The sequence below is a fragment of the Escherichia sp. 93.0816 genome (genome assembly GCF_013368855.2).
GTDB classification, from domain to species: Bacteria; Pseudomonadota; Gammaproteobacteria; order Enterobacterales; family Enterobacteriaceae; genus Escherichia; species Escherichia ruysiae.
Window position 1 is genome coordinate 1 of sequence record NZ_JABWNC020000026.1, and the last position, 54,267, is coordinate 54,267.

The following is a 54,267-nucleotide window of genomic DNA, read 5'->3' on the forward strand; positions in this document are numbered from 1 at the left end:
AGACGGTCATGCAGTCGGGTATTAAACAGGGTATTTGCCGCCTGAATATTGGCCAGATAGCTGCCAATCTCCGGGCGATACTGATGCTTTCTTTCCGGCTGCGGTTCAGGTGAAGCGGGTGTGTAAGGCGAAGGCGTGTAAGGTGAAGGTGTATCGGGAATTACAGGGTCAACTGGTGGTATAAGTGGGGTTTCACTGGTTAAGTACCAGTTCTGATCGTCACTTTTCGTCACGTTATAATCATAGGCTCCGGCAACAATACGGCCTTCTTTACTAAACGTACCCTCTGATGCCCCCGTTATTTCAACAATGCGGATACCTTCAAGCGTATCGGCGCCCTGACCACCGGCATTGTGAACACTCACACGTGTATGACCAGACGTGTTGCCTTTTACAATTAATTTATCGGTCGCGGAATTATCATCGCCGAGTTCGGTACGCATAACTAATAAACCGTTATTAGCGGTGTAATTGCCATTGATGGTGAGTGTGGCAGGCGTCAAATTGTTGCCATTTTTTGAGGACGATAGCGTTGCCGTACCTGCCAAATCCAGCGCATTTAAGGTTTGTGAAAAACCGTCTAAATCGATATTTCCTCCACTGGAGACGGCATAACTGGAGTTCGGGCTAAAGGTATCGTTGATACCGGCGCGCAGGGTGCCTTTACTAATATTTGTTTGACCAGAATAAGTATTTGCGCCAGTTAAAGTAGTGACTCCGGAACCCACCTGGTTAACCTCGCCTTTGCCAACGATATCTGCCGCCAGGATAAAATCTTCGCTGGAATGGTTGAAATTAATCTGGGCGGTACTATCCCCGACATCGCTTCCCATATGGATAATCGGCGTCTTGATTGTTCCCGCTTTCTGTTCGGCTTCTCCCTGCGCTCCACCAATGTTTAGAATACCGGTGCTGGTTTCGTCCATTCCAAGCCAGATAAATTGATTCGCGCTGACCGTGGCATTATTACTAACGGTAAGAATACCTTTTGCATCGTTCAGCAATGAGCCCAATCCCCCAAGGGAGATAAACTCATTCACGGCTAATGAAGAATTGTCACCATCAACCAGGGTTTCGCCGTATCCCGTTCCCTGAAAATTCTCCATATTTCCATTAAAGCCAATGATCATATCAACCGATGAGGTAAGATGACCGCCATGAGTGATTTCGAGTTTACCCGTCCCCTGATCGCCTACCATCACATACCGTGCGGCAACGGATGAACCCTCACCGTCAATAACGACCTGTCCCTGCGCCTGGTAGTTAAATTCACCAATTCTGAATTCATTTAAATCGGTGATAGTACTGCCGCTAAGTACCATTAAGGTTCCTGAGCCGCCATTGGTTCCCAAATAAATATCACGTTGGTTAGGTGACGCATGGCTAAGTGTCAGATGAGAGTTATTTTCTAATTTTATTGTCCCTGACGTCGCATTACCGATGACGATTTTAGAAGTAGTCAGATCCCGCCCGTCTATATTCAACGTTCCTTCACTTGTTGTTCCAACATTAAGATAACGAAATTGATCCCATACTGGTGAGTTATTTTCTGATGAAGATAAGGTTACGACATCATTATTATTGATTGTCACATCGCTGTTGATAGTGGTTGGTGGTGTCCATGCCTGGGAAACTGGTATTGATAACACGGTCGAAATAGCTATTGCCAGCGTGGACAAGGGATGCTGTCTGATATTCATAAAGTTAATTTTCATCCTTATGATTTATTTTAAGATAAATAACCAACTCACAGTAACTACGTAAAAAAAATAGATTTTAACGTCTTTGGAACAGGTTACTGTTCTATCAAATGAAGAGTAGTGCGTGAAACCAATGTTTATAAATCAGTTTAATTTATGATTAATTTGATATTAATTTATTTTGATGGTTTAGGCGTTGCGCTGAAAAATAAGTTACATAGTCTTCTGTAGCAAAAATCTTTAAATATCTTAATTGGTAAAAAATGATAAAAAGAAAAATGAGAAAAATCATCGAGATGCTTGTTGTCGATTTGTTTTGAATTTAATAATAGTAATGAATTAGTTTCATGTTTATTGTTTACACATCTTTTTAGAGATGAAAAACACCAGGATTTTTACCAAAAAATATAGTTGTCGTACATCGATGAAATGTATTCAAAATATGAGATAAAATACATTCTTATTAGGAAAGATATAAATGTGTTTTATTTTTCTGTCTATTTTTCCTGATTACTCAACTGTTTATTAAGCAATCCTGAATAATGGCATCATTTGGCGCTGATAAAAAACATTTACAGAATAAGCAAAGAAAAAGGGAGCCGCAGCTCCCTTTGACAACTTTAGTGCGCACCGCCTCCGCCGCCACCTGCGCCAAATGGCGGCCTGGCAAACCACACCAGCCCCAGCAGGACGAGGAATATCCCGGCTGACATCCAGAAGATCTCATTGGCGGAAATAATCAGCCCCTGATTGGTGATCTGCTGGGCAATCCAGCCGGAAGCCTGCTGTTGCGTCATTCCCAGCCCTTCCAGTTGATGGTACATCGCCTGGGCGTTCGGGTTATATGGGTTCACTGATTCGGTCAGCTGCGCATGGTGCAGCGACTCGCGGTTAGTCCACATAGTCGTCGTAATGGACGTGCCGATAGAACCCGCCAGCGTTCGCGTAAAGTTGGAGAGACTCGACGCCGCCGCCAGTCGTTCCGGTGGCAAACCAGAGAGCGTAATGGTGGTCAGCGGCATAAAGAAGCAGGCCACCGCGAAGCCCTGGATAAACTGCGGCCAGGCCGATGCACCAAAATCCATACCCGGTTCAAAAGTATAAGCACGCCAGTAAAAGCAAACGGCATACATAATAAAGCTGAAGGTTACCAGCCGACGCATATCCAGTTTATGCGCAAAACGACCAATAATCGGCGACAGGATCACCGGAATAATCCCTACCGGCGCAGACGCCAGCCCTGCCCAGGTTGCTGTGTAGCCGTAGACTTCCTGCAATAACTGCGGCAGCAAAACAATGGCACCGAAGTAGAGCATATAAGCGAGGCTGATACACAAGCAGCCGATGGTGAAGTTGCGCGACTTAAACAATGAAAGATCAACTATCGGGTTATCGTCGGTCAGCTCCCAGACAATCAGGAAGCTGATAGCCACCACCGCCACCACGGTGAGGACGATAATTTCCTGTGATGAGAACCAGTCCAGCTCTTTACCCCGGTCGAGCATAATCTGCAGACTGCCGATACCAATCACCAGCAGTGCCAGCCCCACGGCATCAATTCGCCGCCGTTCGGTGCGAGTTTCGCGTCCGCGCAGGGTTTGCAGTGTCATCAACACCACCGCCACGCCAATTGGCACGTTGATGAAGAATATCCAGCCCCAGTGGTAATTATCACTGATATAACCGCCGAGGATTGGGCCGCAAATTGGCGCAACAATTACCGTCATCGACCACAACGCCAGCGCGATCGAGCGTTTGGCTGGCGGGTAGTTATTCAGTAACAGACTTTGTGAAAGCGGGATCAATGGGCCGGCGACAATCCCCTGAATCACGCGGAAGAAGATCAGCATATTCAGGCTGCTGGAGACACCACACGCCCACGAAGCAATAGCAAAGGCGATGGTTGACCAGAGGAACAGCTTCACTTCCCCGACGCGTTTTGCCAGCCAGCCGGTAAGGGGGATCGAGATGGCGTTTGCCACCCCGAAGGAGGTGATCACCCACGTTCCCTGGCTGAGCGATGAGCCCAGGTTTCCGGCGATAGTAGGGATCGCCACGTTAGCAATGGTGGAGTCCAGCACCTGCATGAATGTCGCCAGTGACAGCGCAATGGTCATAATGACCAGTTGCGCGCCTTCCAGCGGTTTTTGCTGTTGCATCACACGCACCTCTGGATTAGCCAGCGTTAGCTTTTACGATGTCGTCGATCAGTTTATTGACAGGTGCCAGGCTGATTTCACGCGCGGTGCTTACCGCTACCGGCGTAGAACGTACTTTGTTTGCCAGTACCTGACCGTCACGGTTAGTGGTATTGACGCTCACCAGCGTGGACAAACCGATGCGCAGTGGGTATTGCTCCAGCTGTTTCTGATCCAGTTCAATACGAACAGGCAGACGCTGAACGACTTTGATCCAGTTACCGGTGGCGTTTTGCGCCGGAAGCAGCGAGAACGCGCTACCCGTACCCATATCCAGACCGACCACTTTACCGGTGTATTTCACATCATCGCCGTAAATATCAGTGGTAATAGTGACCGGCTGACCGATGCGCATATTGGCAATCTGCGTCTCTTTAAAGTTGGCATCCACCCACATATTGGTCGCCGGAACGACCGCCATCAGCGGCGTTGTTGGGCTAATTTGCGCACCAGGCTGTACGGCTCGGCGGGAGACATAACCGGTCATTGGGCTGACAATACGGGTACGTTCCAGCGCCAGCCAGGCATTACGTACTTCCGTTGCGGCCTGTTGCACGGCAGGCTGATCTTCCAGTTTAGTTCCCAGAATCATCGCCTGATTGGCATTGTATTGTTGAATGGCGACGTCCAGTTGCGCCTGGGCACTGGTGACGGCGTCGCGGGCGTGTTGCAGCTCTTCGCGACCAATCAGGTTGGCATTGCCCAGCGGCACACGGCGGTTGTAGTCGCTTTGTGCTTTCGCGAGGGCGATTTTTTGCACCTCAATATTCGCCTGCAACTGCTTGCTGTTAATCATCAGCTGGTGGGTTTGGCGAACGCTGGAAGCTAGTGCAGTTTTGGCTTTTTCAAACGCCTGGCGAGCATCTGTCGGGTCGAGAGTGACCAGCACATCGCCTTCTTTTACAAAATCGGTGTTATCAGCCCAGACTTTCGTCACGCTGCCTGACACCTGAGACATAATTTGAATCTGATTCCCTGCCACGTATGCGTCATCGGTCTCTTCAAAATGACGCAGTACCAAAAACCAATAAATTCCTATCGCTACGGCAATAATGATAAAGAGCAAGGTGAGAAGGAGGAGCAGACGTTTACGTTTGCCACTCTTCTTTACCGGTTGCTGCGGGTTTTGAGTCTCCGCATTTGCGCTCATATTGTTCTCCACGATCTTCTTAACTCATCGGCTGAGCCGACCTGCTTGCCAAAAAGGCCAGCACGTTGCGATGCTGGCCGGTCAGTTTTTCTTTTATAAATCTGGATTTTTGAGCGAGATGACGCGTTAGCTCATCGCTTCGAGGACCATGCCGTCTTGTTCCATCTGGTCGAGACGGGAGAGCAACTTGCGGGTGATTTGCTCAAGCTGATCTTTTTCGCTAGTGCTGAGCGCGGACCAGAGTTGATGCAGGCAGTTATGCTGCGGCGGTAAAACCTCGCGCAAAAACTCGTGACCTTTTTCCGTTAATTGCAGATGCAGACAGCGGCGATCGTTATCGCTTTCACGACGCTCGATCCAACCGCGTTTTTCCAGTTCATCGGCAATACGCGTCGCATTGGTACGGGATGATCCAAGAGCACAACTTAATTCAGAAGGCTGAATACTGTGGTTTTCCTGAGACTCCAGCGTAATCAACGCCATAAACAACGTCTCGTTAATCCCCTGAGCCTTCAGCATTTTATTGCGGTTCTCCAGCAGCTTGCTCTGCATATGCATACAAAGACGGGTCAGAAGGATTTCCTGATAAGGAAAATCTTCGTGGCGGCTGGCGCGAAATTTTAGCATTTGTTCAATGGGCGTAAACGAACTATCCATTTGGGTATGACCTCATTAATTTCAGCCGATATAGTAACGACAGTGACAAATAAAGTAAATGTATTGTTTTAGAAAAATGATTCTTGTGGGTTATATAATCGCCATCACTTTCCAGGCGAGCCCGTAGGCCAGCGCACTTAGCAGTGTCGGGACGATAATGCTGCGTGTTTTATAGAAACTGGCACCCAGTACCGCAAAGCCGACCAGCGTGGGCACGAAACGGCGTGTATCGTGCATCACTTCTGGTGCGGTAGAGACAACCAGCAGAGCACAAATCGAGGCTATGCCAATGGTGTCGAGCAAAATACCCACCGCACCACGTTTGGTTGGGCGGGCATTACCCACACGCAGGCGCAGCGGCAAATAGCGAAAGCAATAATTAACCGCGCCAACCAGTAACCCAAGCAGCAGAACCTCATAGCTCATCGGGCGCTCCTTGCCAGAATGCCTGAATTAGCGCAGTGAGGCAGCCACAGACAATGCCTGCCAGAATGGCGACGGGGATAGAAAATAGCGTTACGCCCGCAAGGGCGCCGATTAACGCTGCGGTAACGCAAAGGGATTGTTTGCGCTGGAAAGAGGCGAGCAGAAAACTCATAAAGAGCGCCGGTAGCATAAAGCCTAATGCTGCTTCAACGGCTGGATAACCTTGCAGCAAACCGCTGCCGGAGAATGCCCCTATAACCGTACCAAATACCCACGATGACCATGAACTGAAGGCAATGCCGATCATCCAGTTCTCGCTCCAGCGGCGATTATTGCGCACCAGCTTTGCCGTTGCTGCGGCAAAAACTTCATCCGTCAGGCCAAACGCCCACAATGCAGTTTTCGATTTTTGCAGACGCTGAACAATGCGGCTACGCAACGATGGGCCATACAGAACATGGCGAACATCCATTGCCATGACGGTCAGCGCAGCGACCCATAAACTACTCCCGGCTGCCAGCATCGTGGTAATGACGAACTGACTCGCGCCTGCATAAATGATGCAGGAGAAAAAAACGCTTTCGAGAGGAGAGAATCCCAGACGGGTCGCATTCAGACCGAAAGCAAAGGCCACCGGAATATAACTAATAACAATCGGTAAACTGTCTTTGCATCCTTCCATGAAGGTCGCCGAACCAGAAGCAGGCAGAGGAGTAGGGCTTACCATAGAGTGTACGCTTAACGACTGTTAAAATTATAAATAGACTGAATGAATATCTTAACCTTATCAGACTGATGGGCTTCTTAACACCCTTATAAGTGTAAAGCCACGAAAACGGTTGCTGATTGTCTAAATAGCGGCTTCCTGACGATGAAAACCTCGCCACCAGACTAACAGATTAACCAGGGCAATCGTCGCACCAGCCAGGCAAACGCCAGCCCAACCGGCATGTTGCCAGGCAGAGGCCGAAATCAGTGAACCGGCGGCACCGCCAATAAAGTAACTGGTCATATAGCCTGCGGTCAGACGATTACGTGCATCAGGATAAATACGATAAATCACGGTTTGATTGGTGATATGCACGCCCTGTACGGTGAGATCCAGCACCAGGATGCCGATAATCAGCGCCAGCACGGAAGTGTGACCAAACCAGATCGCCAGCCATGAGAGCAACAGCAGCAGTAGGCCGAAAGTTGTTGTCAGGTGCGATTGACCCTTATCGGCAAAACCACCTGCCGGACGTGCGCCCAGCGCCCCAGCGGCTCCTGCAAGGCCAAACAGACCAATCGTTCCATCGCTGTAGTTAAAAGGCGGTGCGGCAAGCAAAAAGGCCATTGATGTCCACAGAATGCTGAAGTTAGCAAAGGTCAGGCAGCCCAGCACCGCGCGGGTGCGCAGGATCTTATCGCTGATAAACATGCTGAAAACGGAACCTAACAACTGTGGGTAGTTGAGGTGCGTCTCAGATTTCATCTGCGGCAGGCCGCGCCACAACGCCAGCGCCATTAGCGCCATTAATACCGCTGCGACCCAGAAAACGGTGCGCCAGCCGCCGAGATTTGCCAGCAACCCGGCAACGGTACGCGCCAGCAAAATGCCCAGTAGCAGGCCGCTCATAATAGTGCCAACCACCTTGCCGCGTTTTTCTGGTGAGGCCAGTGTTGCCGCCAGCGGAACCAGAATTTGTGCCACGACCGAGAATAAACCGGTTAATGCCGTACCGAGGATCATCATCGCCAGTGACTGACTGCTGGCAGTGATTAACATGCCACCGGCTGCCAGTAAGGTCATTGAGACGATCAGCCTGCGGCGTTCAAACATATCACCCAGTGGAACTAGAAATAGCAGACCGGCGGCATAACCTAGCTGCGCGGCGGTGACTATAAAGCCCGCCGAACTGGCAGAAAGGGAAAAATTACGCGCGATGGTGTCGAGCAATGGTTGAGCGTAATAGTTGCTGGCGACCGCCAGACCGGTGGCGATCGACATCAGCACGATCAGCGCCGGGCTAAGCTCGTGATTGGGTTTAGTCATTATTGTTGTTTATCAGGTGATGATTAGTCTGAAAAGCAATAATAGCGGATGTTTATGGATGTGGGGTGAAAGATTGATTGTTGAAATGTGCGGTGTGATTTGTAGGCATGATAAGACGACGCCAGCGTCGCATCAGGCATTGTGCACAGAAGGCGGATGCGGCGAAAACGCCTTATCCGCCCGAATAAAAATTACTTCTGCGCTGCCAGCGCCTCATTTACCCAGCCATCGAACTGCTGCTGGTGGGCTTTGATCCAGCCATCAACGTGACCCTGAATATCGCCTTCTGAGGCCTTGCCGTCATGCATAATGGCGTTCTGGGCGTTAATGTCCGCAACCGGTAACTGCATAATGGCAAACAGTTTCGCTGCCGCCGGGTTTTTCTCAGCCCAGGCTTTGTTGGCAACGATATGCATGGTGCTGACCGGGAAGCCGTAATTCGCGCCATTCGGCAGTTTGGTATCGGCGTTTTTATCGCCCGGCAGTGCGGAGAACGGCACCTGCAACCAGACGACATCTTTGCCCGGCTTCAGTTCGTTACTCACCCAGTACGGCGTCCAGGTGTAGTAAAACACCGGCTTGCCCTCTTTGTAACGACTGATGGTGTCGGCCATCATCGCCGCATAGTTACCCTGATTATGCGTCACGGTGTTGGTCAGTTCATACGCAGCAAGCTGGTGATTAATGGCACCTTCGCAGCCCCAGCCGGGGTTACAACCGGTTAAATCCGCTTTGCCATCGCCGTTGGTATCAAACAGTTTGGCGATCTTCGGATCTTTCAGTTGCGCGATGTTGGTGATTTTGTACTGGTCGGCGGTTTTCTTATCGATCAGGTAACCTTGTGCCGCGCCGTTAACAAATACCCCTTCACGATAAAATTTCTTATCGCCACCGGCAGCTTCGTACATGTTGTCATGCAGCGGCGTCCAGTTCACTGCGGTAAAGGTCGCATCGCCGGAAGCAAGCGAGGTGTAGCCAACGTTGTAATCCACTTCGCTGGGTTTATTGACGGTATAACCTAATTTCTCCAGCGCACGGCTGACCAGCAGCGTCTGGAAAGTTTCTTCAGTGATGGTGCTTTGAACCGGATTAACGGTAATGCCTTTGCCCGGCAGATCGGCAGCAAAAGTTTGTGTAGAGATAAGCGTGGCAAACGCTGTCGCAAAAAGTACGCTATGTCGCATTGTTATTCCTTTTTTTGGCAGGGTGGTAATGCCCGGCGTCACCGGGCAAGTGCAGAGTTATTTAATGAATGGGCGGGTCAGCAGACCGACTGGGCCAGTGGTATACCAGCGACGGTTGCCGCGACTGCGTGAGTCGCGCCCAACGGCCTGGGTCAGGCGATCGAGGATAATAGCAAGGATCACAATCCCGACGCCGCCAACGGTGGCAAGCCCCATATCCAGACGACCGATACCGCGCAGAACCATCTGACCCAGCCCACCGACGGCAATCATCGAGGCAATGACCACCATAGAAAGCGCCAGCATCAGCGTCTGGTTGACGCCCGCCATAATGGTCGGCATCGCCAGCGGTAACTGAACTTTGAACAGCATCTGACGCGGGCTGGCACCGAATGAGCGCGAGGCTTCAATCAGATCCGCCGGAACCTGATTAATCCCCAGAATGGTCAGACGGATAATCGGCGGCAGAGCAAAGATGATGGTCACCACTACGCCCGGCACGTTGCCGATACCAAACAGCATGACGATTGGCACCAGATAAACAAACGCGGGCGTAGTCTGCATGGCATCAAGCAGTGGACGAATTATTTTCGCTGCTCGCGGACTTCTCGCCAGCCAGATCCCCAGCGGCAGACCAATGACGATACAGAACAGCAGGGCGGTTAATACCAGCGCCAGGGTGACCATTGCTTGCGACCATGCGCCAATCGCGCCGATAGCAATCAGTGAAACTAATGCCGCAACGCCCATACCGACGCCGGAAATCTGCCAGGCGATTAGAGCGAAAACGATAATCGCCACAGGTGCGGGCATACCCAGCAGCAGTTGCTGGAAACCGTTGAGGATGTAATCCACCGGAACACGCACACCCTGGAAGAGGGGACGGAAATGGGTGACTACCCAGTCGATCCCTTCGGTTACCCAACTGTCGAGCGGGATCAGCGTCTTATGGAACGGATCGAGAATATTAAAATGCTCGACGTTTGGCGCAGGCGTACTGGTCAGCCAGTCAGCGCCACCGCCATCAGTTGGTGCAGGAGCCGGTGTACCCCAGGCGTCTGCGGATTGTGCGGCGCTGTCCGCCGCTGGCGTGGTATCCCACGGGTTGTTTTGATCAGCCATTGTTTACCCCCTCACGATCTAAAGCGCGCAGCAACATTCCTTTCGAAATGATGCCGACATACTGTTGGTCCTCGTCGACCACGGGCACCGCACAGGGCGCCTGTCCGACATGAGAGAGCAACTCGCTAAGAGGCGTTTGTGCATCGACCGCTAACGGCGCATCAATCAGCGCCGCATCAAGACCTTGCTGCTGCGTTAATGCTGCTTTTAACGAATCGATAGAGACTGCGCCGACAAACTTATTACCGCGTTCGATGACGTAACCATATTCGCGGTCTTCATCCTGCAATAATTTCAGTGCCGAACGCGGGCCGAAGCCGGGTGTTTTACGAATTAAGCCATTAGGGCTGCGGCGGGCAATATCTTTTGCGCTGAACACCTGGCTAATATCAACACCACGGAAGAAGGTACGGACATAATCATTCGCCGGATTATTGAGAATTTCATCCGGTGTACCGACCTGAACGACTTCACCATTTTGCATAATGGCAATTCTGTCGCCAATACGCATAGCTTCGTCGAGATCGTGAGAAATAAATACAATGGTGCGCTGATGTTTTGCCTGTAATTTTACCAGCTCATCCTGCATCTCGGTGCGAATTAGTGGATCGAGCGCCGAGAAGGCTTCGTCCATTAATAAAATATCCGGATTGATGGCTAATGCGCGAGCTAATCCGACACGTTGACGCATCCCGCCCGAGAGTTCGTCCGGGTAGCTGTGGGCATAATTTTCCAGCCCAACCTGACGCAGTGCATCAATCGCTTTTTCCCGGCGTTCTTCGGCGTTAATTCCGGCCAATTCCATACCGAATGCAGTATTGTCCAGCACGGTCATATGTGGCATTAAGGCAAAGGACTGGAAGACCATCGCAATCTTTTTTCTGCGCACCTCACGGAGTTCGGCGTCGGATATTTTGGCAATATCCACACCGTCAATCAGAACTTGTCCACGGGTGGGTTCAATCAGGCGATTGAGAAGGCGTACCATTGTGGATTTACCCGAACCGGATAATCCCATGATGACAAATATCTCGCCTTCTTCAATGGCCAGACTGGCGTCTTTTACGCCAAGCGATAGCCCTGTTTTTTCCAGAATTTGTTCTTTTGAAAGTCCTTGTTCGATATATTTGAAAGCTCTCTGTGGATGCTCTCCAAATATTTTATAAAGATTTTTAATTTCTAATTTAATTGCCATGCAATAGAAAGGTTCCTGTTATTTGTTTATGTCGATATATTACCCGATGGAAATAGTCACTTTTTTCTACCCTAACATACTGAGAATCTGAGGCAACCCCTGATGGCAAATGTGGCATGAATATTGATGCGAGCAAATCGCCGGAATTTCCCGTGATATAAGGGCTGAGAGCAAATCGAGAAAAGTTGATATTTTTTGTTATAGATAGCGGAAAAACGCCTGAATATTGTAGTTTCAGGCGAATAATGCAACAGAGTATCAGTGTAGATCACCACAAAATATTTGTGTGATAAAAAGCCATTTAATGAAAATTATTTCCCTGCTGCGGTTGGTGTTATTTTTTAAAATAACAGTGTCAGAAATTCCAGTCTTCGTCTTCTGTTTCGACCGCTTTTCCCATCACATAAGAGGAGCCAGAACCGGAAAAGAAATCGTGATTTTCATCGGCATTCGGCGAAAGCGCGGCGAGGATTGCCGGATTCACTTCCGCCATTTCTGCCGGGAAAAGCGGTTCGTACCCCAGATTCATCAATGCCTTATTGGCGTTGTAGCAGAGAAACGCTTTTACATCGTCAGCCCACAAGGTTTCGGCGTACAGCTCATCGGTGTATTGCAGTTCGTTGTCGTAGAGTTCCAGCAACAAATCGAAGGCAAAACTCTTTAACTCTTCGCGTTGTGCGTGGGAGATCTTTTCCAGGCTTTTCTGATATTTATAACCGATGTAATAACCGTGCACTGCTTCATCGCGGATAATCAGACGGATCAGGTCGGCGGTATTGGTCAGCTTACCGCGACTGGAAAAATACATCGGCAGCCAGAAGCCGGAGTAGAACAAAAATGATTCCAGAAAGACACTGGCGATTTTCTTTTTCAGCGGATTATCGCCGCGATAATGTTGCTGAATAATCTGTGCTTTTCGCTGCAACGGCGCGTTTTCTTCACTCCAGGCGTAGGCGGCATCGACATCTTTTGTCTGGCACAGCGTCGAGAAAATCGAGCTGTAAGAGCGGGCATGAACCGCTTCCATAAAGCTGATATTCGATAATACCGCCTCTTCATGGGGCGTGAGCGCATCGGGCATCAGCGAGGGGGCGCCGATAACATTTTGCAGCGTGTCGAGCAGCGTCAGGCCAGTAAAAACACGCATCGTCAGTTGTTGCTCTACGGCGCTTAATGTCTGCCAGGCGGGGATATCGTTCGACAGCGGCACTTTTTCCGGTAGCCAGAAATTACTGGTCAGGCGATTCCACACCTCCAGATCTTTATCGTCAGTAATCTTGTTCCAGTTGATGGCGCTGATACGTGAGAGTTTCATAAGCAATCCTTAGAGCGCGCAGGAGACGCAGCCTTCAATTTCAGTACCTTCCAGCGCCATCTGACGCAGGCGAATGTAATAGAGCGTTTTGATTCCCTTACGCCAGGCGTAAATCTGCGCTTTGTTGATATCGCGGGTGGTGGCGGTATCGGGGAAAAACAGCGTCAGCGACAGCCCCTGATCGACATGGCGTGTCGCTTCGGCGTAGGTGTCGATAATCTTTTCCGCGCCGATTTCGTAAGCGTCCTGATACAGCGCCAGATTCTCATTCGTCATAAACGGGGCAGGGTAGTAAACGCGCCCGGTTTTGCCCTCTTTGCGGATCTCCACTTTCGCCACAATCGGATGAATACTCGATGTGGCATGGTTGATATAAGAGATGGAACCGGTTGGTGGCACCGCCTGGAGATTCTGGTTGTAGATGCCGTAGCGCATCACGTCGTCGCGTAACTCTGCCCACATTTCACGAGTAGGTAATGTGATACCGCTACGAGCAAACAGTTCGCCAACTTTCGCCGTTTTTGGCTGCCAGTTACCTTGCAGATATTGGCTAAAATATTCACCGCTGGCATAGCGCGACTGTTTGAACCCGGCAAAGGTTTCACCGCGTTCGCGCGCCAGCAACATTGAAGTACGCAGGGCGTGCCAGGTGATGGTGTAGAAATAGAGATTGGTGAAATCCAGAGCTTCCGGTGAACCATAGGCGATGCCTTCCCGCGCCAGATAACCGTGTAAATTCATCTGCCCCAGCCCGATGGCGTGCGAGGCGGCATTTCCGGCCTCAATAGACGGCACGCTGCGGATATGACTCATATCTGACACCGCCGTCAGACCGCGCACGGCTGTTTCTATTGTGCGGGCAAAGTCGGGGGAATCCATGGTGTGGGCAATATTCAACGAACCTAAATTGCAGGAAATATCATGGCCTGTGCGCGCATAGTCGAGATTCTCGTCATACTCTGAGGCGCTGTTAACCTGCAAAATCTCTGAGCAAAGATTGCTCATATTTATGCGCCCGGCGATAGGGTTAGCACGGTTTACCGTGTCTTCATACATGATGTACGGATAGCCGGATTCAAACTGGATCTCCGCCAGCCGCTGGAAGAAATCACGCGCATTGATATATTTTTTGCGGATGCGTTCGTCGGCAACCAGTTCGTCATAGTGTTCGCTGATGGCAATATCGGCAAACGGCTTGCCGTAAACCCGCTCAACGTCATAAGGCGAAAACAGTGCCATCTGCGCATTCTCTTTCGCCAGATGGAAGGTGATATCCGGGATCACCACGCCCAGCGACAGCGTTTTAATGCGAATTTTTTCGTCGGCATTTTCCCGTTTTGTATCGAGAAAACGCAGAATATCGGGATGATGCGCGTGCAGATATACAGCCCCAGCCCCCTGACGAGCGCCGAGCTGATTAGCATAGGAAAATGCGTCTTCCAGCATTTTCATCACCGGAACCACGCCAGAAGATTGATTTTCAATACGTTTAATCGGTGCGCCCACTTCCCGCAGATTCGACAGCAAAAAAGCCACGCCGCCGCCGCGTTTCGACAGTTGCAGTGCGGAATTTACCGCCCTACCAATCGACTCCATATTGTCTTCAATACGCAGCAGAAAACAGGAAACCAGTTCGCCGCGCTGCTGTTTACCGCAGTTGAGGAATGTTGGCGTGGCAGGCTGAAAGCGTCCAGACAGCATCTCGTCAGTTAGTTGTGTCGCCAGTGTTTCATCGCCTTGTGCCAGCGTCAGCGCCACCATCGTGACTCGATCGGCAAAATCTTCCAGATAACGCTTGCCATCGAATGTCTTCAACGTATAGCTGGTGTAAAACTTCCATGCACCGAGGAATGTCTGGAAACGAAAACCGCTGGCGTGTGAGTGGGCAAATAGCGTAATAACAAAGTCGCGAGAGTAGCGATTAAGGATGTTTTCATCATAGTAACCTTCGTTGACCAGCCAGTTCAGGCGCTGCTGCTGGCTACTGAAGGTCACACTGTTCGGACGCACATGCGTCGTCATAAAGGCGTCAACGGCCTGGCTGTCTTTATCGAACTGAATGCGGCCTGCGCTATCGTAAAGGTTAAGCATCGCATTCAGAGCGTGGTAATCCATCGTTTCCTGCGTCAGGCGTTCTGCGGTTGTCGTTGCCAAAATTCGGTTACTCCTTTACGAACGTTTTCGATATCGCTTTGCGTACCCATGAGTTCAAAGCGGTACAGCCACGGCACACCGCATTTCCGGGCAATCACATCTCCGGCGCGACCATACGCCTCACCAAAGTTGCGATTACCCGAAGCAATAACGCCGCGAAGCAACGCCCGGTTATGCTCGTCGTTTAAAAAGCGAATCACCTGTCGTGGCACAGCGCCAGCCGTACCGCCACCGCCGTAAGAGGGCACGATCAGGATGTAAGGCTCGTCTACCTGGATCCGTTCCCGCTCATTGAGTGGAATGCGCACGGCGGGTAGCCCTAAACGTTCGATAAAACGCTGCGTATTTTCGGAGCTACTGGAGAAGTAGACGAGCTGGCTCATGCACTGGCCGCGTGTGGCGCTGAATGCAGACGGTTGATCATGTCCGGGCGGAAACCAGACCAGCTAAGATCGCCTGCAATCACTACCGGCAACTGACGAAAGCCCTGAGCACGCAACGCTTCCGCCGCTTCAGGAACGCGATCGACATTAATCATTTCGAAATCAAAGCCCCGGTTTTCCATCGCCCGTTTGGTGGCGTGGCACTGAACGCAATCGTTACGAGTGTAAATAGTAATGCGCATGATTCGTATTTCCGTTTAAAATGAAGATACGGCGCGATGATACGCGTCGGGTTGTCTCTCTGTTGATACAGGGATACTAGATGTAGTTGAAAAAAGATTCAACCATACAAGATATGGGAAATTTCGATAAATCTCACCGCCGTTGAGTGGCTCAACGGGGTAGGGGGTTTTGTGTTCTATAGCCGGGTGATTACCCGGCATCAGGAAATTACATCCGCATGGAAACGGCCAGGCGGTTAAAGCAATTCATCAGTCCGACGGCAAAAGTCAGGTCGCTGATCTCTGCTGCGTTGAAATGTTCAAGCAGAGGTTGATAAACGTCGTCTTCTGCATGGCTTCGGGCAATATCGGTCACCGATTCCGCCCATGCCAGCGCCGCCCGCTCGCGATCGTCAAAATGATGGCTCACCCGCCAGCCTGCAAGAGCGTCCAGCTTGTGCTGTGGCACACCGGATTTACGTAATGCTTTACTGTGCATCTCCAGACAAAATGCGCAGCCGTTGATTTGCGAGACGCGCAAATAAACTAACTCCATCAGTGTGGTATCCAGCGCACTATTTTCCAGCGCCGTTTTGGCCTGCACCAGCGCGCTATACACTGCCGGGCTAAGTTCGTAGTAAGGCTGACGTAATGTAGTCATACAGTTTCTCCTCTTATTAACGCCCGCAATGTAGCACTATAATGGACTGCTAAAGAGAGCCATAAATTACCTAAAAAAGCAGACCATATGCCGCGCTATCAGGATATCGCCCGTCAGTTAAAAACGGCTATTGAGCAAGGGGAACTGAAACCCGGCGCAAGGCTACCTTCCAGTCGTACCTGGTCGCAGGAGCTGGGCGTGTCCCGATCCACTGTCGAAAATGCTTATGCTGAGCTGGTGGCGCAGGGATGGCTGGTTCGACGAGGGCAGGCAGGCACCTTTGTCAGTGAGCAGATACATCCCCAACAATCCGCTGTGGATGTGCTTGCCTTTGCCGGTGAAAGCCAGCAACCGCTGCCATTCCAGATGGGATTACCCGCACTCGATCTCTTTCCGCGTGAGCTGTGGGCGCGGGTGATGGGGCGTCGCCTTCGTACCCAGACGCGCTTTGATTTGGCGTTAGGCGATGTCTGTGGTGAGGTGGCGTTGCGCGAGGCAATTGTTGATTATTTACGCGTCTCACGCGGGATTGAATGCCAGCCAGAACAGGTCTTTATCACTCACGGTTATGCAGCCTCAATGGCCTTAATTCTGCACGCGCTGGCGAAACCGGGAGACGGGATGTGGATGGAAGATCCTGGTTTTCCGCTGATTCGCCCGATTGTTACTCGCCACGGTGTAGAAATTTTACCTGTGCCTGTTGATGACAACGGACTGGATGTCGCAAGCGGAATGCAAAATTATCCTGATGCGCGTTTTGCTCTGATAACTCCTGCGCACCAAAGCCCGCTCGGTGTTGCGCTCTCTCTGGCGCGCAGGCATCAGGTGCTGGCGTGGGCAGAGCGTGCGCAGGCGTGGATTATTGAAGACGATTACGACAGTGAATTTCGTTATCATGGTAAGCCACTACCGGCGCTGAAAAGCCTCGACGCGCCGCAGCGGGTGATTTACGCCGGAACATTCAGCAAATCGCTATTTCCTGCATTGCGCTGTGCGTGGCTGGTGGTGCCGATGGAGCAGATTGCACAATTCCGCCAACAGGCGTCACAGGAGCCATGTGCAGTGCCTGTTCTATGGCAGAATACACTGGCAGACTTTCTTCGCGAGGGGCATTTCTGGCGGCATCTGAAGAAAATGCGTCAGCACTATGCTCAGCGTAGGCAGTGGATTGAGCAGGCGCTTACGCAACAGGGATTCCAGGTTGTGCCACAAAAAGGGGGCATCCAGATGGTTATCAGCATGGTGGGCGACGATATTGTCCACGCGCGTAAAGCCAATGCTGCTGGCCTTGCGGTACAGGCACTTAGCGACTGGCGTATCCGCTCAAGTGGGGAAGGAGGATTGCTTCTCTCGTTTACCAATATCGTTAGCGAAAGCATGGCGCAGCAGGTGGCACAACAATTACGCGGTGCCTTAAGTTAAAAACCCCGAAGTCAGGCTTCGGGGTCAAAGACGCGTATTTATTATCATTGTTGTATTACGATTTGCGTATGCTTAACAGCGCGCCGATAAAAATACCTACCGCAGCTGCTGTACCCACGCTACACCAGGGTCTTTCACGAACAAAAGAATCTGCGCAGCCAACTGCATCGCGCGCGGCTTGCTGGACGCGCGTACGACCATGCATCCGCGCTCTGGTTTCTTTCAGTAGAGCCTGAGCTTTACTGCGTGCGGCTTCGGCTTCACCTTTGGCGTCGCTACCCCAGGACTTCAATACAGATTCGAGACTGTCGGCTAATTGATTGACATCATTCTGAATATCCTGCACGCCATCATCAACGTCGTTGCGGTTCGGTCTGTTAAACATATGATCCCCCATTAGAATTCGATGTAATTTTCAGTGTAGACCATAATTTTCTTAACAGAGATTCATCGCGGCTTTATGGACTTTTCTGAAAGCGTTGGGAATGCGCAATCAGGTAAGGTAGGCGCGCAGTAGATAATAACGAGGATAAAATATGTATTTACGACCAGACGAGGTGGCGCGCGTACTTGAGAAAGTCGGTTTTACTGTCGATGTAGTAACCCAGAAAGCATACGGTTACCGCCGTGGGGAACATTATGTCTATGTTAACCGCGAAGCGAGAATGGGACGTACCGCACTGATAATTCATCCAACATTAAAAGAACGTAGTTCCACACTGGCTGAACCTGCTTCCGATATTAAAACTTGCGATCATTACCAGCAATTTCCGCTCTATTTAGCGGGTGAACGTCATGAGCATTACGGTATCCCGCATGGCTTTAGTTCGCGTGTTGCGCTTGAACGTTATTTGCATGGCTTATTTGGCGAAGCCAGTTAAAGACGCGACTGGCGATGCCAGTCGCGAAAAGAAGGGTCAGGCTTTTACCTGCTGGTAACTGCTCACTTTGAACAAGCGGCGACAGTAATCAAGGAAGTAGCCATAGACCGCCCCCATCAGCATCGAAACAACGATGTTTGAACTGACCGCAGCCATAATCTGGTGCCAGTCTGCGCCTACCACTAATAAGATCGCCATATACACCGGTGACTGGAACGTCACATAAGCCAGAATATCAGCCAGATTTTTTGTCCAACCAGAGTGGCTAATTTTGCGTGCCGCGCGCATAAACAGATCGCGGTACATGCCATATGGCCATGCAATTAAGATATTCACCGGAACGGCCACCAGCCTGGAATAAAAAGACTGTTCGAAGCTCATCCCGGAGAGGAAAACTTCAATACACATGTTCACGACAGTACAATAAACAACCATCGCGAACGTGTCTGCAACTGCATGACGCAAGCGTGACTGCGGTGAGAACATGTTAATGCTCCTTAATAAAAGCGAAATCGGATATGAATGGAAATGGAAGCAGTGCTTTAGACTGCCTGTTTCATTTTTGCATAGCGTATATTGCTGGTTGCCAGTAATCAATTAGTGAAAAATTTTTATTTATTTTGTTTTTGTAGATAAAATGTTCCGTAATGGCGTATTTTTTATACATTATGGATTTTTAAATGCCTTTATGAATAATTTTATTTAAAATCATATTATTACGTGGTTATTTTGAACTGTGCTGGTGGGCCGATTAAGGGATGTTAACGCTATAAAGCGTAGACAATCCGGCTTAAGTAGCGGGTTGAGCTCATTTAGCATTTTTAATGACCTGAAGCCACTAATGTCAGCATAAAACTTCAGTTGCTGAAAATTTGTTTTATTCTTTGTTTATGCATTTTTATTCACTTGTCTTTAATCTACATTCGGTGATGATGGCGCAGAGGGCACCCGATTATTCGCAAATGTCTGGAATGATAAGCCAAATGGCTAATATATAAACTGAAAATAATTATTAATTTTTCTGGAAATAACGGTTGAAATAATATCGCACGCGACTGTAAATAGATTAAATTTTGTGGAAATATAATAAGTGATCGCTTACACTACGCGACGAAATACTTTTTTTGTTTTGGCGTTAAAAGGTTTTCTTTATTATGTCCGTAATGTTACAAAGTTTAAATAACATTCGCACCCTCCGTGCGATGGCTCGCGAATTCTCCATTGACGTTCTTGAAGAAATGCTCGAAAAATTCAGGGTTGTCACTAAAGAAAGACGTGAAGAAGAAGAACAGCAGCAGCGTGAACTGGCAGAGCGCCAGGAGAAAATTAACACCTGGCTGGAGCTGATGAAGGCTGACGGAATTAACCCGGAAGAGTTATTCGGTAATAATTCTGCTGCACCACGTGCAGGTAAAAAACGCCAGCCGCGTCCGGCGAAATATCAATTCACCGATTTTAATGGTGAAGTCAAAACCTGGACCGGTCAGGGTCGTACACCGAAACCGATCGCTCAGGCACTGGCTGAAGGTAAATCTCTCGACGATTTCCTGATCTAATGACTGCTGCCGGATGCCGCCACTATGGCGCGTCCGGCGTCGCTTCTTACGTTCGCTGATTCCACGGCATCTTATCTAACAACCTTGCCATCCCGCAAAAACCGCTGATACCCGCAAACATTAATCCCGCACCGACAAAGCCGCTTAATAAGAAGAACGCGCTATTCACGGCATAACCCAATACGACGCCGATTAATATTAAGCCACCAGCTGTGATCTGTACCTGACGCATTAATGGTAAAGGCTGTGATTTATTTTCGGCTACCGGCAATCCCGCTTTTTTCCAGCTATCAATTCCGCCTTCCAGTAAAAATATCTCTGCGGGGGCGGCAATCGCTGCTAATTTTTGTGCATTATTACTGGTGCGTTTTCCAGCCTGACAGTGGAATATAATTTGTTCTCTACGTAATTTTTCCGGAAGACCAGCCTGTTCCAGCACGGATAATGGTGCCAGATCCGCTTCAGGAATATGTTCACGAAGATATTCATCGGCATCGCGAATATCGATTAACTTTGCACCGCGTGAGATTAATTCTTGTGCATCATGCGGTGAAATTGTTGTTAAAGCCATTGCTACTCCTTACGGACAATAGACGTTTTTCAGGGTGGCGATAATGGCATTTACCGCCTCATTTTTAATGAAATAAAGAATGCGTTGGGCATCCCGTTGGCTGTCGATAAGCCCTTCGTCACGCATCCGTGCCAGATGCTGTGACGTTGCAGAGGCACTCAGTCCGGTAATGCGCGCCAGTTCACCGGCGCTGGTGCCGGGGGAACCGCAAATCATGCACAGAATCAGCAACCGTTTGGGGTGACTCATTGCTTTCAGTAAGGCCGCAGCCTGTTCGGCGCTGGCCTGTAGTTGGGCTAATTCAGTCATATTTATTTAAGTGTTTTCTAAATTAAGTAAACTCTAAACTAAAAATGCAACGTATACCAGCGTCAGCAGCGTAAATGAGGGTAAAAGCATGGGCTGAAACGGGCAGACTCCGCTAAAATTACTATGCTTAAGAGATAAAATCTCTTTTTAAACAATGATTAATTTTCTTATAGGGAGGAAATATGGGGTTCTGGAGAATCGTCATCACCATCATTTTGCCACCGCTCGGCGTGCTGCTGGGGAAAGGATTTGGTTGGGCATTCATTATTAATATTTTGCTGACACTTCTTGGCTATATCCCTGGTTTAATTCACGCTTTCTGGGTGCAAACCCGCGATTGATCCTGTGCTCATCCTGCGGCGTTAACGCGCCGCGTTCCTCTGCTACACTTTCTGAGTGTTTCCGTTAACGAATGAGGTAATTATGGGTCTGTTCAATTTTGTGAAAGATGCCGGAGAAAAGCTCTGGGACGCGGTTACTGGTCAGCATGATAAAGACGATCAGGCGAAGAAGGTGCAGGAACATCTGAACAAAACCGGTATACCTGATGCCGATAAAGTGAATATTCAGATTGTCGATGGTAAAGCGACGGTTACAGGTGACGGCTTAAGTCAGGAAGCGAAGGAAAAAATCCTTGTTGCAGTGGGGAATATTTCCGGTATTGCCAGTGTTGATGATCAGGTAAAAACGGCGACGCCAGCCACTGCCAGCCAGTTTTATACTGTTAAGTCTGGCGACACCCTGAGTGCCATTTCCAAACAGGTCTACGGTAACGCCAATCTCTACAATAAAATCTTCGAAGCGAATAAACCGATGCTGAAAAGCCCGGATAAAATTTATCCGGGGCAGGTGTTGCGTATTCCTGAAGAGTAGTTAATTGCCAGCCATCGCCTGCTGGATAATCGGAATAGGCGTCAGTAAATGCTGGCGCATTAACTCACTGGCGCGCGCCGTATCTCGCGCCAGCACCGCCTCAGTCAGGGTCTGGTGTTGATTGTGTTTATCTTCCAGCATTTCTACAGAAAGCACCGTTTGCCGCAGCCAGATGAACCGATAGCGCGCCGCCAGATCAAACAAACGCTCGCGCATTTGCAGTAAATAGTGGGAACCGCAGCCCGCCACAATCGCAGTATGAAATGCCTGATGGCGCTGATCCCACTCATCAAGCATTTGCTCGCTGGCGTCAGAGGCTTCAAGTTTACCGAGCAAGTGTGCCTTCGCGAGAACGTCAGCCTCCCACTCATCGCTGCCACGGGCAATTGCCAGACTCACCAGCATCGCTTCCATATTGGCGCGGGCGTCGAAAATATCGAGCAGTTCTTGCTCTGACATAGACGCCACCCGATACCCTTTTTGATTCACCACCGTGACCAGCCGTTCCGCCACCAGTTGCGAAAGGGCTTCCCGCAATGGCCCGACGCCGAGTGCATAACGCGACGTTAGCGAACTCATCCGTAATTTTTCATCTGGCTGAAAATTGCCGCGAATAATATCGTTTTTCAACCAGCGGTAGCCATCCAGAGACGTAATGGTCATGGTGTGACTCCTGAACATTATCAGCGCGTATTATGAACGGGTGTTTTTTGCCACAATATCAGCTTTTTCCAGCGTGCCATAATTGGCACGGTACAGATAATCCCTATCGCTAATAAGCCGGTGGAAATTACCTCGAGTTGCTGCGCCGGGCGGAATAACATCACCACCAGTACAAAGGTAATAAAGCCAATCACCAGCCAGGTGAGCCACGGATAAAGCCACATGCGCAGGCGAATTTCGCTGCCTTCCGTCAGCAGGATTTTACGCATCCGCAATTGCGAAACGGCGATGACTAAATAAACCAGCAGGGCAATAGCGCCGGAGCTGTCGATCAGGAATTTAAACACTTTGGCGGGCGCGTAATAGTTCACTACCACCGTTAAAAACGCCGCGCCGGTCGAGAGTAATACTGCCACATACGGGGTTTTGCTACGGTTGATTTTGCCCATTACCGCTGGCGCATCCCCGCGACGGCTTAAGGAGTAGAGCATCCTTGAGGCGGTATACAGAGCCGAGTTCAGACAACTGGTCACCGACAGCAAAATAACGCAGTCCATAATGAATTTTGCATGTGGAATATTCAGCAGCTCCAGCACGGAACGGTAGGAACCCACGGTTTTCAGTCCTGGCATATTCCACGGTATGAGTGCCACGACGACAAAAATAGAACACAAATAGAAAATGGAGATACGCCAGATAACCGAGTTGGTGGCGCGGACAATATGCTTATCCGGCGTGTCGGATTCGGCTGCCGCGATGGTGACAATCTCTGCACCCATAAAAGAAAACATGGTGATCAGCATCGCGCTTAATACCGCGCCAAAGCCGTTCGGCATAAAGCCGCCGCTATCCCACAATCTTGAAATACCGCTCACTTCGGCATAAGGGTAAAAACCGCTAATTGCTACAGCTCCAAGGAAAATAAACGCCAGAATGGCAATCACTTTGCATATCGCCAGCCAGAATTCAAATTCACCGTAGTTTTTAACGCTTAATAAATTACTGCCGGTTAAGGCGAGGGTGATGACCAGAGAAAATAACCAGATGGGAATGCCGGGAACCCACGAGTGCAGGATCATGGCGGCGATGTTGGCTTCCAGGGGGATAACCAGTACCCAAAACCACCAGTACAGCCAGCCGATGGTATAGCCCGCCCAGCGGCCAATGGCTTTGTCGGCATAGGTGGAAAACGAACCGGTGTCGGGCGTGGCGACCGCCATTTCCGCCAGCATCCGCATAATCATAACCACCAGTAATCCGGCGAACAGATAGGCCAGTAAAACTGCCGGGCCCGCTTCGGCGATAGCGACGCTCGAACCGACAAACAGACTTGCGCCGATAACACCGGCAATAGACAACATGGTGACGTGGCGTGATTTCAGCCCGCCGCCTAACTCATGTGGTTGCGATGATTGCCCCATCCTGAATCCTCTCGAAAGTGTGTCACTTGGGAGAGCGCCCCGACATTTCCCGCGTCGGGTCACGCGTTTAATTGAGGCGGTCAACAAATTCTCAAAAGCGAAAGCGGGATGGTTTTCTCCCACTCCCTCAGGGAGAGGGCCGGGGTGAGGGTTTAGCCGCGTGTTTACCCCTCACCCTAACCCTCTCCCCAAAGGGGCAAGGGGACAGTCCGCAGACGCTTTTAACTTTGTCGTTCGCCTCATCGTTATTATTTTTTACTGCATCGTTATCATTCCCTTAGCAACGGTTAACTCTTACGAACGGACATGGCTATTGCTTCGCCTCATCAAAACACTGGCCGATGATCTCCAGACCCTGACGAATCTGAGCATCTTCAATGGTGAGCGGCACAAGGATGCGCAGCACGTTGTAATACGGGCCGCAGGAGAGAAGAATCAGGCCTTTGTCGCGGGCGCGCGCCACGATCTCGGCGGTGAGTCTGGCGTTGGGTTTACTGTGATCGCCATCTTCAAACAGCTCGATGGCGATCATCGCCCCCAGCCCGCGTACGTCGCCGATCTCCGGGTGTTTTTCGGCGATCGCCAATAACCCGTCTTTCAGCTTCTGGCCCAGGTCGTTGGCTTTTTGCAGCAGATTTTCCTGCTCGAACACCTTCAACACTTCCAGTGCCGCCACGCAGGCAATCGGGTTACCCGCATAGGTGCCGCCCAGGCCGCCCGGTGCGACAGCGTCCATCACTTCAGCGCGCCCGGTGACGCCCGCCAGCGGGAAGCCGCCCGCGATCGATTTCGCAAAGGTGGTGAGATCCGGCGCAACGCCCATCTGTTCCATTGCAAACAGCGTACCGGTACGCCCCGCGCCGCTCTGCACTTCATCGGCAATCAGCATGATTCCGTGCTCGTCACACAGTGCGCGTAAACGCTGCATAAAGGCTGGCGTCGCGGCGTAGAAACCGCCTTCGCCCTGAACGGGTTCAATCACGATGGCGGCGATATCTTCCGGCGCAGCGTCATTTTTGAAGATCCGGTGAATACTGGCGATAGCGTCATCTTCACTGATGCCATGCAGCGGGCAAGGGTAAAGCGCGCGATAAACATGCCCCGGCATCAGTCCCATCCCCGCAGAGTACGGATTCACCTTGCCAGTCAACGCCAGCGTGTAGTGCGTGCGCCCGTGGTAAGCGCCGCTAAAGGCGATGGTGCCGCTGCGTTTGGTGGCGGCGCGGGCGATTTTCACCGCGTTCTCCACCGCTTCGGAACCGGTCGTTACCAGCAGCGTTTTTTTGGCGAAATCGCCCGGCACCTTCTGATTCATTATTTCGCACAGCTCCAGATACGGCTCGTAAGCCAGCACCTGGAAGCAGGTGTGTGACAGTTTTTTCAGTTGCGTTTCTACCGCCGCAACCACTTTCGGATGCAGGTGTCCGGTGTTGAGCACTGCAATCCCGCCCGCGAAATCAAGATACTCACGGCCTTCAACGTCCCACACTCGGCAGTTTTCCGCGCGGTCAGCGAAAATCGGGTGAATTTGCCCAACGCCACGAGGAACTGCCTGACTGCGGCGCTGCATTAACTCTTTATTGCTGCTCATTCGCGTTCTCCAGTTAAAGACCGATGCACATATATTTGATTTCTAAGTAATCTTCGATGCCATACTTCGAACCTTCACGACCCAGACCCGAGGCTTTGATACCGCCGAACGGGGCGACTTCATTGGAAATAATGCCGGTATTGATGCCGACGATGCCGTATTCCAGCGCCTCGCCCACGCGGAAGACGCGGCTTAAATCACGGGCGTAGAAATAGGCGGCAAGGCCAAATTCGGTGTCGTTGGCCTGCGCAATCACGTCGGCTTCATCTTTAAAGCGGAACAGCGGGGCGAGGGGGCCGAACGTCTCTTCTTTCGACACTTTGGCGTTGGTCGGAACGTCCACCAGAATGGTCGGCTGGAAGAAGTTGCCGCCGCGTTCGTGCGCTTTACCACCGCAAACCACGCGTGCGCCTTTCTCCAGCGCATCGGCAATATGCTCTTCCACTTTTGCTACCGCTTTTTCATCGATCAGCGGCCCGATGGTGACGCCTTTATCCAGCCCGTCGCCGATGTGCAGTTTGCTCACCGCCTGCTGCAATTTTTCGGCAAAGCGGTCATACACGCCGTCCTGCACGTATAAACGGTTGGCGCAAACGCAGGTTTGCCCGGCGTTGCGGAATTTCGAGGCCAGCGCGCCTTCCACGGCTTTATCGAGATCGGCATCGTCAAAGACGATAAACGGCGCGTTGCCGCCCAGCTCCAGCGACACTTTTTTGATGTCTTTCGCGCACTGTTCCATTAACTGGCGGCCAATCTCGGTCGAACCGGTAAACGACAGTTTGCGTACCAGCGGGTTGCTGGTCAGTTCATTACCGACCGCGCCTGCCGAACCGGTGACCACGTTAAACACGCCAGCCGGAATGCCCGCGCGAATCGCCAGTTCCGCCAGCGCCAGCGCAGAGAACGGTGTCTGACTGGCGGGCTTCAGCACCATGGTGCAGCCTGCCGCCAGCGCCGGACCGGCTTTACGGGTAATCATCGCCGCCGGGAAGTTCCACGGCGTGATGGCGGCGGTAACGCCAATCGGCTGCTTGATCACAATCAGGCGCTTATCGGCCTGATGACCGGGAATGGTGTCGCCATAAATGCGTTTGCCTTCTTCGGCAAACCACTCAATAAAGGAGGCGGCGTAGCTGATTTCGCCTTTCGCTTCAGCCAGTGGTTTGCCCTGTTCGAGGGTCATCAGACGCGCTAAATCGTCCTGATGCTCCATCATCAAATTGAACCAGTTACGCAGAATGGTGGCGCGTTCTTTGGCGGTGAGCGCACGCCAGGCGGGCAGGGCGCGGTTGGCGGCGTCGATAGCGGCGCGGGTTTCATCTGCGCCCATTTTCGGCACGCTACCCAGCTTGTCGCCGTTCGCCGGATTGGTGACGTTTATGACCTCGCCATTGTTGGCGTCCAGCCATTCCCCGTTAATCAACGCCTGCTGGCGGAATAAGTTACTGTCGTTAAGTTTCATCGTTACGTCCTGTTTTCAAAGGTTATTGATTAAATGCGGCGTGTAAGGCATCCACACTACGTGCCGCTCGCAGCGTGCGTCCGGGGTTACTCTGGCTTGCCAACAGCGTTTGTACCTTGCTGACAATATGCGCACCAATAGGAATTGCTGATGTCGCTGCCGGGGAGGGCGCATTGCAGGTGTGGATCGTGCGCGGGGTGGTGACAAACAGAAAATCGTCAATCAGCTTGCCGTCCGGCGATACCGCCTGCGCCCGCACACCGGCGGGCCAGGGCTGGAGATCGCTTAACGAAAGCCGGGGACAATACTTTTGCACCAGCCGCAGATAGCCGCTTTTGCACAGCGAGTTTTTCATCTCGCCCAGTCCTGAGCGTAGATGGTTTTGCAGCACCCGGCGAATCCCCGGGGAGCCCAAAATCTCCAGCGTGTCGCTAAATGAGAAGTCACGCTTGCGATAGCCTTCGCGTTTGAAAGCCAGCACCGCGTTTGGCCCAACGGTGACGCTGCCGTCGATCATCCGGGTGAGATGAACGCCTAAAAATGGCATTGCCGGGTCGGGAATGGGGTAAATCAGGTGATTAACAATCTGGTTATGCTCCGGCGCAAGGCGGAAATACTCGCCACGGAACGGGCAGATGATAAAGCCGGGTTCAAGGCCGAGCATTTTCACCAGCCGGTCAGCCATCAGGCCAGAACAGCTAATCAGCGTCGACGCTTCATATTCGCCGCCCTGACGGGTGCGGACAACCGCGCCATTTTTATGCTCACTGAGGCCGCTGACTTCGGCGTTATAAATAATCTCACCGCCTCTGGCCTGGAAGATTTTTGCCATCGCCGCCGTCACTTCGCGGTAGCTGACAATACCGCTGGACGGCACAAAAATGCCGCCGAGCCCGGTGATATTCGGTTCGCGCTCGCGCAGTTCGTCGGCGTTTAGCCATTCGCGCTCGATACCGTTCGCCGCTGTGCGTTCCCATAAGGCGCGCATCCGTTCCATTTCGAGATCGGACGTGGCGACCAGCATCTTGCCGCAGTTGTCATAGCGAATGCCGTGTTGATCGCAAAAGGCTTTGGTGGCGCGGTTCCCCGCCAGACAAAACTGCGCCTTCAGGCTGCCGGGCGTGTAATAGACCCCGGCATGGATCACGCCGCTGTTGTGGCCCGTCTGGTGACAGGCCGGGCCGGACTCTTTTTCCAGCAACGCAATGCGAGCGTCCGGATAGACATCAATCAGTTGCATGGCGGTCGACATGCCGATGATGCCGCCGCCAATAATCACAAAATCATACATCCGCTCAATTCCTTTGCGCTTACTGATGCGTCTGGTAGTGGTTAGTGGCGTAAGCGAAATAGCCGCGCTGGCGCATCAGTTCACGACGCAGGTCCGGATGTGCGGTAAAGCGGTCGCGACCGTGCAGCCAGAACAGATTGTTAATCAACAGGAATTTGCCAACGGGAACCGGCACAGACAGAATGCCTTTGCTGGTTTCAATGGCATCGGAAAGCTCGCTCAGCCACACGCCTTCTTCGAAGTCTTTTGGCTGGACGAACTGGTCGATATAGCGCATCACCGGGCGACCCTGCTGATCGACGTCGAACACTGGATGGAAGACATCTTTGCTGACGTTTTTACTTGGCGGCGCGGCAAAGCGCATCGAATGGCGCGCCAGCGGATGGCGGAAAAAGTGGTCCAGATGTTCCCAGTCATCGAGATGCAGCAGCAGCGAATTTCCGCCCTGCATGTTCTGCTCGTCGATTTTCATCATCAGCACGTAGTCGGTGATCTCTTCGACGTAGGTGCCGTCGTTGTGCAGCTCCATCACACGGTGTGGCTGACGCAGATAGCTGTCTGAGTTATCGACATTTTTCACCACAAAACGCGCGTAATACTGACCGCTCATGGCATCGAAATTGGAACGACCAATCAGATGCGCCACCGCCGTTGCCAGCTTCACCATCTCGTCCGCTTGCTTCACATCATCGACACCCACCGCATTGATCAACAACGCACCTTCAGCGCGGTTTAGCAGCGTCTTCAACAGCAATGGTTGCAACTGGTTTGCACACAAGTCGTCAAGAATTTTGCCCACACGGAAACGCAGGAAAGATTTGTACTCCAGCGCCTGCACGGGCCATTCGGCAACCTGTTCGAGGAACTGTTTGGTCGTCTGTTCGGTGAAGGTGAGTTCCAGCAGACGCGGGGATTGCGCCGACGGGATGAGAGTGAATCCGCTATAGTCCTGGCCTGAATCGACAGCGTTTGTGTGTACGGCGGTCAGTGCATTCATCAGAAGCGATCCTCTTATGAGATGTAGGGTGACATGGCGATGCTCATTTCGTAGCCATAATCTAAAAATATCTACATTTCTGAAAAATGCGCACAAAAGTGACATATTGTTTTCTTATTGTGATCGAAAACAACAAATAGTTAACATTTTGTTTGGTGAGTACCTTCAATGGGCTAAAAAATTCGGATTTAAGTCAGGAATGTATTAATGCAATTCACTACGGGGCACAGAGAATACAGCCAGATATTTGTTACATTGGCGATGGTTTTCTCTCTATTGAAAAAGGAGAAGGAAGACTGTGATTGTAAAACAGAAGAGTAATACGGGGTCGTTAAATCCGTCGTCATTTTGCCGCTACAACCAAAGAAAAAGGGGCTACGCTTTCACGTAACCCCTTGTTTTATTTGGTGGAGCTGGCGGGAGTTGAACCCGCGTCCGAAATTCCTACATCCTCGGCACTACATGCTTAGTCTGTCTTTACATTCGCTTGCCAGCTGCGGACGGACACGCCACTAACAAACTAGCCTGATTAAGTTTTAACGCTTCAACCCCAGGCAGGGCTTCCACGCGATCTCTTTTGGGTTTGACCTCTCTTGATCCCCGTCCTAAGAGCGGAGGCTAGGGAGAGAGGGCTCTAAGCAGGTTATTAAGCTGCTAAAGCGTAGTTTTCGTCGTTTGCGACTATTTTTTGCGGCTTTTTACGAGGCCAACCGCCCCTCGGCATGCACCTTGGGTTTCGCAAATCCCGTCGAATCCAGAATCAGCCCCAATGTGTAACAGCGAGTATACCAGATTTGTGAGCGTCATGACCAGCCCCAATGGCGTTATCGTTCAGGATTTAGCGCCCGCCTGGCATGATTTTTATTCGATTAAGCAAAGGGATGACGACATCTGTATCAAATATGATAGCCGATAAGATGTGCATTCGCGCCACCGGAGAGGGGAGGCGCGGTGAGGATCTGGTCAGAATATGTGATGCAGGTTTAACGGTGAGCGTTTTTCATGATACGCGCTTTATCAACCTGCCATTCACGTTCTTTGATGTCGGAACGTTTATCGTGCTGTTTCTTACCTTTCGCGACGCCGATTTTCACTTTGCACCAGGCATTTTTCCAGTACAGAGAGAGCGCCACTACGGTATAGCCTTCACGATTGACGCGACCATATAATGAGTCCAGTTCGCGCTGGTTGAGAAGTAACTTGCGGGTACGAGTAGGATCGCACACCACATGTGTGGAAGCCACTGCCATCGGCGTGATATTTGCGCCAAACAGGAACGCTTCACCGTCGCGCAGAAGGACATAGCTGTCGCTGATATTGGCTTTTCCTGCGCGCAGGGATTTAACTTCCCAGCCTTGCAGGGCAAGTCCCGCTTCGAACTCTTCTTCAATAAAGTATTCGTGACGGGCGCGCTTGTTAAGCGCGATGGTCGCTGAACCAGGTTTATGTGCTTTTTTCTTCGTCATAAGCGTCGTGAATCATCGGTAATCTGAAATCGAAAATACCCCATATCAATCCTGCGGGGGACAAGGCTCTATCTTAGCATGAACACGATGTTACCCAGCGCCGGGATAGCGTTTTTTTTACAGCAGGATAAATGATATTATTTGTTGGATTTTTGTTGATGGAATTTGTTATGCCTCAAATTAGCCGGACCGCACTCGTTCCCTACAGCGCGGAGCAAATGTATCAGTTAGTGAATGACGTTCAGTCTTATCCTCTGTTTTTGCCAGGTTGTACTGGAAGTCGGATTCTGGAGTCCACTCCTGGACAGATGACCGCTGCGGTAGATGTCTCTAAGGCTGGGATCAGCAAAACGTTTACTACCCGCAACCAGTTGACCAGTAACCAAAGTATTCTGATGAATCTGGTTGATGGGCCGTTCAAGAAATTGATCGGCGGCTGGAAGTTTACACCGTTGAGTCCGGAAGCGTGCCGTATCGAGTTTCATCTCGACTTTGAGTTTACTAATAAGTTGATTGAACTTGCCTTCGGGCGCGTGTTTAAAGAGCTGGCGGCTAATATGGTGCAGGCTTTCACCGTGCGAGCAAAAGAGGTTTATAGTGCCAGGTAAAATTGCTGTAGAGGTAGCTTACGCGTTACCAGAGAAGCAGTATTTGCAGCGTGTAACATTGCAGGAGGGCGCGACGGTTGAAGAGGCAATTCGCGCCAGTGGTTTGCTGGAATTACGTACAGATATCGATTTAACTAAAAATAAAGTTGGCATTTACAGTCGTCCGGCAAAACTGAGCGATATCGTGCGCGATGGCGATCGTGTAGAGATTTATCGACCACTGATTGCCGATCCGAAAGAGCTTCGTAGACAGCGCGCAGAAAAATCGGCGAATAAATAGCAGGCAGAAAAAAGGTGCTCACTGAGCACCTTTTTTAATCGCTATAAACAGCAAGTTTTATTCGTTGCCACTCAGCGCAGGTTTGTTATCAATATTGGTCAACACACCGCTGCTGTTAAAGGTCAGCGTCAGAGTTTGCTGCGTTACACCTTCATGGCCTGGCTGCTGGCGGAAGACATAGAACCAGGTATTTGTACCAAATGGATCGGACATCAGCGGTGTACCCAATGCGTACGCAACTTGTTGTTGCGTCATGCCAACGCGTATTTTGGACACGTCGTTAGCAGTTAGATAGTTCCCCTGGTTGATGTCAGGACGGTAAACCACTCGCTCCAGAGTGGAACAGCCTGCGGTCAACATCAATAGTACTGCTGCGGCAGCAGTCAGCGTTTTACAGCGCATAATGATTTGATTCCTTTTCGGGCCCGAGCAGTACGTGGCTCATCTGTAATATGCCGATGATAATAGACCTTTCATCACTTTAAAACCTTTTGCTTTCCGGTCTTACGGCGTTTTGCTGTCTATTCTGACCGTGAAGCGGTAAAAAAGTTTACGCCGCCAGCAGTTCTTTCGCGTTTGCCAGCGTGTTGCGTGTGACTTCACTGCCGCCAAGCAGGCGCGCCAGCTCTTGTAACCGCGCCTTTTTATCCAGGGATTGCATATGCGTTTCGGTCATAGCACCATCGGTTTCTTTGCTGACAAAATAGTGTTGATGACCGCATCCTGCAACTTGTGGCAGGTGGGTAACACACATCACCTGGGTTGATTCACCAAGCTGACGTAGCAGTTTGCCGACAACTGCCGCTGTCGGACCGCTAATCCCCACATCCACTTCATCGAAAATAAGCGCCGGGGTTTCCATTTTACGCGCGGTGATGACCTGAATTGCCAGTGCAATACGGGACAATTCACCACCGGAGGCGACTTTGGCAATGGGCTGCATCGGCTGACCTGGGTTGGTGGTTACCCGAAACTCAATACGATCAGCGCCGTCAGCGCCCAGGTGATGTTCATCAAATTTAACATCAATCGTAAACTGTCCATGCGGCATGGAGAGCGCCTGCATACTGTCGGTGATCAGCTGTGCCAGCTCAGTTGCATAGTGCTGGCGTTGCAGGTGTAATGCGCGCGCCGTTTCCAGCGCCTGCTGATGATGTTTCGTTACCGCCAATGCGAGTGTTTCTTGCGAGTCAGCCTGATCGTCAAGTTGCTGCTGTTCTTCCAGCAGTGACTGATAATATTGCGGCAATGCCTCCGGGCTGACGTGGTGTTTACGTGCCAGCGAAATCTGCTTTGAGATACGCTGTTCAAGTTCAAACAAGCGGTTAGGGTCGAGATCCAGACGATCGCAGTAGTGGCGTAATTCGTCACTGGCTTCGGCAATCTGAATAGTGGCCTCTTCCAGCATATCAAGTACGCTGGACAGTTTGCTGTCCATACCAATCAATTCGCTGACCAGTTGTTTTGCAGTGTAAAGCTGACTTTGTAGGTTCGCATCTTCACCGTCGGCCATTAATGCCAGTGCATTCTGGCTGGTCGTAAGCAATTGACCGCTGTTAGCCAGACGTTTGTACTCTTCGTCGATTTGTTCAAACTCGCCGGGCTGCGGATTAAATTCGTTCAGTTCTTTTAATTGGTATTGCAGTAGTTCAGCACGGGCGGCGCGTTCCTGACTTAGTTGTTGATGATGCGCGAGGTCACGGCAGCTTTGATGCCACAACTGATAACGTGCGGTCATTTTCTGGAGCAGAGACGTTTCATTGGCGTAGCCATCAAGCAGGAATTTCTGATGCTCAGGTTTGGTGAGTAACTGATGAGCGTGTTGACCATGGATCTGAATCAGCAACTGACCCAGTTCGCGTAGCTGAGACAGCGGAACAGCCGTACCGTTGATAAAACCACGAGAGCGGCCATCGCTACTGATAACGCGACGAAGCAGGCATTCGTGGCCATCTTCCAGTTGGTTTTCTTCCAGCCAGCGCAGTGCTGCGGGCGTATCTTTCAGTGAAAAACGGGCGCACAAATCAGCGCGGGCTGCGCCGGTACGCACCATGTCGGCTTCAGCACGACCACCGAGACACAGACCGAGAGCATCTATCGCAATAGATTTACCCGCGCCGGTCTCGCCGGTTATTACGGTCATGCCGCTGTGAAAATCAATCTCAAGCTCACGAACGATAGCAAAGTTGCTGATGGTCAGTTGTGCCAACATAGTCGTTTTCCTGTATGAAAAACCATTACTGTTATTGTGTACAGTATAAACTGGTTTTATATACAGTAAAGAGGCTGGCGTAAAATTAGAATAATTTTTTTGACCAGCCGAGCTTGGTACTTAATGTGTTGAAATAGCTGTAATCTTTCGGATGAATCAGATTCAGATGGTAATCACAGCGCCGAATCAGGACATCTTCACCTTCCTGAATCGGCAGTGCTATTTGACTGTCGCAACTGATTTCCAAGTCGTTACGGCGATGCGAAAAACGCAGGCGGATCGTGCTGCTGCTGTTTATGACCAGTGGTCGCGCTGACAGCGTATGCGGGAACATGGGCACCAGGGTAATCGCATCCAGAGAGGGTGTCAGAATCGGGCCACCCGCCGACAGAGAATAGGCGGTAGAGCCTGTAGGCGTCGAAATAATCAGTCCATCGGAACGCTGAGAAAACGCAAAGATCTCGTCGATGTACACTTCGAACTCAATCATATGCGCCACTTTGCCAGGATGTAGTACCACTTCATTAATCGCGGTGCTGATGCGTTTCTGGCAATCTTGCTGGCAGACCTGCGCTTCCAGCAAAAAACGTTTCTCGCTGATGTAATGACCTTCCAGCACATCGGCTAACTGTTGTTGGGCGTTATCAGGGTCAAGGTCGGTCAGGAAACCCAGGTTACCACGGTTGATGCCGATGACTTTAATGTCGTAGCGCGCGAGTGTGCGCGCTGCGCCCAGCATATTACCGTCGCCGCCAACGACTACCGCGAGATCAGCCAGTTGCCCAATCTCCGCGAGCGTGCCAGTTTTCACATTCTTCAGTTGTAGTTCGTGAGCGATTTGCTGCTCGACGATGACCTTGTAACCTTTTGTGCACAGCCAGCGGTAGAGCATTTCATGTGTTGTCAATGCAGTAGGGTGCCGTGGGTGTCCCACAATGCCAATACACTTGAAATGATTATTCATTTTCCCGAGGTCCTTGTTGCGAAGATTGATGACAATGTGAGTGCTTCCCTTGAAACCCTGAAACTGATCCCCATAATAAGCGAAGTTAGCGAGATGAATGCGAAAAAAACGCGGAGAAATTCATGAGTAGTAAAGAACAGAAAACGCCTGAGGGGCAAGCCCCGGAAGAAATTATCATGGATCAGCACGAAGAGATTGAGGCAGTTGAGCCAGACGCTTCTGCTGAGCAGGTGGATCCGCGCGATGAAAAAATTGCGAATCTCGAAGCTCAGTTGGCTGAGGCCCAGACCCGTGAACGTGATGGCATTTTGCGCGTAAAAGCGGAAATGGAAAACCTGCGTCGTCGTACTGAACTGGATATCGAAAAAGCGCATAAATTCGCGCTGGAAAAATTCATCAACGAATTGCTGCCGGTGATTGATAGTCTGGATCGCGCGCTGGAAGTGGCTGATAAAGCTAACCCGGATATGTCTGCGATGGTTGAAGGTATTGAGCTGACGCTGAAGTCGATGCTGGATGTAGTACGTAAGTTTGGCGTTGATGTGATTGCCGAAACGAATGTACCGCTGGATCCGAACGTGCATCAGGCTATCGCAATGGTGGAATCTGACGACGTTGCGCCGGGTAACGTACTGGGCATTATGCAGAAAGGTTATACGCTGAACGGTCGTACGATTCGCGCGGCGATGGTTACTGTAGCGAAAGCAAAAGCTTAATTACTGTTTTCGTAATAAATTACGGCCCGGCATGTGAATGCTGGGCCGTTTTCGTTACTCCGCCACACTCTCGCGCAGCGGTTTCACAGGAAAAACTTTTACCTGCTTAATCATATTGTCCTGTACGTCGAGAATATCGATATCGTACTCGCCAATACGCACGCGAGTGCCTGCAACAGGAATCTCTTCCAGTGCTTCCAGAATGACGCCATTAACCGTGCGAGCATCATCTTCTGGCAGATGCCAGTTAAAGGCTTTGTTGATTTCTCGCACGTTGGCTGTGCCATCAATAATCACCGAACCGTCGTTTTGCGGCGTCACTTCTTCAGCAAGCGTTGGCGACATCGACGTGGTGAAATCACCGACAATCTCTTCCAGAATATCTTCAACCGTCACCAGTCCCTGAATATCGCCGTATTCGTTGACCACCAGGCCGACTTTCTTTTTATTGCGTTGAAATTTAACTAATTGTGTACTGAGCGGCGTACCTTCCGGCACAAAATAGATTTCGTCCGCAGCGCGTAGCATGGTTTCTTTGGTGAACTCTTTTTTCTCCGACATGAGCCGCCAGGCTTCACGCACACGCAACATGCTGATGGCGTCGTCCAGCGAGTCGCGGTACAGCACTATGCGCCCGTGAGGAGAGTGGGAGAGCTGACGGAGAATCGATTTCCAGTCATCGTTTATATCGATGCCGATAATTTCACTGCGCGGCACCATGATGTCATCGACGGTCATTTTTTCCAGATCGAGTACCGACAGCAGCATATCCTGATTGCGACGGGAAATTTGTGACCGTGATTCGTGCACAATGGTGCGCAACTCTTCTTTGCTTAAAGAGCCGCTGACCACGATATCCGTTTTGATGCCCATCATGCGCATTAACATGCGGGTGATAGCGTTCAGTAACCAGACCAGCGGCATCATCAAAATTTGCAGCGGTGCTAACAGAAAACTACTCGGATAGGCGACTTTTTCCGGGTACAGTGCGGCGATAGTTTTCGGCAATACTTCGGCAAAAACCAGTACTACAAAAGTCAGCACACCAGTCGCAATTGCCACGCCCGCATCCCCGTACAAACGCATCCCAACAATAGTGCCGAGCGCGGAGGCAAGAATATTGACCAGGTTATTGCCGATTAACACCAGGCTTATCAGGCGGTCTGGTTTGCGCAGTAATTTTTCGACCCGTTTAGCCGAACGATTACCCTGCTTCGCCATGTGCCGCAGGCGATAGCGGTTGAGTGTCATCATTCCGGTTTCGGAGCCGGAAAAATAGGCTGAAATGACCACCATGATGATCAGAATTATGATCAACGTGGTAGTAGAGATATGTTCCAGGGGAAACTCCTTTTCTGGTTTAGCTGATTAACTGCTGGACAATTCGGCTGCCGAAGTAGGCCAGTGTCAGAATGACCGCACCCGCGACGTTAAACCAGACGACGCGGCGTCCACGCCATCCTTCATGATAATGTCCCCACAGCAGCACAATATAGACAAACCACGCCACAATAGAGAGCACGGCCTTGTCGATATTTTCCATGCTAAATAAGTTGTGCATGTAGAACAGGCCAGTACAAAGAGTGAGCGTTAACAGCACCACGCCAATTTGTGTGATGTGGAACATTTTACGCTCAATACTCATCAGCGGCGGCATTTCCTGGTTGAATGCCAGCTTCTTGTTCTTCAGTTGGTAATCAATCCATGCCAGTTGCAGCGCGTACAGGGCGGCAATAATCAGCGTGGCATAGGAAAAGAGCGATAAGCCAATGTGTACCAGCATTCCTGGTGTCGCTTCCAGATGAGTGATGTATTCATTGGGCATGAAGGTTGCCAGCGCCAGATTGATGAGCGCAAAGGCATAAACAATCGGCAACAGCAGCCAGCCACGGTTACGTGAGGCCACGATGGTCATTACCGTACAAATCATCAGGCTGACCAGCGAACCGACATTCAACAGGCTAAGGTTTTGTCCGCTATCGCCGCCTGGCAAAATGCGGGCTTCAAGAGCGATAGCGTGGCAGACCAGCGCGATGACCGCAGAAATAATAGCCATTCGCCGCCAGCCGCCGTTTTTTTGCAGCAGACCGGGAACAATCAGCGCAAGACTGACGGAGTAGGCGACGAGCGCGAGCAGAGCAAAAACGGGCATAGTGATGTCGACAGTTTGAGCAATGAGAAAGAAAAGCAGTATAGCGTCAGGTGAACGCTGCTCCAACCGTTGCATAACAACAAAGACGCCTTCATGTTATACTGCGGCAAAATACAGATGATGTGTCGCGATTGCGGCCAACCGTTTCCACCCCAGGCGAGAGACAATGTTTGATAATTTAACCGATCGTTTGTCGCGCACGCTGCGCAATATCAGTGGCCGTGGACGCCTTACTGAAGACAACGTTAAAGATACGCTGCGCGAAGTGCGCATGGCGCTGTTGGAGGCGGACGTCGCTCTGCCGGTAGTGCGTGAGTTTATCAATCGCGTAAAAGAGAAAGCGGTTGGTCATGAAGTTAATAAAAGCCTGACGCCGGGGCAGGAATTCGTCAAAATCGTCCGTAACGAGTTGGTTGCGGCGATGGGCGAAGAGAACCAGACCCTGAACCTGGCGGCGCAACCGCCTGCGGTGGTGCTGATGGCGGGTCTGCAAGGTGCCGGTAAAACAACCAGCGTGGGTAAACTCGGTAAGTTCCTGCGCGAGAAGCACAAGAAGAAAGTGCTGGTGGTTTCTGCCGACGTTTATCGCCCGGCGGCAATCAAACAGCTTGAGACGCTGGCCGAACAGGTAGGCGTCGATTTCTTCCCTTCAGATGTTGGTCAGAAGCCGGTTGATATTGTTAATGCTGCGCTGAAAGAAGCCAAACTGAAATTCTACGACGTGCTGCTGGTGGATACCGCCGGTCGTCTGCACGTTGACGAAGCGATGATGGATGAGATCAAACAGGTCCATGCGTCGATTAACCCGGTTGAAACCCTGTTTGTGGTTGACGCCATGACCGGTCAGGATGCCGCCAATACGGCGAAAGCATTCAATGAAGCGTTACCGCTTACCGGCGTAGTGTTGACCAAAGTGGACGGCGATGCGCGTGGCGGTGCGGCGCTTTCTATTCGCCATATTACTGGCAAGCCTATCAAGTTCCTCGGTGTTGGCGAGAAAACAGAGGCGCTGGAGCCGTTCCACCCGGATCGCATCGCGTCGCGTATTCTCGGCATGGGCGATGTTCTTTCGCTGATCGAAGATATCGAAAGCAAAGTTGACCGCGCGCAGGCTGAGAAATTAGCCAGCAAGCTGAAAAAAGGCGACGGCTTCGATCTCAACGATTTCCTTGAGCAGTTGCGCCAGATGAAAAATATGGGTGGCATGGCCAGCCTGATGGGCAAACTGCCGGGTATGGGGCAGATCCCGGATAACGTCAAGTCGCAGATGGACGATAAAGTGCTGGTGCGTATGGAAGCCATCATCAACTCGATGACGATGAAAGAGCGCGCTAAGCCAGAAATCATCAAAGGTTCGCGTAAACGCCGTATTGCTGCCGGTTGCGGTATGCAGGTGCAGGACGTTAACCGTCTTCTGAAGCAGTTCGACGACATGCAGCGCATGATGAAGAAAATGAAGAAGGGCGGAATGGCGAAGATGATGAGAAGCATGAAGGGTATGATGCCGCCGGGATTTCCTGGTCGCTAAATGACCTTATGCGACAGAGTTATTAACTGCTGATTGCATTTTCTCCAGAAATCAGTAAAATTTTCGGGCTTTTAATATGACACCGGACTCCGTTCCTCGATGGGGTCCGGTTGTTTTATTCACACAAGAGGATGTTATGGTAACTATTCGTTTAGCACGTCACGGCGCTAAAAAGCGTCCGTTCTACCAGGTTGTTGTCGCTGACAGCCGTAATGCACGCAACGGTCGCTTCATCGAGCGCGTTGGTTTCTTCAACCCAATCGCTAGCGAAAAAGAAGAAGGCACTCGCCTGGATCTGGATCGCATCGCTCACTGGGTTGGCCAGGGCGCAACTATTTCTGATCGCGTTGCTGCGCTGATCAAAGAAGTAAACAAAGCAGCTTAATCTGTCACGGTGGTCATGATGAGCAAACAACTCACCGCGCAAGCACCTGTTGATCCCATCGTTTTGGGAAAAATGGGTTCGTCTTACGGTATTCGTGGGTGGCTCAGAGTGTTTTCTTCCACCGAAGACGCCGAAAGCATTTTTGACTATCAGCCCTGGTTTATCCAGAAGGCGGGTCAGTGGCAGCAAGTCCAGCTGGAAAGCTGGAAGCACCACAATCAGGACATGATCATCAAGCTGAAAGGTGTTGACGATCGTGATGCGGCGAACCTGCTGACGAATTGTGAAATTGTCGTGGATTCATCGCAGCTGCCTCAGCTTGAAGAGGGTGACTACTACTGGAAAGACCTGATGGGCTGCCAGGTAGTGACCACTGAAGGCTACGATCTCGGTAAAGTCGTCGACATGATGGAAACCGGATCTAATGACGTTCTCGTCATTAAGGCAAACCTGAAAGATGCGTTTGGTATCAAGGAACGTCTCGTACCGTTCCTCGATGGGCAGGTTATCAAGAAAGTCGATCTCACTACTCGTTCAATCGAAGTAGATTGGGATCCTGGTTTTTAAACCACCGGATAAACGGTAAAAGACGGCGCTATGTGGATTGGCATAATTAGCCTGTTTCCTGAAATGTTCCGCGCAATTACCGATTACGGGGTAACTGGCCGGGCAGTGAAAAATGGCCTGCTGAGCATCCAGAGCTGGAGTCCACGTGACTTCACGCATGACCGGCACCGTACCGTGGACGATCGTCCTTACGGCGGCGGACCGGGGATGTTAATGATGGTGCAACCTTTACGGGACGCCATTCATGCAGCAAAAAGCGCGGCGGGTGAAGGCGCTAAGGTGATCTATCTGTCACCGCAGGGGCGCAAGCTTGATCAAGCGGGCGTCAGCGAACTGGCAACGAATCAAAAATTGATTCTGGTGTGCGGTCGCTACGAAGGTATAGATGAGCGCGTGATTCAAACCGAAATTGACGAAGAATGGTCAATCGGCGATTACGTTCTCAGCGGTGGTGAGTTACCAGCAATGACGCTGATTGACTCCGTTTCCCGGTTTATTCCGGGCGTACTGGGTCACGAAGCATCAGCAACGGAAGATTCCTTTGCTGAAGGATTGCTGGATTGCCCGCACTATACGCGGCCTGAGGTGTTAGAAGGGATGGAAGTTCCGTCAGTGTTACTGTCGGGCAACCATGCCGAGATACGTCGCTGGCGTTTGAAACAGTCGCTGGGCCGTACCTGGCTTAGAAGACCTGAACTTCTGGAAAACCTGGCTCTGACTGAAGAGCAAGCAAGGTTGCTGGCGGAGTTCAAAACGGAACACGCACAACAGCAACATAAACATGATGGGATGGCGTAAGCCCCCGAAATATCAGTTTACCCAGGATAAGAGATTAAATTATGAGCAACATTATTAAGCAACTTGAACAAGAGCAGATGAAGCAGGACGTACCTTCCTTCCGTCCGGGTGATACCGTGGAAGTGAAAGTATGGGTTGTTGAAGGTTCCAAAAAACGTCTGCAGGCATTCGAGGGCGTGGTTATCGCTATTCGTAACCGCGGTCTGCACTCTGCATTCACTGTTCGTAAAATTTCCAACGGCGAAGGCGTTGAGCGTGTCTTCCAGACTCACTCTCCGGTAGTTGACAGCATTTCTGTCAAACGTCGTGGTGCTGTTCGTAAAGCTAAACTGTACTACCTGCGTGAGCGTACTGGTAAGGCTGCTCGTATCAAAGAGCGCCTCAACTAAGATTTCGCTTAAGCGACATCCTGTTAAGAAGGGCTGGCCAATTGGCTGGCCCTTTTTTTATCTACTGAAATTGTATTTAAGGCGCACTAATCACCACCGCAACGCGGCGGTTTTCAGCCCGGCCCTGCGCTGTCTTGTTGCTGGCGATAGGATATTTTTTCCCTAAACCCTGAGTAGTGAGATTACTGCGCGGAATTTGCCCACCCTCGGCCCAGGCATCGGCCACGACATTCGCTCGCTTCAGTGATAAGGCTTCGTTGTAGCTATCTTCACCATAGTTATCGGTGTGACCATCCATACGGGCGTGTGTTAGCCCGGTAGAGGTTAGTTTTGCCGCCATGGTCTGGATTTGTTGCTGACTTTCCGGAAGCAGTTTGTAGTCATTTTTAGCAAACAAAATAGTGTCGGATAAGCCAAGCGACCAGTCACCGGCAGATTCAGTAAAACCATAAGACTGCATAGCAGCGACTTGCTCTGGGGTGAATTTGCCTTGTGGAGTCTGGCAACCAGCCAGTATCAGAGTGGAGAAAACCAGAGGTGCTACCAGTTGCTTTATCATGTAGATATTTCCTTGTTATTTCACCAGCTTTTCGGCGCGCTGATGTTTGGCCTGATACATATTACGATCGGCAAGCTCTTGTAATTTTTCCGCAGAAGCGTGTTCGCGAGTCAGAGCGTATCCAATACTTAAGGTCATACTGGTCTGGTGACCGTTATGGAGATCGAATGGGCGATGAAAGGTTTGTGTGAGAGCAGTACAAATACGCTGTACTTCATATTCTGACAGTACGTCATACAGAATCATGGCGAACTCATCGCCTCCTATACGGTACGCTTGATGCCGTTTCCCGCTAAATTCCATTAACCGTGTTGCTATCTCGATCAAGACCTGATCGCCCGTCGCGTGACCCCATGTGTCATTGATATATTTAAAATTATCGCCATCAAGAAAAAGTAAGGCTGAGGTTTCCCGAACGGTAGAATCACTCATTAACGTATTGATGCAGTTGCGAAATGCTGCGCGGTTAGCCAGGCCGGTTAACGGATCATGCAGGGCAGTACGTAAGAGTTGCGCATTTTTTGCCTGTAAACGAAGCTGCCACTCTTCCATTTCATCCAGCAGACTATTGAAGTCGAGAGCAAAGCGGTGAAATTCTTCGATACGCTCTTCCGAAACTCGTCGGGAAAAATTGCGGTTGGATCGCACATCATGAACTACATCAGTAATGTTTTTTAGCGCCTCCACCAGTCCGTTATGCAAATGGCGGGTGAGGGTGATTGCAATGCCTGATGCCAGCAGAATACAACCGGTAAGCACAGCGAGTGAAAACCAGATGAAATGGCTGATTGAACTGTCGCGAGCGGTTAAATGGACTTCGCCGATGATTTTTCCATTGTGGCGAATGGGCTGAATTACCGGTGCGGGAAAGAGCCAGTGGCTAATGAAATTACTGAATCTATCTCCCGGTTCTCTGGCTGTGTAGTGCCAGGATGCAATGATATTTTGCTGATTATCACGTACTTCAGCGGTTGAAAATTGACCTTGCTGCCCCAGCGCGGCCAGGGTTTCTGTCGCTGCCGGACCATCGGCAAAAACGACCGCTGCTTCCAGACTATAAGTCATGGTTGCTGCGGTGAGCGCCAGGTTTTTTTGCGCGTATTGTTTCAGGGTCAGTACCGACGTCACGGAAAGCAGCAGCCAGATCAGCGTCATGGTGATAAAGATGCTGGTCATGCTGATGTTGCGTAATGCTCTTTTAAACGTTGGTCGCTTATTAAGAGAATTATCGTTATCCATCTTTTTTCTTCCGAGCGAGCATTAAGACATCCGGGTTGACCTTTACACCACTACGCGATAAGGCATCCAGGTTTACGGCAAATCTGACATCATTATTGTTGATGATCAGACAAAAGGCGCTGCCAATAATGCACTCTGCATTTTGTTCGGCAATTAATAATAACGCCTTAGACGGATATTGTTTGATTAATTCCATCTGGAATATCGGTGATTCGTTGCCAAAATAAAAACCATTGCAGTCTGAAATCAGTGCTTCTTGTTTGCTGTGAATGATGACGGGCAGATAAGGTAAAGAAGTCGCGCCATTATCTTGCAGGGCGGTACTAAAACGTGAAGATGAAAAAATACATAGCTTTGGCGGGCCAGATAACGCTGGCCAGCGAGTGTAGCTGACAATACCGGAAACCATCAGGCGCACATTTTTCGCAGCGTCAGTGGTTTCCTGAGCAAGTAATGGTGCGCTCGGCAGGAGGGAAATCAGCAGTAAAAACAGCCGGTGAGAAAAACGCATTCAGGGATCCTCACCACCGTCGCTCGAAATGCATCGATAATTTTTTCAGAATACTCATTAAAATATCATTCTTTTATGCGGGCGTCATCACGATGAGAATTAAAGTTTGAATGAGTTAAATCTTATGATTAATTTGTTGATGGCGCTCCAGTTAATTCAATCGCATCGTGCTGGCATTTTCCTCTGCCCCTTTTTGCCATGCTTCATGTAGTTGGTTGGCATTTTCAACATTGTTGCAGCTGGCAGGGAAACTTTTACCGGAAAGCCCTCGGGCATAAGTAAAGTCGGTTTGGCAGGTTTTCTTTTGTCCTTCGGCATATCCTTTAAGGTATACCTCCCGATCAGCCTGTGAATCGCTAAATGTATCGCGATCTTTTATGGCAATACCTGATATTGCATCTTCCATACCAACATCATACCAGTCGGTGCTGGTTAAGTTTGGCGCGTGAGTATAAGGATCAATCTGGCAACCACAAACCACTAAAGCCAACAAGGGACCGATAAATTTTTTCATCATTTTCTCTCCTTTTTCAAAGCATAGCGGATTGTTTTTAATGATGGTGTAAATTTATTTATACGAATTTGGAGGCTTGTAGCTTATTAAAATTGCATGTGTAAAGTAATATTTACGAAATATGGATTGAAATCTTTACTTGTTGTGTTATCGTTACGTCATCCTCGTTGAGGATCAACTATCGCAAACGAGCATAAACAGGATCACCATCATGCAAAAAGACGCGCTGAATAACGTACACATTACCGACGAACAGGTTCTGATGACCCCGGAACAGTTGAAGGCAGCTTTTCCATTAAGCCAGCAACAAGAAGCCCAGATTGCTGATTCGCGTAAAACTATTTCAGATATTATCGCCGGGCGCGATCCTCGTCTGTTGGTAGTTTGTGGGCCTTGCTCCATTCATGACCCTGAAACCGCTCTGGAATATGCTCGTCGATTTAAAGCTCTTGCCGCAGAGGTCAGCGATAGCCTCTATCTGGTGATGCGCGTCTATTTTGAAAAACCCCGTACGACTGTCGGCTGGAAAGGGTTAATTAACGATCCTCATATGGATGGCTCTTTTGACGTAGAAGCCGGCCTGCAAATCGCGCGTAAATTGCTGCTTGAACTGGTGAGCATGGGGCTGCCGCTGGCGACAGAAGCGTTAGATCCAAATAGCCCGCAATACCTGGGCGATCTGTTTAGCTGGTCGGCAATTGGTGCTCGTACCACGGAATCGCAAACGCACCGTGAAATGGCATCCGGGCTGTCTATGCCGGTTGGTTTTAAAAACGGCACCGACGGCAGTCTGGCAACAGCAATTAACGCCATGCGCGCTGCCGCCCAGCCACACCGTTTTGTTGGTATTAACCAGGCAGGGCAGGTTGCATTGCTACAAACTCAGGGGAATCCGGACGGACATGTGATCCTGCGTGGAGGTAAAGCGCCGAACTACAGCCCTGCAGATGTCGCGCAATGTGAAAAAGAGATGGAACAGGCGGGACTGCGTCCGTCTCTGATGGTAGATTGCAGTCACGGTAATTCCAATAAAGATTATCGCCGTCAGCCTGCGGTGGCAGAGTCCGTGGTTGCCCAGATTAAAGATGGCAATCGTTCAATTATTGGTCTGATGATCGAAAGTAACATCCACGAGGGCAATCAGTCTTCCGAGCAACCGCGCAGCGAAATGAAATACGGTGTCTCCGTAACCGATGCCTGCATTAGCTGGGAAATGACCGATGCCTTGCTGCGTGAGATTCATCAGGATCTGAATGGGCAGCTGACGGCGCGCGTGGCTTAAGAGGTTTATTATGGTTGCTGAGTTGACCGCGTTACGCGATCAAATTGATGAAGTCGATAAAGAGCTGCTGAATTTATTAGCGAAACGTCTGGAACTGGTTGCTGAAGTGGGCGAGGTGAAAAGTCGCTTCGGGTTGCCCATTTATGTCCCGGAGCGTGAAGCATCGATGCTGGCCTCGCGTCGTGCGGAGGCGGAAGCTCTCGGTGTGCCGCCGGATCTGATTGAAGATATCCTGCGGCGGGTTATGCGTGAATCCTACTCCAGTGAGAACGACAAAGGATTTAAAACGCTTTGTCCTACGTTGCGTCCGGTGGTTATCGTTGGCGGTGGCGGTCAGATGGGGCGATTGTTCGAGAAGATGCTGACCCTCTCGGGTTATCAAGTGCGGATTCTGGAGCAACATGACTGGGAACGAGCGGCTGATATTGTTGCCGATGCCGGAATGGTGATTGTCAGTGTGCCTATTCATGTGACCGAACAGGTCATCGCCAAATTACCACGTTTACCGCAAGACTGTATTCTGGTCGATCTGGCATCGGTGAAAAATGGACCGTTACAGGCCATGCTGGCGGCGCATGATGGCCCGGTGCTGGGGCTTCACCCGATGTTCGGCCCGGACAGCGGCAGTCTGGCGAAGCAGGTGGTGGTCTGGTGCGATGGACGCCAGCCGGAAGCATATCAATGGTTCCTGGAGCAAATTCAGGTCTGGGGCGCGCGGCTGCATCGGATTAGCGCCGTCGAGCACGATCAGAATATGGCGTTTATTCAGGCACTGCGCCACTTTGCCACTTTTGCTTATGGTCTGCATCTGGCTGAGGAAAATGTTCAGCTTGAGCAACTTCTGGCGCTCTCTTCGCCGATTTATCGCCTTGAGCTGGCGATGGTCGGGCGACTGTTTGCTCAGGACCCGCAGCTTTATGCCGACATCATTATGTCGTCAGAACGTAATCTGGCGTTAATCAAACGTTACTATAAGCGTTTTGGCGAGGCGATTGAGCTGCTGGAGAAAGGGGACAAGCAGGCGTTTATCGACAGTTTCCGCAAGGTGGAAAACTGGTTTGGCGATTATGCGCAACGCTTCCAGAGTGAAAGCCGCGTGTTATTGCGTCAGGCAAACGACAGTCGCCAGTAGTCATCTGGTGCCGGGGGAGACATCACCCGGCACGATTTCATCACGCCGGATCAACAGGCACTACGTTCTCACTTGGGTAACAGCCCAATACCTTCATCGAACGGGTGATTTCCCCTAACTCTTTCAATGCTTTTTGCATTTCCGCTGATTCAAGATTGGCCTGAATATCCAGATAAAACATCTCTTCCCATGGATTACCGTGAATCGGGCGTGATTCCAGACGGGTCATAATCAGATTGTGGTTGCGCAGTACCAGCAACGCTTCAACCAGCGCACCGGCTTGTTGCCCGGTCGCCATTAACAGCGTCGTTTTCGCCGGAACTTGATCAGAAACGTTAATAGCTTTACGTGCCAACACCACAAATCGGGTGAAGTTTTGTCGCTGATTCGCTTCAATCCGCTCCAGTACCTGCAAACCGTACAAAGTGCCGCCAGCTTCGCTTCCCAACGCAGCAACATGCGGCGATTTTGCCTGTGCAACCTTTTCCATTGCCGCAGACGTACTTTCGGTATATTCAATCTTCCAGTGCGGATAACGATTAAGGAATTTGCTGCACTGCTGGAATGGCTGCGGATGGCTGTAGACCGTATTGATGGTGGATAAATCAGTAGTGCCGGAGACCAACAAACAATGGTCGATAGTTAACGTCATCTCGCCAACAATCGACAAGCTAGTATGTTGCAGCAGATCGTAAACGTCGTTTATCGCCCCGGAGCTGGTATTTTCAATCGGTACGACGGCATAGTCAGCCTGGCCGGTTTCCACCTGATTAAAAATATCGGCAAATTTGGCGCAGCCACTTTCAATGAATTGCTCAAAGTGACGGGCAGCATACTGGCGCGCCGCAAGATGGGAATAAGAACCTTTAGGGCCGAGAAAAGCAATACGAGCTGAATGTGGATTAATTTTATTGAGATGCTGCTGGAGCAGTGCCTGCTGAGTTAATACGGAATCTTCAATGATGAGCTGGAACAGTCGAGTAATGTAATGGGCGTCCAGATGGTGCGTTTTACCGAGCGTAATTAATCTTTCCAGTAAATCGCGTTCACGATCAATATCACGTACCGGGCGATGCGAGAGCAGTTTGGCTTTTCCCACCTCGACGGCCAGTTCGCGCCGCTCTGCCAGTAATGCTAATAATTTTTCATCCAGCGCGCTGATTTTCTCGCGCAGCGCCAGTAACGGGGTTTCCGATGTCATAGTGTTGCCTTTTTTGTTATCAATAAAAAAGGCCCCCCGGTTTGGGAGGCCTTATTGTTCGTCTTCGCATTCTGTTTCACACGACGAAACGCCTCCCATTCAGGGGAAGGTAAAAAAGAATGCGAAGAAGAACGGCGTGTGTTTCATGTTTGTTTCCTTAAGCGACTTCAGTACAGTACCTGTACTGTTTTCACGCTGTCAACAAAAAACGCGCCCGAAGGCGCGTTGGCGATACACTCAATATAAAGGACTACTCTTCTTCAACTTCTTCGACGAAGTTGGCGTCTTTCACCGATGTTGCGGCACGACGTGCTTCGCCTTTGTGCTGCAGTTTATTGAGCTGCCGTTCCAGCTTGTTGATCAATTCGTTAATTGCGGTGTACATATCTTCATGTTTACCACTGGCAACCAGAACGCCGTTAGGTGTATTGATTGTGGCGTCAGCAACGAACCCTTGTGGCTCTTTGGACAGAATGATATGTGGATTAATCAGATGTGTTTGCCATTTTTCCAGTTTGGCGAGACGGTCTGCGACATGTTGGCGGATGGCCGGAGTAATTTCCATTTGTTTGCTGGTAATGTTCATTGTCATAAATTTTACCTCTTGTCTTCCCGTCTTGGTGAATTCAGCATACCGTTCCTGATGTCAAAATATGTGATGGAAATCTCATAATTTTGTCACTTTTTGTCAATGAAGCTTTTTTGTGAGAAATCGCAGGAAGAGGTGTTTTTTTACTTGAGGAATATCTCAAAGCGAGCCATATTTGATGAGATCGGTCGCGACTAAATAGCTTCAGTCACGGTTGTTATAGAATAAAAAAACGGCAGCTTAAGGGCTGCCGTTTTGCGTCTCAGAATTCTGTTATGTATTGCTGCTATTTGCGGCGATGATTTTTGCTACTTTTTCAGCTTGTGCATTCATCTGCATCTGACGGTATGCATTTTCCATCAGCGGCAGCGCATCACGCGTAGCCTGGGTATCCGGGTAGTCGCGCAACATGCCTTCTACACGGTTAACGACGGCAACCCATGCACCACGTTCTGTATAGTACTCGGCAACGGAGTATTCATATTTCGCCAGACGATCTTTCAGGAATACCAGACGTTTGGTGGCATCGGTGGTGTACTGACTGTTCGGATAGCCGCGCACCAGTTTGGAAAAGTCACTAAACGCAGCTCGTGCATGTTGAGGATCGCGATCGCTACGATCGACGCCAAAGAACCCTTGCAGCGCACTGTCATCCAGCGCCATATTGGTCAGGCCACGCATGTACATGACATAATCGATATTCGGATGAGTCGGGTTGAGGCGAATAAAACGATCGATAGCAGCCTGTGCTAGCGGTAGATCAGCGTTTTTATAGTAGGCGTAGATGAGATCCAACTGCACCTGCTGCGAATACGGACCAAACGGATAGCGATTATCTAACGCTTCCAGTTGCGTTATTGCCTGTCTCCAGTTACCGTCCTGCAGCTTTTGTTGTGCAGTCGCGTAAATTTCATTTGGCGGATTATCAGGTACTTCTTCCTTTGACCCCGAGCAACCCGCCAAAAACAGGCTTAGTGTGGCGGCTGCCACCAGATATTTCATGCGCGTCATGACGTTTTGACTTTCCTCAAAATGTAATACGGGAGATTCTCTGTTCCTGCTCCCGGTTAAGACCAGCTACAATAGCACACTATATTAAACGGCAAAGCCGTAAAACCCCAACGATAAACGAAGAAGCAGTATATATGGCACAACGAGTACAGCTCACTGCAACGGTGTCCGAAAACCAACTCGGTCAACGCTTAGATCAGGCTTTGGCCGAAATGTTCCCGGATTATTCACGTTCGCGGATAAAAGAATGGATCCTCGACCAGCGCGTGCTGGTTAACGGCAAAGTTTGTGATAAGCCGAAAGAAAAAGTATTGGGTGGCGAGCAGGTTGCCATCAACGCTGAGATTGAAGAAGAAGCGCGTTTTGAACCGCAGGATATCCCGCTGGATATCGTCTATGAAGATGAAGATATCATCGTCATTAATAAACCGCGCGACCTGGTGGTACATCCTGGCGCGGGTAACCTGGATGGCACGGTATTGAATGCGTTGCTTCATTACTATCCGCCAATTGCCGATGTTCCACGTGCGGGCATTGTCCATCGTCTGGATAAAGACACCACTGGCCTGATGGTTGTGGCAAAAACCGTTCCGGCTCAGACGCGTTTAGTCGAATCTTTGCAACGGCGTGAAATTACTCGTGAGTATGAAGCGGTGGCAATTGGTCATATGACCGCTGGTGGTACGGTGGATGAGCCAATCAGTCGCCACCCAACCAAACGTACTCACATGGCGGTACATCCCATGGGCAAACCGGCGGTCACTCACTATCGCATCATGGAACACTTCCGTGTGCACACGCGTCTGCGGTTGCGTCTGGAAACTGGACGTACGCACCAGATCCGCGTGCATATGGCGCATATCACCCATCCGCTGGTGGGCGATCCGGTTTATGGTGGTCGTCCGCGTCCGCCAAAAGGGGCTTCGGAAGCATTTATCTCCACGCTGCGTAAGTTTGACCGCCAGGCGCTTCATGCAACCATGCTGCGTCTTTATCACCCAATCTCCGGCATCGAAATGGAATGGCATGCGCCTATTCCACAAGATATGGTGGAGCTGATTGAGGTGATGCGCGCCGATTTCGAAGAGCATAAGGATGAAGTTGACTGGTTATGAGTAAGCTGATTGTCCCGCAGTGGCCGCTGCCAAAAGGTGTTGCGGCTTGTAGCTCTACCCGTATCGGCGGCGTGAGCTTGGCCCCGTATGACTCGCTCAACCTCGGCGCTCATTGTGGCGATAACCCGGATCACGTTGAGGAGAATCGCAAGCGGCTTTTTGCTGCGGGCAATTTGCCTTCAAAACCGGTCTGGCTTGAGCAGGTACACGGCAAAGATGTGCTTAAGCTTACTGGCGAACCCTATGCTTCAAAACGAGCGGATGCCTCTTATAGCAACACACCCGGCACGGTTTGTGCTGTGATGACTGCCGACTGCCTGCCCGTGCTGTTTTGTAATCGTGCGGGAACGGAAGTCGCCGCCGCTCATGCTGGCTGGCGTGGACTGTGCGCTGGCGTGCTGGAAGAGACGGTCTCCTGTTTTGCTGATAACCCCGAAAACATTCTCGCCTGGTTAGGGCCAGCAATCGGTCCACGCGCGTTTGAAGTGGGGGCGGAAGTTCGCGAGGCATTTATGGCAGTAGACGCCAAAGCGAGTGCAGCTTTTATTCAGCATGGTGATAAGTATCTGGCGGATATTTATCAGCTTGCCCGCCAGCGTCTGGCGAGCGTTGGTGTTGAGCAAATTTTCGGCGGCGACCGCTGTACATTCACGGAAAATGAGACTTTCTTCTCTTATCGTCGCGACAAGACCACGGGTCGTATGGCAAGTTTCATTTGGCTGATATAACCTAAAGAATCAAGACGATCCGGTACGCGTGATTTTCTTTTCACATTAATCTGGTCAATAACCTTGAATAATTGAGGGATGACCTCATTTAATCTCCAGTAGCAACTTTGATCCGTTATGGGAGGAGTTATGCGTCTGGATCGTCTTACTAATAAATTCCAGCTTGCTCTTGCCGATGCCCAATCACTTGCACTCGGGCACGACAACCAATTCATCGAACCACTTCATTTAATGAGCGCCCTGCTGAATCAGGAAGGGGGTTCGGTTAGCCCTTTATTAACATCCGCTGGCATTAATGCTGGCCAGTTGCGCACAGATATCAATCAGGCATTAAATCGTTTACCGCAGGTTGAAGGTACGGGTGGCGATGTCCAGCCTTCACAGGATCTGGTGCGCGTTCTTAATCTTTGCGACAAGCTGGCGCAAAAACGTGGTGATAATTTTATTTCGTCAGAACTGTTCGTTCTGGCGGCACTTGAGTCTCGCGGCACGCTGGCCGACATCCTGAAAGCAGCAGGGGCGACCACCGCCAACATTACTCAAGCGATTGAACAAATGCGTGGAGGTGAAAGCGTGAACGATCAAGGAGCCGAAGACCAACGTCAGGCTTTGAAAAAATACACCATCGACCTTACCGAACGTGCCGAACAGGGCAAACTCGATCCGGTGATTGGTCGTGATGAAGAAATTCGCCGTACCATTCAGGTACTGCAACGTCGTACTAAAAATAACCCGGTGCTGATTGGTGAACCTGGCGTTGGTAAGACTGCCATCGTTGAAGGTCTGGCGCAGCGTATTATCAATGGCGAAGTGCCTGAAGGGCTGAAAGGCCGCCGCGTACTGGCGCTGGATATGGGCGCGCTGGTGGCCGGGGCAAAATATCGCGGTGAGTTTGAGGAACGATTAAAAGGCGTACTGAACGATCTCGCTAAACAGGAAGGCAACGTCATCCTGTTTATCGACGAATTACATACTATGGTCGGCGCGGGTAAAGCCGATGGCGCAATGGACGCCGGGAACATGCTGAAACCGGCGTTGGCTCGTGGTGAACTGCACTGCGTGGGTGCCACGACGCTGGACGAATATCGCCAGTACATCGAAAAAGATGCTGCGCTGGAACGTCGCTTCCAGAAAGTATTTGTCGCCGAGCCAACGGTGGAAGACACCATTGCTATTCTGCGTGGCCTGAAAGAACGTTACGAACTGCACCACCATGTACAAATTACTGACCCGGCAATTGTTGCTGCGGCGACGTTGTCTCATCGCTACATTGCTGATCGTCAGTTGCCGGATAAAGCCATCGACCTGATCGATGAAGCGGCATCCAGCATTCGTATGCAGATAGACTCAAAACCGGAAGAACTCGACCGACTCGATCGTCGTATCATCCAGCTCAAACTGGAACAACAGGCGTTAATGAAAGAGTCTGATGAAGCCAGTAAAAAACGCCTGGATATGCTCAACGAAGAACTGAGCGACAAAGAACGTCAGTATTCCGAGTTAGAAGAAGAGTGGAAAGCAGAGAAAGCATCGCTCTCTGGTACGCAGACTATTAAAGCGGAACTGGAGCAGGCGAAAATCGCCATTGAACAGGCTCGCCGTGTGGGTGACCTGGCGCGGATGTCTGAACTGCAATACGGCAAAATCCCGGAACTGGAAAAGCAACTGGAAGCCGCAACGCAGCTCGAAGGTAAAACTATGCGTCTGTTGCGTAATAAAGTGACAGATGCCGAAATTGCTGAAGTGCTGGCGCGTTGGACGGGGATTCCTGTTTCTCGCATGATGGAAAGTGAGCGCGAAAAACTGCTGCGTATGGAGCAAGAACTGCACCATCGCGTTATTGGTCAGAACGAAGCGGTTGATGCGGTATCTAACGCTATTCGTCGTAGTCGTGCGGGGCTTGCCGATCCAAATCGCCCGATTGGTTCATTCCTGTTCCTTGGCCCAACTGGTGTGGGTAAAACGGAACTTTGCAAGGCGCTGGCGAACTTTATGTTCGATAGCGACGAGGCGATGGTCCGTATCGATATGTCCGAGTTTATGGAGAAACATTCGGTGTCTCGTCTGGTTGGTGCGCCTCCGGGATATGTGGGTTATGAAGAAGGTGGCTACCTGACCGAAGCGGTGCGTCGTCGCCCGTATTCCGTCATCCTGCTGGATGAAGTGGAAAAAGCGCATCCGGATGTCTTCAACATTCTGTTGCAAGTACTGGATGATGGGCGTCTGACTGACGGGCAGGGGAGAACGGTCGACTTCCGCAATACGGTGGTCATTATGACCTCTAACCTCGGTTCCGATCTGATTCAGGAACGCTTTGGTGAACTGGATTATGCACACATGAAAGAGCTGGTGCTTGGTGTGGTAAGCCATAACTTCCGTCCGGAATTCATTAACCGTATCGATGAAGTGGTGGTCTTCCATCCGCTGGGTGAACAGCACATTGCATCGATTGCGCAGATTCAGTTGAAACGTCTGTACAAACGTCTGGAAGAACGTGGTTATGAAATCCACATTTCTGACGAGGCGCTGAAACTGCTGAGCGAGAACGGTTACGATCCGGTCTATGGTGCACGTCCTCTGAAACGTGCTATCCAGCAGCAAATCGAAAACCCGCTGGCACAGCAAATACTGTCTGGTGAATTGGTTCCGGGTAAAGTTATTCGCCTGGAAGTTAATGAAGACCGGATTGTCGCCGTCCAGTAATGATAAAACGAGCTCTTCGGGGCTCGTTTTTGTCTATAAGTTAGACAGAAAAGACCCTGTTTAGGATGTTTTGCCTGAAAAGTGAGCGAACGATAAAGTTTTTATATTTTTCGCTTGTCAGGCCGGAATAACTCCCTATAATGCGCCACCACTGACACGGAACAACGGCAGACAAGCCGC

Annotated in this window: 57 protein-coding genes, 1 other RNA gene and 1 other annotated feature; of the genes, 18 read left to right on the forward strand and 40 right to left on the reverse strand. The window is 50.5% G+C overall.

Going from position 1 to position 54,267, the window contains the following annotated elements:
• The 15 genes from HEM79_RS19545 to HEM79_RS19615 all read right to left on the reverse strand — a co-directional run.
• A partial coding sequence (locus HEM79_RS19545) for an autotransporter outer membrane beta-barrel domain-containing protein (protein WP_183082709.1) occupies nt 1-1,700 on the reverse strand: 1,700 nt, incomplete at its 3' end.
• Between the two features lie 620 nt (nt 1,701-2,320).
• The gene (emrB, locus tag HEM79_RS19550; RefSeq protein WP_010350384.1) at nt 2,321-3,859 is read right to left on the reverse strand and encodes a multidrug efflux MFS transporter permease subunit EmrB; all 1,539 of its coding nucleotides are present in this window, start codon (nt 3,857-3,859) and stop codon (nt 2,321-2,323) included.
• A 16-nt stretch (nt 3,860-3,875) separates the two neighbouring features.
• Nucleotides 3,876-5,048, reverse strand: coding sequence for a multidrug efflux MFS transporter periplasmic adaptor subunit EmrA (emrA, locus tag HEM79_RS19555; protein WP_010356273.1), 1,173 nt, complete (start codon nt 5,046-5,048; stop codon nt 3,876-3,878).
• 126 nt (nt 5,049-5,174) lie between these two features.
• Nucleotides 5,175-5,705 (reverse strand): multidrug efflux transporter EmrAB transcriptional repressor EmrR, encoded by a 531-nt coding sequence (gene emrR / locus HEM79_RS19560; RefSeq protein WP_000378436.1) that lies wholly within the window; start codon nt 5,703-5,705, stop codon nt 5,175-5,177.
• A gap of 90 nt (nt 5,706-5,795) precedes the next feature.
• Nucleotides 5,796-6,131 carry an L-valine transporter subunit YgaH gene (gene ygaH / locus HEM79_RS19565; RefSeq protein WP_000119757.1) on the reverse strand — a complete coding sequence of 112 codons (336 nt, stop codon included), beginning with the start codon at nt 6,129-6,131 and terminating at the stop codon, nt 5,796-5,798.
• A complete protein-coding gene (ygaZ, locus tag HEM79_RS19570) occupies nt 6,121-6,858 on the reverse strand; it encodes an L-valine exporter subunit YgaZ (protein ID WP_000254579.1) in 738 nt (245 codons plus the stop codon). Before ygaZ ends, ygaH begins: the two co-directional genes overlap by 11 nt.
• Before the next feature lie 123 nt (nt 6,859-6,981).
• Complete coding sequence (locus HEM79_RS19575; protein ID WP_000165720.1) at nt 6,982-8,166, reverse strand: MFS transporter; 1,185 nt, start codon at nt 8,164-8,166, stop codon at nt 6,982-6,984.
• Between the two features lie 191 nt (nt 8,167-8,357).
• Nucleotides 8,358-9,350 carry a glycine betaine/L-proline ABC transporter substrate-binding protein ProX gene (proX, locus tag HEM79_RS19580; RefSeq protein WP_001216525.1) on the reverse strand — a complete coding sequence of 331 codons (993 nt, stop codon included), beginning with the start codon at nt 9,348-9,350 and terminating at the stop codon, nt 8,358-8,360.
• A 57-nt stretch (nt 9,351-9,407) separates the two neighbouring features.
• Nucleotides 9,408-10,472, reverse strand: coding sequence for a glycine betaine/L-proline ABC transporter permease ProW (proW, locus tag HEM79_RS19585; RefSeq protein ID WP_000774968.1), 1,065 nt, complete (start codon nt 10,470-10,472; stop codon nt 9,408-9,410).
• Complete coding sequence (proV, locus tag HEM79_RS19590) at nt 10,465-11,667, reverse strand: glycine betaine/L-proline ABC transporter ATP-binding protein ProV (RefSeq protein WP_000985481.1); 1,203 nt, start codon at nt 11,665-11,667, stop codon at nt 10,465-10,467. The genes proW and proV overlap by 8 nt, the downstream gene beginning before the upstream one ends.
• Before the next feature lie 355 nt (nt 11,668-12,022).
• Nucleotides 12,023-12,982: a class 1b ribonucleoside-diphosphate reductase subunit beta gene (nrdF, locus tag HEM79_RS19595; protein ID WP_176241889.1), complete on the reverse strand. Its 960-nt coding sequence runs from the start codon at nt 12,980-12,982 to the stop codon at nt 12,023-12,025.
• A 9-nt stretch (nt 12,983-12,991) separates the two neighbouring features.
• Nucleotides 12,992-15,136, reverse strand: coding sequence for a class 1b ribonucleoside-diphosphate reductase subunit alpha (gene nrdE / locus HEM79_RS19600; protein WP_176241888.1), 2,145 nt, complete (start codon nt 15,134-15,136; stop codon nt 12,992-12,994).
• A complete protein-coding gene (gene nrdI, locus HEM79_RS19605; protein WP_000080947.1) occupies nt 15,109-15,519 on the reverse strand; it encodes a class Ib ribonucleoside-diphosphate reductase assembly flavoprotein NrdI in 411 nt (136 codons plus the stop codon). Before nrdI ends, nrdE begins: the two co-directional genes overlap by 28 nt.
• On the reverse strand, nt 15,516-15,761 hold the full coding sequence (gene nrdH / locus HEM79_RS19610; RefSeq protein WP_001223232.1) for a glutaredoxin-like protein NrdH: 246 nt from the start codon (nt 15,759-15,761) through the stop codon (nt 15,516-15,518). Before nrdH ends, nrdI begins: the two co-directional genes overlap by 4 nt.
• A 208-nt stretch (nt 15,762-15,969) precedes the next feature.
• Complete coding sequence (locus HEM79_RS19615) at nt 15,970-16,401, reverse strand: carboxymuconolactone decarboxylase family protein (RefSeq protein WP_176241887.1); 432 nt, start codon at nt 16,399-16,401, stop codon at nt 15,970-15,972.
• A gap of 87 nt (nt 16,402-16,488) precedes the next feature.
• Here HEM79_RS19615 and pdxR point away from each other — a divergent pair, with 87 nt between their 5' ends.
• Nucleotides 16,489-17,823: a MocR-like pyridoxine biosynthesis transcription factor PdxR gene (gene pdxR / locus HEM79_RS19620; RefSeq protein WP_176241886.1), complete on the forward strand. Its 1,335-nt coding sequence runs from the start codon at nt 16,489-16,491 to the stop codon at nt 17,821-17,823.
• Nucleotides 17,824-17,878: 55 nt separating this feature from the next.
• On the opposite strand, the gene HEM79_RS19625 is transcribed toward pdxR, so the two are convergent.
• The gene (locus HEM79_RS19625; RefSeq protein WP_010345700.1) at nt 17,879-18,208 is read right to left on the reverse strand and encodes a DUF883 domain-containing protein; all 330 of its coding nucleotides are present in this window, start codon (nt 18,206-18,208) and stop codon (nt 17,879-17,881) included.
• 151 nt (nt 18,209-18,359) lie between these two features.
• Here HEM79_RS19625 and HEM79_RS19630 point away from each other — a divergent pair, with 151 nt between their 5' ends.
• Complete coding sequence (locus tag HEM79_RS19630; RefSeq protein WP_000281310.1) at nt 18,360-18,704, forward strand: DUF2002 family protein; 345 nt, start codon at nt 18,360-18,362, stop codon at nt 18,702-18,704.
• A 36-nt stretch (nt 18,705-18,740) separates the two neighbouring features.
• On the opposite strand, the gene alaE is transcribed toward HEM79_RS19630, so the two are convergent.
• Nucleotides 18,741-19,190 carry an L-alanine exporter AlaE gene (alaE, locus tag HEM79_RS19635; protein ID WP_000492675.1) on the reverse strand — a complete coding sequence of 150 codons (450 nt, stop codon included), beginning with the start codon at nt 19,188-19,190 and terminating at the stop codon, nt 18,741-18,743.
• A 668-nt stretch (nt 19,191-19,858) separates the two neighbouring features.
• On the opposite strand from alaE, the gene stpA reads away from it, so the two are divergent.
• Complete coding sequence (gene stpA, locus HEM79_RS19640) at nt 19,859-20,260, forward strand: DNA-binding protein StpA (RefSeq protein WP_176241885.1); 402 nt, start codon at nt 19,859-19,861, stop codon at nt 20,258-20,260.
• Between the two features lie 46 nt (nt 20,261-20,306).
• On the opposite strand, the gene HEM79_RS19645 is transcribed toward stpA, so the two are convergent.
• Together HEM79_RS19645 and HEM79_RS19650 are read right to left on the reverse strand one after the other, a co-directional pair.
• Nucleotides 20,307-20,831 carry a rhodanese family protein gene (locus tag HEM79_RS19645; RefSeq protein ID WP_176241884.1) on the reverse strand — a complete coding sequence of 175 codons (525 nt, stop codon included), beginning with the start codon at nt 20,829-20,831 and terminating at the stop codon, nt 20,307-20,309.
• A gap of 9 nt (nt 20,832-20,840) precedes the next feature.
• On the reverse strand, nt 20,841-21,140 hold the full coding sequence (locus HEM79_RS19650; RefSeq protein ID WP_000137274.1) for an ArsR/SmtB family transcription factor: 300 nt from the start codon (nt 21,138-21,140) through the stop codon (nt 20,841-20,843).
• A gap of 182 nt (nt 21,141-21,322) precedes the next feature.
• Here HEM79_RS19650 and HEM79_RS19655 point away from each other — a divergent pair, with 182 nt between their 5' ends.
• Both HEM79_RS19655 and kbp read left to right on the forward strand, forming a co-directional pair.
• On the forward strand, nt 21,323-21,481 hold the full coding sequence (locus HEM79_RS19655) for a YqaE/Pmp3 family membrane protein (RefSeq protein ID WP_000508177.1): 159 nt from the start codon (nt 21,323-21,325) through the stop codon (nt 21,479-21,481).
• A gap of 82 nt (nt 21,482-21,563) precedes the next feature.
• Nucleotides 21,564-22,013 carry a potassium binding protein Kbp gene (gene kbp, locus HEM79_RS19660; RefSeq protein ID WP_000522418.1) on the forward strand — a complete coding sequence of 150 codons (450 nt, stop codon included), beginning with the start codon at nt 21,564-21,566 and terminating at the stop codon, nt 22,011-22,013.
• Here kbp and csiR read toward each other — a convergent pair whose 3' ends face one another.
• The 8 genes from csiR to smpB all read right to left on the reverse strand — a co-directional run bounded on the left by csiR (nt 22,014) and on the right by smpB (nt 30,904).
• Complete coding sequence (gene csiR, locus HEM79_RS19665) at nt 22,014-22,676, reverse strand: DNA-binding transcriptional regulator CsiR (RefSeq protein ID WP_176241883.1); 663 nt, start codon at nt 22,674-22,676, stop codon at nt 22,014-22,016. It abuts the gene before it with no gap.
• Between the two features lie 20 nt (nt 22,677-22,696).
• Nucleotides 22,697-24,097, reverse strand: a complete 1,401-nt coding sequence (gene gabP / locus HEM79_RS19670; protein WP_176241882.1) for a GABA permease — start codon at nt 24,095-24,097, stop codon at nt 22,697-22,699.
• A gap of 310 nt (nt 24,098-24,407) precedes the next feature.
• A complete protein-coding gene (gene gabT / locus HEM79_RS19675) occupies nt 24,408-25,688 on the reverse strand; it encodes a 4-aminobutyrate--2-oxoglutarate transaminase (RefSeq protein WP_176241881.1) in 1,281 nt (426 codons plus the stop codon).
• A gap of 13 nt (nt 25,689-25,701) precedes the next feature.
• Nucleotides 25,702-27,150, reverse strand: coding sequence for an NADP-dependent succinate-semialdehyde dehydrogenase (gene gabD / locus HEM79_RS19680; RefSeq protein ID WP_176241880.1), 1,449 nt, complete (start codon nt 27,148-27,150; stop codon nt 25,702-25,704).
• A 22-nt stretch (nt 27,151-27,172) separates the two neighbouring features.
• Nucleotides 27,173-28,441: an L-2-hydroxyglutarate oxidase gene (gene lhgO, locus HEM79_RS19685; RefSeq protein WP_021551257.1), complete on the reverse strand. Its 1,269-nt coding sequence runs from the start codon at nt 28,439-28,441 to the stop codon at nt 27,173-27,175.
• Nucleotides 28,442-28,460: 19 nt separating this feature from the next.
• Nucleotides 28,461-29,438: a glutarate dioxygenase GlaH gene (glaH, locus tag HEM79_RS19690; protein WP_176241879.1), complete on the reverse strand. Its 978-nt coding sequence runs from the start codon at nt 29,436-29,438 to the stop codon at nt 28,461-28,463.
• Nucleotides 29,439-29,843: 405 nt separating this feature from the next.
• Nucleotides 29,844-30,206: a transfer-messenger RNA gene (ssrA, locus tag HEM79_RS19695) on the reverse strand.
• A gap of 215 nt (nt 30,207-30,421) precedes the next feature.
• Nucleotides 30,422-30,904 carry an SsrA-binding protein SmpB gene (gene smpB / locus HEM79_RS19700; RefSeq protein ID WP_000162574.1) on the reverse strand — a complete coding sequence of 161 codons (483 nt, stop codon included), beginning with the start codon at nt 30,902-30,904 and terminating at the stop codon, nt 30,422-30,424.
• Between the two features lie 170 nt (nt 30,905-31,074).
• Here smpB and ratA point away from each other — a divergent pair, with 170 nt between their 5' ends.
• Entirely contained in the window at nt 31,075-31,512 is a 438-nt protein-coding gene (gene ratA, locus HEM79_RS19705) for a type II toxin-antitoxin system RatA family toxin (RefSeq protein WP_203218640.1), read from the forward strand.
• Entirely contained in the window at nt 31,502-31,792 is a 291-nt protein-coding gene (locus tag HEM79_RS19710) for an RnfH family protein (protein WP_001117835.1), read from the forward strand. The genes ratA and HEM79_RS19710 overlap by 11 nt, the downstream gene beginning before the upstream one ends.
• A gap of 57 nt (nt 31,793-31,849) precedes the next feature.
• On the opposite strand, the gene bamE is transcribed toward HEM79_RS19710, so the two are convergent.
• The 3 genes from bamE to nadK form a co-directional block, all read right to left on the reverse strand.
• Nucleotides 31,850-32,194 (reverse strand): outer membrane protein assembly factor BamE, encoded by a 345-nt coding sequence (gene bamE, locus HEM79_RS19715; protein ID WP_001203438.1) that lies wholly within the window; start codon nt 32,192-32,194, stop codon nt 31,850-31,852.
• A 148-nt stretch (nt 32,195-32,342) separates the two neighbouring features.
• On the reverse strand, nt 32,343-34,004 hold the full coding sequence (recN, locus tag HEM79_RS19720; RefSeq protein WP_176241877.1) for a DNA repair protein RecN: 1,662 nt from the start codon (nt 34,002-34,004) through the stop codon (nt 32,343-32,345).
• Nucleotides 34,005-34,089: 85 nt separating this feature from the next.
• Nucleotides 34,090-34,968, reverse strand: coding sequence for an NAD(+) kinase (gene nadK, locus HEM79_RS19725; protein ID WP_176241876.1), 879 nt, complete (start codon nt 34,966-34,968; stop codon nt 34,090-34,092).
• Nucleotides 34,969-35,090: 122 nt separating this feature from the next.
• Between nadK and grpE the strand changes: the two genes are divergently transcribed.
• A complete protein-coding gene (grpE, locus tag HEM79_RS19730; RefSeq protein WP_010351929.1) occupies nt 35,091-35,684 on the forward strand; it encodes a nucleotide exchange factor GrpE in 594 nt (197 codons plus the stop codon).
• Between the two features lie 54 nt (nt 35,685-35,738).
• On the opposite strand, the gene HEM79_RS19735 is transcribed toward grpE, so the two are convergent.
• Both HEM79_RS19735 and HEM79_RS19740 read right to left on the reverse strand, forming a co-directional pair.
• Nucleotides 35,739-37,025 (reverse strand): HlyC/CorC family transporter, encoded by a 1,287-nt coding sequence (locus HEM79_RS19735; RefSeq protein ID WP_010723175.1) that lies wholly within the window; start codon nt 37,023-37,025, stop codon nt 35,739-35,741.
• A 19-nt stretch (nt 37,026-37,044) separates the two neighbouring features.
• Nucleotides 37,045-37,836 carry a cytochrome C assembly family protein gene (locus HEM79_RS19740; protein ID WP_024165125.1) on the reverse strand — a complete coding sequence of 264 codons (792 nt, stop codon included), beginning with the start codon at nt 37,834-37,836 and terminating at the stop codon, nt 37,045-37,047.
• Between the two features lie 166 nt (nt 37,837-38,002).
• On the opposite strand from HEM79_RS19740, the gene ffh reads away from it, so the two are divergent.
• From ffh to rplS, 5 genes are all read left to right on the forward strand, one after another.
• Nucleotides 38,003-39,364, forward strand: coding sequence for a signal recognition particle protein (gene ffh / locus HEM79_RS19745; protein ID WP_000460035.1), 1,362 nt, complete (start codon nt 38,003-38,005; stop codon nt 39,362-39,364).
• 136 nt (nt 39,365-39,500) lie between these two features.
• Complete coding sequence (rpsP, locus tag HEM79_RS19750) at nt 39,501-39,749, forward strand: 30S ribosomal protein S16 (RefSeq protein ID WP_000256450.1); 249 nt, start codon at nt 39,501-39,503, stop codon at nt 39,747-39,749.
• 18 nt (nt 39,750-39,767) lie between these two features.
• Complete coding sequence (gene rimM, locus HEM79_RS19755; protein WP_000043335.1) at nt 39,768-40,316, forward strand: ribosome maturation factor RimM; 549 nt, start codon at nt 39,768-39,770, stop codon at nt 40,314-40,316.
• 30 nt (nt 40,317-40,346) lie between these two features.
• Nucleotides 40,347-41,114, forward strand: coding sequence for a tRNA (guanosine(37)-N1)-methyltransferase TrmD (trmD, locus tag HEM79_RS19760; protein WP_000264785.1), 768 nt, complete (start codon nt 40,347-40,349; stop codon nt 41,112-41,114).
• Nucleotides 41,115-41,155: 41 nt separating this feature from the next.
• Nucleotides 41,156-41,503, forward strand: a complete 348-nt coding sequence (gene rplS, locus HEM79_RS19765) for a 50S ribosomal protein L19 (RefSeq protein ID WP_000065253.1) — start codon at nt 41,156-41,158, stop codon at nt 41,501-41,503.
• Nucleotides 41,504-41,579: 76 nt separating this feature from the next.
• Here the strand turns inward: rplS and HEM79_RS19770 are convergent, their stop codons facing one another.
• The 4 genes from HEM79_RS19770 to HEM79_RS19785 form a co-directional block, all read right to left on the reverse strand.
• Nucleotides 41,580-42,062, reverse strand: coding sequence for an OmpA family protein (locus tag HEM79_RS19770; RefSeq protein ID WP_000595359.1), 483 nt, complete (start codon nt 42,060-42,062; stop codon nt 41,580-41,582).
• A gap of 15 nt (nt 42,063-42,077) precedes the next feature.
• Nucleotides 42,078-43,301 carry a diguanylate cyclase DgcN gene (gene dgcN, locus HEM79_RS19775; protein ID WP_176241875.1) on the reverse strand — a complete coding sequence of 408 codons (1,224 nt, stop codon included), beginning with the start codon at nt 43,299-43,301 and terminating at the stop codon, nt 42,078-42,080.
• The gene (locus HEM79_RS19780) at nt 43,294-43,812 is read right to left on the reverse strand and encodes a YfiR family protein (protein ID WP_176241874.1); all 519 of its coding nucleotides are present in this window, start codon (nt 43,810-43,812) and stop codon (nt 43,294-43,296) included. Before HEM79_RS19780 ends, dgcN begins: the two co-directional genes overlap by 8 nt.
• Nucleotides 43,813-43,963: 151 nt before the next feature.
• Nucleotides 43,964-44,329 carry a DUF2799 domain-containing protein gene (locus HEM79_RS19785; RefSeq protein WP_176241873.1) on the reverse strand — a complete coding sequence of 122 codons (366 nt, stop codon included), beginning with the start codon at nt 44,327-44,329 and terminating at the stop codon, nt 43,964-43,966.
• Between the two features lie 208 nt (nt 44,330-44,537).
• On the opposite strand from HEM79_RS19785, the gene aroF reads away from it, so the two are divergent.
• Nucleotides 44,538-45,608: a 3-deoxy-7-phosphoheptulonate synthase AroF gene (aroF, locus tag HEM79_RS19790; RefSeq protein WP_001168056.1), complete on the forward strand. Its 1,071-nt coding sequence runs from the start codon at nt 44,538-44,540 to the stop codon at nt 45,606-45,608.
• A gap of 10 nt (nt 45,609-45,618) precedes the next feature.
• A complete protein-coding gene (gene tyrA / locus HEM79_RS19795) occupies nt 45,619-46,740 on the forward strand; it encodes a bifunctional chorismate mutase/prephenate dehydrogenase (RefSeq protein WP_000225242.1) in 1,122 nt (373 codons plus the stop codon).
• A 40-nt stretch (nt 46,741-46,780) separates the two neighbouring features.
• Here the strand turns inward: tyrA and pheA are convergent, their stop codons facing one another.
• From pheA to bamD, 4 genes are all read right to left on the reverse strand, one after another.
• A complete protein-coding gene (pheA, locus tag HEM79_RS19800) occupies nt 46,781-47,941 on the reverse strand; it encodes a bifunctional chorismate mutase/prephenate dehydratase (RefSeq protein WP_176241872.1) in 1,161 nt (386 codons plus the stop codon).
• A 22-nt stretch (nt 47,942-47,963) separates the two neighbouring features.
• Nucleotides 47,964-48,089: a sequence feature (Phe leader region), on the reverse strand.
• Nucleotides 48,041-48,088, reverse strand: a complete 48-nt coding sequence (pheL, locus tag HEM79_RS19805) for a pheA operon leader peptide PheL (protein WP_001386991.1) — start codon at nt 48,086-48,088, stop codon at nt 48,041-48,043. (Overlaps the previous feature by 48 nt.)
• 102 nt (nt 48,090-48,191) lie before the next feature.
• Entirely contained in the window at nt 48,192-48,533 is a 342-nt protein-coding gene (gene raiA, locus HEM79_RS19810) for a ribosome-associated translation inhibitor RaiA (RefSeq protein WP_000178456.1), read from the reverse strand.
• Nucleotides 48,534-48,803: 270 nt separating this feature from the next.
• On the reverse strand, nt 48,804-49,541 hold the full coding sequence (gene bamD / locus HEM79_RS19815) for an outer membrane protein assembly factor BamD (RefSeq protein WP_000197686.1): 738 nt from the start codon (nt 49,539-49,541) through the stop codon (nt 48,804-48,806).
• A gap of 134 nt (nt 49,542-49,675) precedes the next feature.
• Here bamD and rluD point away from each other — a divergent pair, with 134 nt between their 5' ends.
• The 3 genes from rluD to clpB all read left to right on the forward strand — a co-directional run bounded on the left by rluD (nt 49,676) and on the right by clpB (nt 54,087).
• Nucleotides 49,676-50,656, forward strand: coding sequence for a 23S rRNA pseudouridine(1911/1915/1917) synthase RluD (gene rluD / locus HEM79_RS19820; RefSeq protein ID WP_176241871.1), 981 nt, complete (start codon nt 49,676-49,678; stop codon nt 50,654-50,656).
• On the forward strand, nt 50,653-51,384 hold the full coding sequence (gene yfiH / locus HEM79_RS19825; protein WP_176241870.1) for a purine nucleoside phosphorylase YfiH: 732 nt from the start codon (nt 50,653-50,655) through the stop codon (nt 51,382-51,384). The genes rluD and yfiH overlap by 4 nt, the downstream gene beginning before the upstream one ends.
• A gap of 129 nt (nt 51,385-51,513) precedes the next feature.
• Nucleotides 51,514-54,087, forward strand: a complete 2,574-nt coding sequence (gene clpB / locus HEM79_RS19830; RefSeq protein WP_002431841.1) for an ATP-dependent chaperone ClpB — start codon at nt 51,514-51,516, stop codon at nt 54,085-54,087.
• Nucleotides 54,088-54,267 lie beyond the last annotated feature (180 nt).

Bases quoted from the DNA above. Each gene is read 5' to 3' on its own strand.
- bamE (WP_001203438.1), bottom strand. From the start codon at position 32,194: ATGCGCTGTAAAACGCTGACTGCTGCCGCAGCAGTACTATTGATGTTG.
- clpB (WP_002431841.1), top strand. From the start codon at position 51,514: ATGCGTCTGGATCGTCTTACTAATAAATTCCAGCTTGCTCTTGCCGAT.
- glaH (WP_176241879.1), bottom strand. From the start codon at position 29,438: ATGAATGCACTGACCGCCGTACACACAAACGCTGTCGATTCAGGCCAG.
- HEM79_RS19645 (WP_176241884.1), bottom strand. From the start codon at position 20,831: ATGGCTTTAACAACAATTTCACCGCATGATGCACAAGAATTAATCTCA.
- kbp (WP_000522418.1), top strand. From the start codon at position 21,564: ATGGGTCTGTTCAATTTTGTGAAAGATGCCGGAGAAAAGCTCTGGGAC.
- HEM79_RS19615 (WP_176241887.1), bottom strand. From the start codon at position 16,401: ATGACTACATTACGTCAGCCTTACTACGAACTTAGCCCGGCAGTGTAT.
- ratA (WP_203218640.1), top strand. From the start codon at position 31,075: ATGCCTCAAATTAGCCGGACCGCACTCGTTCCCTACAGCGCGGAGCAA.
- proW (WP_000774968.1), bottom strand. From the start codon at position 10,472: ATGGCTGATCAAAACAACCCGTGGGATACCACGCCAGCGGCGGACAGC.
- HEM79_RS19740 (WP_024165125.1), bottom strand. From the start codon at position 37,836: ATGCCCGTTTTTGCTCTGCTCGCGCTCGTCGCCTACTCCGTCAGTCTT.
- rplS (WP_000065253.1), top strand. From the start codon at position 41,156: ATGAGCAACATTATTAAGCAACTTGAACAAGAGCAGATGAAGCAGGAC.
- HEM79_RS19785 (WP_176241873.1), bottom strand. From the start codon at position 44,329: ATGATGAAAAAATTTATCGGTCCCTTGTTGGCTTTAGTGGTTTGTGGT.
- HEM79_RS19655 (WP_000508177.1), top strand. From the start codon at position 21,323: ATGGGGTTCTGGAGAATCGTCATCACCATCATTTTGCCACCGCTCGGC.
- csiR (WP_176241883.1), bottom strand. From the start codon at position 22,676: ATGACCATTACGTCTCTGGATGGCTACCGCTGGTTGAAAAACGATATT.
- HEM79_RS19770 (WP_000595359.1), bottom strand. From the start codon at position 42,062: ATGATAAAGCAACTGGTAGCACCTCTGGTTTTCTCCACTCTGATACTG.
- ffh (WP_000460035.1), top strand. From the start codon at position 38,003: ATGTTTGATAATTTAACCGATCGTTTGTCGCGCACGCTGCGCAATATC.
- pdxR (WP_176241886.1), top strand. From the start codon at position 16,489: ATGCCGCGCTATCAGGATATCGCCCGTCAGTTAAAAACGGCTATTGAG.
- gabP (WP_176241882.1), bottom strand. From the start codon at position 24,097: ATGGGGCAATCATCGCAACCACATGAGTTAGGCGGCGGGCTGAAATCA.
- raiA (WP_000178456.1), bottom strand. From the start codon at position 48,533: ATGACAATGAACATTACCAGCAAACAAATGGAAATTACTCCGGCCATC.
- rimM (WP_000043335.1), top strand. From the start codon at position 39,768: ATGAGCAAACAACTCACCGCGCAAGCACCTGTTGATCCCATCGTTTTG.
- emrB (WP_010350384.1), bottom strand. From the start codon at position 3,859: ATGCAACAGCAAAAACCGCTGGAAGGCGCGCAACTGGTCATTATGACC.
- tyrA (WP_000225242.1), top strand. From the start codon at position 45,619: ATGGTTGCTGAGTTGACCGCGTTACGCGATCAAATTGATGAAGTCGAT.
- emrR (WP_000378436.1), bottom strand. From the start codon at position 5,705: ATGGATAGTTCGTTTACGCCCATTGAACAAATGCTAAAATTTCGCGCC.
- HEM79_RS19575 (WP_000165720.1), bottom strand. From the start codon at position 8,166: ATGACTAAACCCAATCACGAGCTTAGCCCGGCGCTGATCGTGCTGATG.
- nadK (WP_176241876.1), bottom strand. From the start codon at position 34,968: ATGAATAATCATTTCAAGTGTATTGGCATTGTGGGACACCCACGGCAC.
- bamD (WP_000197686.1), bottom strand. From the start codon at position 49,541: ATGACGCGCATGAAATATCTGGTGGCAGCCGCCACACTAAGCCTGTTT.
- proX (WP_001216525.1), bottom strand. From the start codon at position 9,350: ATGCGACATAGCGTACTTTTTGCGACAGCGTTTGCCACGCTTATCTCT.
- HEM79_RS19630 (WP_000281310.1), top strand. From the start codon at position 18,360: ATGTATTTACGACCAGACGAGGTGGCGCGCGTACTTGAGAAAGTCGGT.
- yfiH (WP_176241870.1), top strand. From the start codon at position 50,653: ATGAGTAAGCTGATTGTCCCGCAGTGGCCGCTGCCAAAAGGTGTTGCG.
- stpA (WP_176241885.1), top strand. From the start codon at position 19,859: ATGTCCGTAATGTTACAAAGTTTAAATAACATTCGCACCCTCCGTGCG.
- nrdI (WP_000080947.1), bottom strand. From the start codon at position 15,519: ATGAGCCAGCTCGTCTACTTCTCCAGTAGCTCCGAAAATACGCAGCGT.
- emrA (WP_010356273.1), bottom strand. From the start codon at position 5,048: ATGAGCGCAAATGCGGAGACTCAAAACCCGCAGCAACCGGTAAAGAAG.
- HEM79_RS19650 (WP_000137274.1), bottom strand. From the start codon at position 21,140: ATGACTGAATTAGCCCAACTACAGGCCAGCGCCGAACAGGCTGCGGCC.
- HEM79_RS19780 (WP_176241874.1), bottom strand. From the start codon at position 43,812: ATGCGTTTTTCTCACCGGCTGTTTTTACTGCTGATTTCCCTCCTGCCG.
- gabD (WP_176241880.1), bottom strand. From the start codon at position 27,150: ATGAAACTTAACGACAGTAACTTATTCCGCCAGCAGGCGTTGATTAAC.
- smpB (WP_000162574.1), bottom strand. From the start codon at position 30,904: ATGACGAAGAAAAAAGCACATAAACCTGGTTCAGCGACCATCGCGCTT.
- rluD (WP_176241871.1), top strand. From the start codon at position 49,676: ATGGCACAACGAGTACAGCTCACTGCAACGGTGTCCGAAAACCAACTC.
- recN (WP_176241877.1), bottom strand. From the start codon at position 34,004: ATGTTGGCACAACTGACCATCAGCAACTTTGCTATCGTTCGTGAGCTT.
- alaE (WP_000492675.1), bottom strand. From the start codon at position 19,190: ATGTTCTCACCGCAGTCACGCTTGCGTCATGCAGTTGCAGACACGTTC.
- ygaZ (WP_000254579.1), bottom strand. From the start codon at position 6,858: ATGGTAAGCCCTACTCCTCTGCCTGCTTCTGGTTCGGCGACCTTCATG.
- nrdH (WP_001223232.1), bottom strand. From the start codon at position 15,761: ATGCGCATTACTATTTACACTCGTAACGATTGCGTTCAGTGCCACGCC.
- lhgO (WP_021551257.1), bottom strand. From the start codon at position 28,441: ATGTATGATTTTGTGATTATTGGCGGCGGCATCATCGGCATGTCGACC.
- aroF (WP_001168056.1), top strand. From the start codon at position 44,538: ATGCAAAAAGACGCGCTGAATAACGTACACATTACCGACGAACAGGTT.
- ygaH (WP_000119757.1), bottom strand. From the start codon at position 6,131: ATGAGCTATGAGGTTCTGCTGCTTGGGTTACTGGTTGGCGCGGTTAAT.
- proV (WP_000985481.1), bottom strand. From the start codon at position 11,667: ATGGCAATTAAATTAGAAATTAAAAATCTTTATAAAATATTTGGAGAG.
- nrdF (WP_176241889.1), bottom strand. From the start codon at position 12,982: ATGAAACTCTCACGTATCAGCGCCATCAACTGGAACAAGATTACTGAC.
- grpE (WP_010351929.1), top strand. From the start codon at position 35,091: ATGAGTAGTAAAGAACAGAAAACGCCTGAGGGGCAAGCCCCGGAAGAA.
- HEM79_RS19625 (WP_010345700.1), bottom strand. From the start codon at position 18,208: ATGTTTAACAGACCGAACCGCAACGACGTTGATGATGGCGTGCAGGAT.
- trmD (WP_000264785.1), top strand. From the start codon at position 40,347: ATGTGGATTGGCATAATTAGCCTGTTTCCTGAAATGTTCCGCGCAATT.
- pheA (WP_176241872.1), bottom strand. From the start codon at position 47,941: ATGACATCGGAAACCCCGTTACTGGCGCTGCGCGAGAAAATCAGCGCG.
- gabT (WP_176241881.1), bottom strand. From the start codon at position 25,688: ATGAGCAGCAATAAAGAGTTAATGCAGCGCCGCAGTCAGGCAGTTCCT.
- dgcN (WP_176241875.1), bottom strand. From the start codon at position 43,301: ATGGATAACGATAATTCTCTTAATAAGCGACCAACGTTTAAAAGAGCA.
- rpsP (WP_000256450.1), top strand. From the start codon at position 39,501: ATGGTAACTATTCGTTTAGCACGTCACGGCGCTAAAAAGCGTCCGTTC.